At 43.8% G+C, this 57,671-nt stretch carries 56 protein-coding genes (1 of these 56 running past the window's edge); 37 read left to right on the forward strand and 19 right to left on the reverse strand.

The genetic code is table 11. The features are described 5' to 3' along the window. Positions 1-159 precede the first annotated feature (159 nt). The 3 genes from QZZ55_RS11640 to QZZ55_RS11650 form a co-directional block, all read right to left on the reverse strand. Positions 160-1,416 carry a multifunctional CCA addition/repair protein gene (locus QZZ55_RS11640; RefSeq protein ID WP_293267500.1) on the reverse strand — a complete coding sequence of 419 codons (1,257 nt, stop codon included), beginning with the start codon at positions 1,414-1,416 and terminating at the stop codon, positions 160-162. 69 nt (positions 1,417-1,485) lie between these two features. Further along, positions 1,486-1,917: a hypothetical protein gene (locus QZZ55_RS11645; protein WP_293267501.1), complete on the reverse strand. Its 432-nt coding sequence runs from the start codon at positions 1,915-1,917 to the stop codon at positions 1,486-1,488. A 69-nt stretch (positions 1,918-1,986) separates the two neighbouring features. Then, positions 1,987-2,523, reverse strand: coding sequence for a polymorphic toxin type 44 domain-containing protein (locus tag QZZ55_RS11650; RefSeq protein WP_293267502.1), 537 nt, complete (start codon positions 2,521-2,523; stop codon positions 1,987-1,989). 325 nt (positions 2,524-2,848) lie between these two features. Here QZZ55_RS11650 and QZZ55_RS11655 point away from each other — a divergent pair, with 325 nt between their 5' ends. From QZZ55_RS11655 to QZZ55_RS11690, 8 genes are all read left to right on the forward strand, one after another. Beyond that, entirely contained in the window at positions 2,849-3,460 is a 612-nt protein-coding gene (locus QZZ55_RS11655; RefSeq protein WP_293267503.1) for a hypothetical protein, read from the forward strand. A gap of 210 nt (positions 3,461-3,670) precedes the next feature. Then, the gene (gene hemB, locus QZZ55_RS11660) at positions 3,671-4,681 is read left to right on the forward strand and encodes a porphobilinogen synthase (protein ID WP_293267504.1); all 1,011 of its coding nucleotides are present in this window, start codon (positions 3,671-3,673) and stop codon (positions 4,679-4,681) included. Between the two features lie 28 nt (positions 4,682-4,709). Beyond that, a complete protein-coding gene (gene ppk1, locus QZZ55_RS11665; protein WP_293267505.1) occupies positions 4,710-6,911 on the forward strand; it encodes a polyphosphate kinase 1 in 2,202 nt (733 codons plus the stop codon). A 225-nt stretch (positions 6,912-7,136) separates the two neighbouring features. Then, a complete protein-coding gene (locus QZZ55_RS11670; protein WP_293267506.1) occupies positions 7,137-7,910 on the forward strand; it encodes an ATP-binding cassette domain-containing protein in 774 nt (257 codons plus the stop codon). A gap of 61 nt (positions 7,911-7,971) precedes the next feature. Beyond that, positions 7,972-8,736, forward strand: a complete 765-nt coding sequence (locus tag QZZ55_RS11675; RefSeq protein WP_293267507.1) for an ABC transporter substrate-binding protein — start codon at positions 7,972-7,974, stop codon at positions 8,734-8,736. Between the two features lie 83 nt (positions 8,737-8,819). Then, entirely contained in the window at positions 8,820-9,512 is a 693-nt protein-coding gene (locus QZZ55_RS11680) for an ABC transporter permease (RefSeq protein WP_293267508.1), read from the forward strand. Further along, positions 9,509-10,228 (forward strand): ABC transporter permease, encoded by a 720-nt coding sequence (locus QZZ55_RS11685; RefSeq protein WP_293267509.1) that lies wholly within the window; start codon positions 9,509-9,511, stop codon positions 10,226-10,228. Before QZZ55_RS11680 ends, QZZ55_RS11685 begins: the two co-directional genes overlap by 4 nt. A gap of 304 nt (positions 10,229-10,532) precedes the next feature. Next, a complete protein-coding gene (locus tag QZZ55_RS11690) occupies positions 10,533-11,102 on the forward strand; it encodes a CARDB domain-containing protein (RefSeq protein ID WP_293267510.1) in 570 nt (189 codons plus the stop codon). Between the two features lie 203 nt (positions 11,103-11,305). Here QZZ55_RS11690 and QZZ55_RS11695 read toward each other — a convergent pair whose 3' ends face one another. After that, entirely contained in the window at positions 11,306-12,535 is a 1,230-nt protein-coding gene (locus QZZ55_RS11695; RefSeq protein WP_293267511.1) for a spore maturation protein, read from the reverse strand. Positions 12,536-12,770: 235 nt separating this feature from the next. Here QZZ55_RS11695 and QZZ55_RS11700 point away from each other — a divergent pair, with 235 nt between their 5' ends. From QZZ55_RS11700 to QZZ55_RS11710, 3 genes are all read left to right on the forward strand, one after another. After that, the gene (locus tag QZZ55_RS11700; protein ID WP_293267512.1) at positions 12,771-13,058 is read left to right on the forward strand and encodes a cupin domain-containing protein; all 288 of its coding nucleotides are present in this window, start codon (positions 12,771-12,773) and stop codon (positions 13,056-13,058) included. A 29-nt stretch (positions 13,059-13,087) separates the two neighbouring features. Further along, complete coding sequence (locus tag QZZ55_RS11705; RefSeq protein WP_293267513.1) at positions 13,088-13,396, forward strand: DUF2007 domain-containing protein; 309 nt, start codon at positions 13,088-13,090, stop codon at positions 13,394-13,396. Positions 13,397-13,531: 135 nt separating this feature from the next. Further along, positions 13,532-13,786, forward strand: coding sequence for a ribosomal protein L7/L12 (locus QZZ55_RS11710; protein ID WP_293267514.1), 255 nt, complete (start codon positions 13,532-13,534; stop codon positions 13,784-13,786). A gap of 105 nt (positions 13,787-13,891) precedes the next feature. Here the strand turns inward: QZZ55_RS11710 and QZZ55_RS11715 are convergent, their stop codons facing one another. Further along, positions 13,892-14,335 (reverse strand): YtoQ family protein, encoded by a 444-nt coding sequence (locus tag QZZ55_RS11715; protein WP_293267515.1) that lies wholly within the window; start codon positions 14,333-14,335, stop codon positions 13,892-13,894. Between the two features lie 185 nt (positions 14,336-14,520). Here QZZ55_RS11715 and QZZ55_RS11720 point away from each other — a divergent pair, with 185 nt between their 5' ends. The 6 genes from QZZ55_RS11720 to QZZ55_RS11745 all read left to right on the forward strand — a co-directional run bounded on the left by QZZ55_RS11720 (position 14,521) and on the right by QZZ55_RS11745 (position 23,644). Continuing rightward, a complete protein-coding gene (locus QZZ55_RS11720; protein WP_293267516.1) occupies positions 14,521-14,826 on the forward strand; it encodes a hypothetical protein in 306 nt (101 codons plus the stop codon). 151 nt (positions 14,827-14,977) lie between these two features. Further along, positions 14,978-15,364 carry a zf-TFIIB domain-containing protein gene (locus QZZ55_RS11725; protein WP_293267517.1) on the forward strand — a complete coding sequence of 129 codons (387 nt, stop codon included), beginning with the start codon at positions 14,978-14,980 and terminating at the stop codon, positions 15,362-15,364. A gap of 82 nt (positions 15,365-15,446) precedes the next feature. Beyond that, complete coding sequence (locus QZZ55_RS11730) at positions 15,447-16,331, forward strand: DMT family transporter (protein ID WP_293267518.1); 885 nt, start codon at positions 15,447-15,449, stop codon at positions 16,329-16,331. A 185-nt stretch (positions 16,332-16,516) separates the two neighbouring features. Continuing rightward, positions 16,517-18,169, forward strand: a complete 1,653-nt coding sequence (gene ipdC / locus QZZ55_RS11735; RefSeq protein ID WP_293267519.1) for an indolepyruvate/phenylpyruvate decarboxylase — start codon at positions 16,517-16,519, stop codon at positions 18,167-18,169. Between the two features lie 378 nt (positions 18,170-18,547). Beyond that, a complete protein-coding gene (locus QZZ55_RS11740; RefSeq protein ID WP_293267520.1) occupies positions 18,548-21,052 on the forward strand; it encodes an EAL domain-containing protein in 2,505 nt (834 codons plus the stop codon). Positions 21,053-21,496: 444 nt separating this feature from the next. Continuing rightward, the gene (locus tag QZZ55_RS11745) at positions 21,497-23,644 is read left to right on the forward strand and encodes a TonB-dependent receptor (protein ID WP_293267521.1); all 2,148 of its coding nucleotides are present in this window, start codon (positions 21,497-21,499) and stop codon (positions 23,642-23,644) included. A gap of 205 nt (positions 23,645-23,849) precedes the next feature. Here QZZ55_RS11745 and QZZ55_RS11750 read toward each other — a convergent pair whose 3' ends face one another. Further along, a complete protein-coding gene (locus QZZ55_RS11750) occupies positions 23,850-25,427 on the reverse strand; it encodes an ATP-binding protein (protein ID WP_293267522.1) in 1,578 nt (525 codons plus the stop codon). A gap of 15 nt (positions 25,428-25,442) precedes the next feature. Further along, on the reverse strand, positions 25,443-26,369 hold the full coding sequence (locus QZZ55_RS11755; protein WP_293267523.1) for an ABC transporter substrate binding protein: 927 nt from the start codon (positions 26,367-26,369) through the stop codon (positions 25,443-25,445). Positions 26,370-26,920: 551 nt separating this feature from the next. Here QZZ55_RS11755 and QZZ55_RS11760 point away from each other — a divergent pair. Next, positions 26,921-27,262, forward strand: a complete 342-nt coding sequence (locus QZZ55_RS11760; protein ID WP_293267559.1) for a hypothetical protein — start codon at positions 26,921-26,923, stop codon at positions 27,260-27,262. Positions 27,263-27,322: 60 nt separating this feature from the next. Here QZZ55_RS11760 and QZZ55_RS11765 read toward each other — a convergent pair whose 3' ends face one another. After that, complete coding sequence (locus QZZ55_RS11765) at positions 27,323-28,219, reverse strand: LysR family transcriptional regulator (protein WP_293267524.1); 897 nt, start codon at positions 28,217-28,219, stop codon at positions 27,323-27,325. A 162-nt stretch (positions 28,220-28,381) separates the two neighbouring features. On the opposite strand from QZZ55_RS11765, the gene QZZ55_RS11770 reads away from it, so the two are divergent. Both QZZ55_RS11770 and QZZ55_RS11775 read left to right on the forward strand, forming a co-directional pair. Next, entirely contained in the window at positions 28,382-28,927 is a 546-nt protein-coding gene (locus QZZ55_RS11770) for a peroxidase-related enzyme (RefSeq protein WP_293267525.1), read from the forward strand. Between the two features lie 44 nt (positions 28,928-28,971). After that, positions 28,972-30,549 carry a 2Fe-2S iron-sulfur cluster-binding protein gene (locus QZZ55_RS11775; protein ID WP_293267526.1) on the forward strand — a complete coding sequence of 526 codons (1,578 nt, stop codon included), beginning with the start codon at positions 28,972-28,974 and terminating at the stop codon, positions 30,547-30,549. 74 nt (positions 30,550-30,623) lie between these two features. On the opposite strand, the gene QZZ55_RS11780 is transcribed toward QZZ55_RS11775, so the two are convergent. Beyond that, entirely contained in the window at positions 30,624-31,457 is an 834-nt protein-coding gene (locus tag QZZ55_RS11780) for an SDR family oxidoreductase (protein ID WP_293267527.1), read from the reverse strand. Between the two features lie 48 nt (positions 31,458-31,505). Here QZZ55_RS11780 and QZZ55_RS11785 point away from each other — a divergent pair, with 48 nt between their 5' ends. From QZZ55_RS11785 to QZZ55_RS11795, 3 genes are read left to right on the forward strand one after another with little or no spacing between them, the layout of a single operon-like run. After that, positions 31,506-32,423, forward strand: coding sequence for a hydrogen peroxide-inducible genes activator (locus tag QZZ55_RS11785; protein WP_293267528.1), 918 nt, complete (start codon positions 31,506-31,508; stop codon positions 32,421-32,423). A gap of 1 nt (position 32,424) precedes the next feature. Continuing rightward, positions 32,425-34,515 carry an ATP-dependent DNA helicase RecG gene (gene recG, locus QZZ55_RS11790; RefSeq protein ID WP_293267529.1) on the forward strand — a complete coding sequence of 697 codons (2,091 nt, stop codon included), beginning with the start codon at positions 32,425-32,427 and terminating at the stop codon, positions 34,513-34,515. A 53-nt stretch (positions 34,516-34,568) separates the two neighbouring features. Beyond that, positions 34,569-35,078, forward strand: coding sequence for a DUF501 domain-containing protein (locus QZZ55_RS11795; protein ID WP_293267530.1), 510 nt, complete (start codon positions 34,569-34,571; stop codon positions 35,076-35,078). 62 nt (positions 35,079-35,140) lie between these two features. On the opposite strand, the gene QZZ55_RS11800 is transcribed toward QZZ55_RS11795, so the two are convergent. Then, positions 35,141-35,998, reverse strand: a complete 858-nt coding sequence (locus tag QZZ55_RS11800; protein WP_293267531.1) for a PA4780 family RIO1-like protein kinase — start codon at positions 35,996-35,998, stop codon at positions 35,141-35,143. 152 nt (positions 35,999-36,150) lie between these two features. Between QZZ55_RS11800 and rluF the strand changes: the two genes are divergently transcribed. Beyond that, positions 36,151-36,978, forward strand: a complete 828-nt coding sequence (gene rluF, locus QZZ55_RS11805) for a 23S rRNA pseudouridine(2604) synthase RluF (protein WP_293267532.1) — start codon at positions 36,151-36,153, stop codon at positions 36,976-36,978. Positions 36,979-37,050: 72 nt separating this feature from the next. Here the strand turns inward: rluF and QZZ55_RS11810 are convergent, their stop codons facing one another. Together QZZ55_RS11810 and coaD are read right to left on the reverse strand one after the other, a co-directional pair. Continuing rightward, positions 37,051-37,296: a YfhL family 4Fe-4S dicluster ferredoxin gene (locus QZZ55_RS11810; RefSeq protein WP_293267533.1), complete on the reverse strand. Its 246-nt coding sequence runs from the start codon at positions 37,294-37,296 to the stop codon at positions 37,051-37,053. Positions 37,297-37,313: 17 nt separating this feature from the next. After that, the gene (gene coaD, locus QZZ55_RS11815; RefSeq protein ID WP_293267534.1) at positions 37,314-37,817 is read right to left on the reverse strand and encodes a pantetheine-phosphate adenylyltransferase; all 504 of its coding nucleotides are present in this window, start codon (positions 37,815-37,817) and stop codon (positions 37,314-37,316) included. A 180-nt stretch (positions 37,818-37,997) separates the two neighbouring features. Between coaD and QZZ55_RS11820 the strand changes: the two genes are divergently transcribed. After that, positions 37,998-39,266 carry a M48 family metallopeptidase gene (locus tag QZZ55_RS11820; protein WP_293267535.1) on the forward strand — a complete coding sequence of 423 codons (1,269 nt, stop codon included), beginning with the start codon at positions 37,998-38,000 and terminating at the stop codon, positions 39,264-39,266. A gap of 82 nt (positions 39,267-39,348) precedes the next feature. Beyond that, entirely contained in the window at positions 39,349-39,975 is a 627-nt protein-coding gene (locus QZZ55_RS11825; RefSeq protein ID WP_293267536.1) for a TetR family transcriptional regulator, read from the forward strand. Positions 39,976-39,988: 13 nt separating this feature from the next. On the opposite strand, the gene rsmD is transcribed toward QZZ55_RS11825, so the two are convergent. Beyond that, on the reverse strand, positions 39,989-40,549 hold the full coding sequence (rsmD, locus tag QZZ55_RS11830) for a 16S rRNA (guanine(966)-N(2))-methyltransferase RsmD (protein ID WP_293267537.1): 561 nt from the start codon (positions 40,547-40,549) through the stop codon (positions 39,989-39,991). A 62-nt stretch (positions 40,550-40,611) separates the two neighbouring features. Then, on the reverse strand, positions 40,612-41,811 hold the full coding sequence (locus QZZ55_RS11835) for a hypothetical protein (protein ID WP_293267538.1): 1,200 nt from the start codon (positions 41,809-41,811) through the stop codon (positions 40,612-40,614). 84 nt (positions 41,812-41,895) lie between these two features. On the opposite strand from QZZ55_RS11835, the gene ftsE reads away from it, so the two are divergent. From ftsE to trmB, 7 genes are all read left to right on the forward strand, one after another. Continuing rightward, positions 41,896-42,555, forward strand: a complete 660-nt coding sequence (ftsE, locus tag QZZ55_RS11840; RefSeq protein WP_293267539.1) for a cell division ATP-binding protein FtsE — start codon at positions 41,896-41,898, stop codon at positions 42,553-42,555. Continuing rightward, the gene (ftsX, locus tag QZZ55_RS11845) at positions 42,548-43,567 is read left to right on the forward strand and encodes a permease-like cell division protein FtsX (RefSeq protein ID WP_293267540.1); all 1,020 of its coding nucleotides are present in this window, start codon (positions 42,548-42,550) and stop codon (positions 43,565-43,567) included. The genes ftsE and ftsX overlap by 8 nt, the downstream gene beginning before the upstream one ends. Before the next feature lie 167 nt (positions 43,568-43,734). After that, positions 43,735-44,607, forward strand: coding sequence for an RNA polymerase sigma factor RpoH (gene rpoH, locus QZZ55_RS11850; RefSeq protein ID WP_293267541.1), 873 nt, complete (start codon positions 43,735-43,737; stop codon positions 44,605-44,607). Positions 44,608-44,717: 110 nt separating this feature from the next. Continuing rightward, complete coding sequence (locus QZZ55_RS11855) at positions 44,718-45,098, forward strand: DUF423 domain-containing protein (protein WP_293267542.1); 381 nt, start codon at positions 44,718-44,720, stop codon at positions 45,096-45,098. A gap of 6 nt (positions 45,099-45,104) precedes the next feature. Beyond that, entirely contained in the window at positions 45,105-45,305 is a 201-nt protein-coding gene (thiS, locus tag QZZ55_RS11860) for a sulfur carrier protein ThiS (RefSeq protein ID WP_293267543.1), read from the forward strand. 56 nt (positions 45,306-45,361) lie between these two features. Then, positions 45,362-46,150: a thiazole synthase gene (locus tag QZZ55_RS11865; protein WP_293267544.1), complete on the forward strand. Its 789-nt coding sequence runs from the start codon at positions 45,362-45,364 to the stop codon at positions 46,148-46,150. 67 nt (positions 46,151-46,217) lie between these two features. Continuing rightward, the gene (trmB, locus tag QZZ55_RS11870) at positions 46,218-46,910 is read left to right on the forward strand and encodes a tRNA (guanosine(46)-N7)-methyltransferase TrmB (RefSeq protein ID WP_293267545.1); all 693 of its coding nucleotides are present in this window, start codon (positions 46,218-46,220) and stop codon (positions 46,908-46,910) included. A gap of 169 nt (positions 46,911-47,079) precedes the next feature. Here trmB and QZZ55_RS11875 read toward each other — a convergent pair whose 3' ends face one another. Beyond that, positions 47,080-48,276, reverse strand: a complete 1,197-nt coding sequence (locus tag QZZ55_RS11875) for a TerD family protein (RefSeq protein WP_293267546.1) — start codon at positions 48,274-48,276, stop codon at positions 47,080-47,082. Positions 48,277-48,620: 344 nt separating this feature from the next. Between QZZ55_RS11875 and QZZ55_RS11880 the strand changes: the two genes are divergently transcribed. After that, on the forward strand, positions 48,621-48,986 hold the full coding sequence (locus QZZ55_RS11880; protein WP_293267547.1) for a glyoxalase superfamily protein: 366 nt from the start codon (positions 48,621-48,623) through the stop codon (positions 48,984-48,986). A gap of 213 nt (positions 48,987-49,199) precedes the next feature. Then, positions 49,200-51,080, forward strand: a complete 1,881-nt coding sequence (locus QZZ55_RS11885) for a methyl-accepting chemotaxis protein (RefSeq protein WP_293267548.1) — start codon at positions 49,200-49,202, stop codon at positions 51,078-51,080. Positions 51,081-51,193: 113 nt separating this feature from the next. On the opposite strand, the gene QZZ55_RS11890 is transcribed toward QZZ55_RS11885, so the two are convergent. Next, positions 51,194-51,676 (reverse strand): Spy/CpxP family protein refolding chaperone, encoded by a 483-nt coding sequence (locus QZZ55_RS11890; protein ID WP_293267549.1) that lies wholly within the window; start codon positions 51,674-51,676, stop codon positions 51,194-51,196. A 150-nt stretch (positions 51,677-51,826) separates the two neighbouring features. On the opposite strand from QZZ55_RS11890, the gene QZZ55_RS11895 reads away from it, so the two are divergent. Further along, positions 51,827-52,525 (forward strand): response regulator transcription factor, encoded by a 699-nt coding sequence (locus QZZ55_RS11895; RefSeq protein WP_293267550.1) that lies wholly within the window; start codon positions 51,827-51,829, stop codon positions 52,523-52,525. Further along, the gene (locus tag QZZ55_RS11900) at positions 52,522-53,847 is read left to right on the forward strand and encodes a HAMP domain-containing sensor histidine kinase (protein ID WP_293267551.1); all 1,326 of its coding nucleotides are present in this window, start codon (positions 52,522-52,524) and stop codon (positions 53,845-53,847) included. Before QZZ55_RS11895 ends, QZZ55_RS11900 begins: the two co-directional genes overlap by 4 nt. A 6-nt stretch (positions 53,848-53,853) precedes the next feature. Here QZZ55_RS11900 and QZZ55_RS11905 read toward each other — a convergent pair whose 3' ends face one another. The 3 genes from QZZ55_RS11905 to QZZ55_RS11915 form a co-directional block, all read right to left on the reverse strand. Further along, on the reverse strand, positions 53,854-55,971 hold the full coding sequence (locus QZZ55_RS11905; protein ID WP_293267552.1) for an EAL domain-containing protein: 2,118 nt from the start codon (positions 55,969-55,971) through the stop codon (positions 53,854-53,856). 170 nt (positions 55,972-56,141) lie between these two features. Then, a complete protein-coding gene (gene glnK / locus QZZ55_RS11910; RefSeq protein WP_293267553.1) occupies positions 56,142-56,480 on the reverse strand; it encodes a P-II family nitrogen regulator in 339 nt (112 codons plus the stop codon). Between the two features lie 161 nt (positions 56,481-56,641). Continuing rightward, positions 56,642-57,671, reverse strand: partial view of an ammonium transporter gene (locus QZZ55_RS11915; protein WP_293267554.1) — the 3' portion only. Its footprint extends 245 nt past the window's final position; the window shows 1,030 of its 1,275 coding nt (coding positions 246-1,275); its start codon lies beyond the right edge, outside the window — the gene reads right to left on this strand; its stop codon occupies positions 56,642-56,644.

Here is a 57,671-nt window from a genome sequence, read left to right on the forward strand (position 1 = left end):
GCGCGATAATTTATTAATGATTGCCAGCGGTGATCAAGCCGCTATCTACGATGGCCACGAGTGGAAAATCATCATCAGCCCTAACTTTAATGAGGAAGGAGTATTTCTTATCGGCTAACCTTTCCTGACTGGGCATTGGGTTTGCTATTGGAGTGCCGGCTATGTGCTTTGTTCTGCTTTCTCCTTAGCTAAATAGGCGCGGATAGTTTTTATTTGTGCTTCGCGCACTGCGCCCCCTATATCCGGGCCTTTTTTTCCTTGTGATAGGGCTTGCCGCACAACGGCTTTTGTATCCAGTTGTGTTAAGGCATCTAATAATGATTCAGCTAATAACAGTTGTGGATAAGCCCTATTAACAAAGGTGTCTCCTCTGCCTTGTGCATCACATAAGCATGCTTGAAGAAACTGCTTAAAACGCGTTGGATGCTTTAGTGCATTCATGTTTTCAACAATCAATTTGTGCACGGTTTTTGGCGTGAGCTCAAATAGTGTGTGACATCGTGTATGGTTATCACTGGTTAGGGTGGCGAGTGCTTTAAAATGGTTGGGTACTTTTAAACGCTCACAAAATGCTTCAATGATGGCAACACCTTCTTGTTCATGACCGCGTAAGTTCTTTCGTTTTTGGTAGCAATGAGCTTTACCAAAATCATGGGTCAGGGCTGCAAACCGGGTTTCTACATCAAAATTTAAATCGGCTGCCCGTTTAACAACAAGCATTGTATGCGTGTAAACGTCACCTTCTGGGTGATGGGTTTCAGGCTGAGGTACACCGGCCATTATTTCTACTTCTGGAAATATTCCCAGCCCATTAAGTGCTTCAAAAAATAAGTGTGGGTACTTTTCCGCCAGCGCTTTTTCTGTTTCTTTCCATACTCGTTCAGGTACAAGATGAGTTAATTCACCGTTATCTCTTAGCTTTTTCATGAGTGCGCAAGTATCAGGGTGTATCGTCCACTCATCGCCGAAACGGGCAAGAAAACGAGCTACACGTAATACTCGCACTGGGTCTTCAGCAAAGGCCGCTGTGGTGTGTTTTAGTGTTTTGTTTTTTAAATCAGTCTGGCCATTGTAAGGATCGATGATCTGGCCGTTAGCATCCATTGCCATTGAGTTGATGGTTAAATCACGCCGAGCTAAATCTTCTTCTAGTGTGACAGATGTGCTGGCATCAACGGTAAAGCCGGTATAACCCTTGCCACTTTTGCGTTCGGTACGGGCCAAAGCGTATTCGTGTTTGGTGTGTGGATGCAAGAACACAGGGAAATCACTCCCGACAGATTGAAAGCCTAATGCAGCCATTGTGTCGGTTGTTTCACCCACCACGACATAATCCAGATCATGCGATGTATGGCCAAGTAATGAGTCCCTTACCGCGCCGCCTACTAAGTAGACATTTTCCAATTGCTTGTTCATTAGATTATCCGTTATATGTTGTCAGACATCAGCTGCTCCATACTGAATCTCGATCTGTCCGCATCTTCCCTAAAAAGTTTCTATGTATAACCACCAATTCTTTATTGCGGGTTGTACTAGTTTTATATCTGAGCTTCCATCAACCAGTGACAGGTTTTCTTTTTGGTTCTTAAAAGCGGAGTAGAGATCGTCCGACTCTTCTATATTTAGAGTGGTGTGGCTGTATATATAGCCGGTAGATGATCCAGAAATACCAATGCCTACACCACTTTTTTCAAATAAAACACCACCAAAACTTGGGTCATTTGCGACAAAGTTAACCTCAGCGCCTTTGAGTAAATTGAGATGTGATTCAGATATTTTTTCTGCAAGCGTCTCGGGTTCAATTCTTGGGGGCTTATCCCGTAAGTCGATAATCGCACGGTGATCTTCGTTTGATATGATGTGTGCTATAGGCTCTAACAGTGTTGCGTTTTTATGTAAACTTTCTAGAAGTTTCATGTTGTTACCTTCGTCACTGCAGCCCATTAATAATCCGATCGTAAATATATAAAAGTATTTCATTATTGATCACTTAGTTTGTAGGTCTGAGTGGTGTTCTCTCAGAAGGGCAGCAATGATACGTGCATCAATGTTTGATTTGTAGCTATCCCAGAGTTGAATGCCAAGCGTGATTGCTGTTTGATCATTAGGGTCATCAAAAGCGGCTATTACGTCTGCATCCCCTAATTTTTCGGCTCTTCTCTGCCAGTACCCATCAGGGTTTGTGCCAGCGGCCCATTGCGCGTATCCGGCCCCTGCTTTTAATGTCCAAGCTGAAAACCCTACCCCTCTGCCCACATAGCCGTAATGAAGGTTAGACCAGATGTCGTAATTAAACTGTGCACCTGATAAGGAATCAAGTGACCATTCCCCATATGTGTTTTTGATATGATTTTTATGATCCCAGGGACGCCTGTTTCCTACCATCGATTTCCATTTCGTTAAGGCTTGGTAAGTATCAAATACACTCGTATTATGTTGTTTAATATTTTGGGCGATGACTGAACGGGCATTTCGCTTCATTTCTGAAGCCATATAGAATGCTAAGTCTTCCATGGAGTGCATTTTATTTCCTTATATTTGTTAACCTTTTATATAGTTAACGAGGTTGTAGCATTATTAAGTGAGGGTTAAAAAACATGCTATTTAGTTGTCAACCAGCGCTTGGGATATTATGGAGGTTACTTACCTAAGTCAATTTATCCTATTCCCTTAAAAAGGAAAAAGATGCAAATTAATTGTTACCACAGGGCTTAGAACATTTAACGTATTTCTGAGATATAAAATATGTGTTTTAGGGCGATGGGATGTAAATCTCTGTTTAAAGCTGAGTAGATTGTTTTGGTCAAAATCAAAAAAGATAATAGTTAATCAATAAGGGCTGCTCGATATGGTTAAACTCACTCCTAAGCTTGTTGCCGTTAGTGGTGTCGTTGTTTTAGCACTGTTTATCTGGCTAGAAAGCGGGACGGGTACAGACGCTGAAAAGTCTAAGAAAGTACCTAAGCATTTGGTGGGTATACAGCAGTTTACAGCTGAGATAGAAGAGAGAGATCAGTGGATGATGGCGTCACTTGATGCTATTCAGATAGAAGATAAGAATTTCTACCAGTGTATTAAAACTGAGCTTAGCCGGTATTTGGGTATACACCCAAGTAGTAGTGGCGCTGACTTTTCCGTTCATTCTATACGTAGTCTGTATTGTCCTAATATGGATATAAAAAGGTTGGATGGGGCGCAGTCTTTAACTTCTCTGCAGTTTCTTGATGTGAGTAGAAACCCCATTAGGCGAATTCACCCTTTATACACTTTAGAAAACCTCACAAATCTCGATTTATCGAATGTTGTGTTACGGAATCCAACAGAGGTTTTTCTTTTACCCCATTTGAAGTCCGTACGGCTTCCAGACTTTACGCGTGTTGATTGTGAACATCTTGACAAGTGGAAGCGAAAAAACAAAGTACAAGCGTCTCTCTCCCGAGGCCGATGCCGGCGAGATTAGCCTCAGCACATTGTAATGGTTTACTCGCTGTCGTTGCTGTTGGTGGGCGTGTCCTACTGATGTCCGTCATATTCATAATGATCTAGAATACGTTAAGATGAATGTATGACCTGCTGCCTCAAAGCAGCGTAGAATCAGTTGGATATGGCGTTTGTCATTAGTTTGTCATATAGATGTTGTTAAATTTACTTAGATTAAAAGGATACCACCGTGGCCTTTAATGATAGCCAGCGCTTTTTTCCAGAAACACGCTTACGACGCATGCGTGCCGATACTTTTTCACGCCGTTTAATGCGAGAAAATCAGCTTACACCCAGCGATCTTATCTATCCTGTATTTGTGATTGAGGGCAACAATAGTACAGAGAGTGTTGCTTCTATGCCGGGTGTGCAGCGTATGAGTATTGATTTACTCGTGAAGGAAGCAAAAGAGATATCAGCCTTGGGTGTTCCAGCAATGGCGCTGTTCCCTGTAACGCCGCTTTCTGCGAAGTCAGAGTTTGCAGAAGAAGCCTATAACCCAGATGGGTTAGCACAAAGAGCAGTTAAAGCGATTAAAGATGCGTGTCCTGATTTAGGCATTATTACGGATGTGGCACTGGACCCATTCACTACGCATGGGCAGGACGGCATCATAGATGACGCGGGCTATGTGTTAAATGATCGCACGGTAGAAGCGCTCATCCAGCAGGCGTTGTCACATGCAGAGGCGGGGGCTGATGTCGTGGCTCCAAGTGACATGATGGATGGCCGTATAGGCGGCATACGTGAAATATTGGAAGAAAGTGGGTATGTGAATACTCGTATCATGGCGTACTCTGCCAAGTATGCAAGTGCTTACTATGGACCTTTTCGTGATGCTGTTGGCTCTGCTGGGAACCTAGGTAAGAGCAACAAGAATAGTTATCAAATGGACCCTGCCAACAGCGATGAAGCACTACACGAAGTGGGCTTGGATCTGGCAGAAGGGGCCGACATGGTTATGGTTAAACCCGGCATGCCTTATCTGGATATTGTGCGCCGGGTAAAAGATGAATTTAAAGTACCGACCTTCGTTTATCAGGTCAGTGGTGAATATGCGATGCATATGGCTGCTTTCCAGAACGGCTGGTTGGATGAGCGTAGTGTTATGATGGAATCGTTATTGGCCTTTAAGCGTGCTGGTGCCGATGGTGTCCTGACATACTTCGCGAAGCGAGCAGCGCAACAAATGAACGAGTAGTCGGTCTCTCACTATACTGGAGATAGAGATGACTGAGCAGGTCACTGCGATTGATAAACAGGTAGAGATGATGAGTGAAGAAGTAATGCAGAACCAGGCCGCAAAGGCGCTGGTGGAGAGCCGCGAAATTTTACCAACGGTAGACCATCCTGTTGAGGTTGAGCCGGTTGATCTCAAAGCGCCAGAACTCTATATCAATCGCGAGCTTAGTCAGTTGCAGTTTAATGTTAGGGTGCTGGAGCAAGCGTTGGATGATCGTTATCCGCTACTTGAGCGCCTGATGTTCTTGCTGATCTTCTCCAGTAACTTGGATGAGTTTTTCGAGATACGTGTAGCAGAGCAACTACGCCAGCTCAAATACGGGCGTGAAACGGTTGGCCCAGATGCGATGTACCCGAAAAAGGTCATAGAGAAAATCCGTGAAATTTGCCAAGTCAATGTTGAGCGCCAATACCGTATTCTTAATGAGATCATGTTTCCTGAGATGGAAAAATGCGGTATTCACTTTTTACGCCGTCGTGATTGGTCGCCTGAGCAATTGGTTTGGATTAAAAATTTCTTTGAAGAGAAAGTTGTACCGGTTATTAGCCCGATAGGTTTAGACCCTGCACACCCTTTCCCTAAACTCGTCAATAAAAGCCTTAATTTTATCGTACAGCTCGATGGTAAAGATGCCTTTGGCCGTGAAACCGGGTTGGCGATTATTCCTGCACCGCGTTCTCTTCCTCGTTTGATTCGTTTGCCAGACGAACTTTGTGATGGGGGGGATAATTTAATATTTTTATCATCGGTCATACATGAATGCGCAGCCGAGCTGTTTCCTGGCATGACGGTTCTCGGGTGTTACCAATTCCGTATTACCCGAAATGCCGATTTAACGTTTGATTTTGAAGAAATGGATGACTTGGCGCGTACGTTACGTGGTGAGCTTCATTCGCGAAAGTATGGCGATGCGGTACGTTTAGAAGTCGATAATCGCACACCAGAAGAGCTGGTGGACTTCCTGAAAATAGAATTCCATTTGGATGAAGAGCAAGTTTATAAAGTCGATGGCCCTGTAAACCTGACGCGCTTAATGACAGTAAGAGATTTAGCCGGGCGCCAAGAATTAAAATGGCCGCCTTTCTCTCCGGGTGTGCCCGGTAAGCTGAAAAAAGAGAAAGAGCCGAATGTCTTTCAAGCATTAAAAACGGGTGATCAGCTATTAATGCATCCGTTTCAGTCGTTTACGCCTGTTGTTGATCTGTTGATGAAAGCGGCTAAAGACCCCGACGTGATAGCGATTAAACAGACGCTTTATCGTACAGGGGATAAGTCCGATATTGTTAATGCGCTAGTGGAAGCCGCTCGTGGCGGTAAAGAAGTCACGGTTATTATTGAGTTACGTGCACGCTTTGATGAAGAGAGTAATTTACATCTAGCAAGCCGACTGCAAGAAGCAGGCTGCTTGGTTGTATACGGTGTGGTGGGCTATAAGACACATGCCAAAGCGATGCTAATTGTGCGCCGTGAAGGCACCAAACTTGTACGCTATTGCCATATGGGAACAGGTAACTATCACTCGGGCACGGCGCGTTTGTATACTGATTACAGTTACCTGACGTCGAATGATGAAATTGGCGAAGATGTTCATAAAGTGTTTCAGCAGCTAACCGGTATGGGCAAAATACAGCGCCTCAAAAAGTTGTATAACGCGCCATTTACCCTGCATGCCAAAATGTTGGAGCTGATACAGCATGAGGCAAAGCTGGCATCCAGCGGCAAGCCCGGGCATATCATCGTTAAAGTGAATGGCCTAACGGAGCCGAAGATGATTCGCGCTTTGTACGAAGCTTCCCAAGCGGGAGTAAAAATAGAACTGATTATTCGTGGTATGTGTCGTTTGCGTCCAGGTTTGCCCAGAATATCGGAAAATATCACAGTGCGTTCTATTATAGGGCGCTTCTTAGAGCATACTCGTGTCTATTATTTTGGTAATAACGGAAAGCCAGAAGTGCTTTGTTCCAGTGCCGACTGGATGGAGCGTAACATGCTTAATCGTGTCGAGACGTGTTTCCCCGTTACGGGCAAGCAAGGAGAGCGCGTAAAGAAAGAGTTGGATTACTATTTGGCAGACAATACGCAAAGCTGGGAGTTAAAAGCTGACGGTAGTTATACGCTGTTGAAACCCAAGGAGGGCGAAGAGCCCTTTAGTGCACAGCAACAATTATTGAGAGATTTTGCTAGCTAGCATTAATTGATCTGTTTTAAGGGCGCTTTTTAGCGCTCTTTTTCGTTGTGGCGACCTTTTTTTAGTATTTTCAGACATCTCAACATGAGAATTGAGCGCAATCGTTGCGTTTTTAATTCAGATCAGGAAAATAGACCCATAAGTCAAATGTTTCATATAAGAAATAAGATGGCGTATTATGGTCTTTTTTACTGACTAATTATGCGCACAATAATGGAAAACACTATGTCTGAAACCTCGATCGCGCTCGAATTGACCGATATACATAAATCCTATGGAAGTCTTGAAGTACTTAAGGGCGTTTCACTTAAGGCGAATGACGGGGATGTCATTTCGATTCTCGGTTCAAGTGGCTCAGGCAAAAGTACACTGCTTCGCTGCATTAATTTGCTAGAGCAACCCGCCAAAGGGCAGGTAATCATTGGCGGCGAAGAGCTAAAGCTTAAGGCCGGAAAGTCCGGTGACCTCGAAGCAGCAGACCGTAAACAACTCGAAGATATGCGCTCGCGTATCGGATTCGTTTTTCAAAGTTTTAACCTCTGGCCTCACAAAACCATCCTTGGCAACATCATCGAAGCCCCTATGAATGTTTTAAAGCAATCCCGAGAGCAAGCTATTGAGCGTGCCGAAGGATTACTGAAAAAAGTAGGCCTGCTCGAAAAGAAAGATGCTTATCCCGGTAATTTGTCAGGCGGCCAGCAGCAACGTGTTGCGATAGCACGTGCTTTAGCGATGGACCCACAGGTGTTGTTGTTTGATGAACCAACGTCTGCATTGGACCCTGAGCTAGTGAACGAAGTATTAAGCGTGATGCGCGAATTGGCTGACGAAGGCAGAACGATGTTGATCGTTACGCACGAAATGCGTTTTGCGCGTGACGTATCAAGTCAGGTCGTATTTTTACATCAAGGACAGATAGAAGAAATAGGGCCACCAGAGCAAGTGTTTGAAAACCCGAAATCGCAACGTGTACGTGACTTTATGTCTAGCCACAATTGATTTCAGCTCCACACAAAAGAGATTCACTATAATAATTATTTATAATATAGAGAGAAACCTGATGAGTGTTCGTAAAATTATTGCAGCTGTTACATTAGTCGCTGGCGCTTTTGCCGCTACCCAAGCTTCTGCGGGTGATAAAATCCGTATCGCTACTGAAGGGGCTTATGCACCTTTCAATATGAAAAATGAACAAGGCGAGCTGATTGGCTTTGATGTCGAAATTGCTAAAGCATTGTGTGCAGAGATGAAAGCAGATTGCACGATTGTTGAACAGGATTGGGATGGTATGATCCCTGCTCTGAAAGGCCGTAAATTTGATGCGATTGTGGCTTCTATGTCGATCACTGAAGAACGCCTGCAGGCTGTAGACTTTACTAACCCTTACTACACCAACGCATTGGCATTTGTTGGTCCAAGAGACAAGGTTCTAAAAACTGATAAAGCATCGCTTAAAGGCAAAACGCTAGGAGCACAGCGTGCGACCATCGCAGGTCAGTACTTGGAAGATGAGCTGGGTGATGTTGTTTCTGTAAAACTCTATGATACGCAGGATAATGCTTATCTGGATATGGCAACAGGCCGTCTTGATGGTTTGGTATCAGATAAATTCCCTGCTTATGACTGGTTGCGTACAGATGCAGGTAATGGATTTGAATTCAAAGGTGAGCCGATTAAAACAAAATCTGTTGATAAAATTGGAATCGCTATTCGTCATAACCAAGGCGAGTTGAAAGCGAAGTTCAACAAAGCACTGAAGACTATCGTTGAAAACGGTACTTACGCTGTCATCAATGCTAAATACTTCCCGTTCTCTATCTATTGATCGGCTCAATGCGCGGGCTATAACAGCTCGCGCACTGTTTAAAATGGATAATCCACTAACGTTCGCTGTAAGAGAATAATAACGTGATAGATCTGCATGGGTTTGGTCACCTGTTATTGGCTGGAACATGGGTCACCGTCAAGCTGGCAGTTGTCAGTCTATCGTTAGGCCTGGTTTTTGGTTTGTTAGGTGCTGCCGCTAAATTATCAGAATATAAAGTGCTTCGGGCAATGGCGACTGCGTACACTACGCTGATTCGTGGTATTCCTGAGCTGTTGATTGTGTTTGCTATCTACTTTGGTGGTTCTGCCTTGGTAATGGCAATCGCCAGTATGTTTGGATATGACGAATACATTGAAGTAAATCCATTTATGGCGGGTGTGGCCGCACTGTCTATCGCCTTTGGTGCTTATGCAACCGAAGTCTTTCGTATGGCTATCCTTTCTATTCCTCAGGGACAATGGGAGTCTGCGCAAGCATTAGGCATGACGCGTAGCAAAACCTTTTATCGTATTATTCTTCCGCAAGTTTGGCGCGTAGCTTTACCTGGTTTAGGAAACTTGTTCCAAGTGCTGCTCAAAGATACAGCTTTGGTATCGGTGGTTGGCCTGCAAGATATTATTCGCCAAGCCACGACAGCAATTAGTTCTACAAAAGAACCGTTCACATTTTATCTTGCGGCTGCGTGTATTTATTTGATACTGACAGCAATCGCAACGGCTGGAACACTTTGGATGGAGCGAGCCTGTACTCCGCAAGCGAGGTACAAAGGATGAATTGGGATGTCATAATTAAGTACTATCCAAAACTGTTGGATGGTGCTCTGCTAACGCTAGAACTCGTGGTTATCTCCGGTCTAATAGGCGTTATGCTGGCGGTGCCAATTGCACTGATGCGCGCTTCAAAAACACCGTGGGTACGGGTTTTTCCGTTCTGTTTCATCTACTTCTTCCGTGGTACGCCACTGCTGATACAGATCTTTTTGATCTACTATGGAGCCTCTCAGTTTGAAGCGGTACGTGAATCCGCATTGTGGGTCATACTGAAAGAGCCTTATTGGTGTGCGATTATCGCTTTCACGCTGAATACAGCGGCTTATAGCGCTGAACTGTTCCGTGGTGCGATTCAGGCAATACCCAATGGTGAACTTGAGGCCGCAGATGCCTTTGGCATGAACTGGTTGCTTAAAACGCGGCGTATCGTTATACCGCGCGCATTCGGTATTGCGTTACCTGCTTATGGTAACGAAGTTGTTCTGATGCTCAAAAGTAGCGCACTAGCTTCTACCATTACGTTGCTGGATCTCACGGGTATGGCACGTACGATACAAGCACGTACCTATACGCCCGTAGAGCTATTTACTGCCGCTGGAGTTATTTACCTAGTAATGGCTGCCGTTGTCATAGGCCTGTTCCGCTATATGGAAAGCCGCTTCAACCGTTACCAGTACTACAAACCTAACGTTGATCAAATGGGCGTTGATAAGCAATAGTGAGTACTGCTTGCTTAGTAAGTGAAGATAAAAAACGGCCTTTATGGCCGTTTTTTATTGCCTGTCATATGGCAAAACTCGTTTTATGAGTGATGGCTCAGAGGCTTGCTCCAGAACACCGATATAGCTATGGTGTTTGTATGCATTAGTTTTGTGGGTGTTGTCACATCAAAAAGGAAAGGTTATCCATATAGTTATTCAAGCATGGTGTCATTCTGTGCATATCTGTTCATAAAATGAATGTATACGCGTTGTATTTTGGGTTCCTAATTGGGAAGCATAATAAACACAGAGGGAATTGAATATGAATAATAAAAAAAGATTGTTGCTATGCGCTGTGCTGAGTATTTTTTCTACACATTCGTTTGCTGGTGCTGATTTAATAATTGAAGATATTTCATTTTTATCTCTGCCCGCAAAAGGAGGCTGTACAAATTTTAGCGTTACTATTGCAAACATAGGCGATGAGCGAGCAGAAGGAAGTGGTTTGTTTTCGTTACGCGCCAATAGCTTAACCACATCGCAACTGGGCGCAGAGAGGCAGTTTGGTATTGGTAGGGGAGTAGATCCAGGTGAGTCCATAATGGTCTCAGTAATAAGTCTAGAGTTTCCTGCCGTTGGTGAGCATCGGATTGTTGCTGTTGTAGATTCAAGAAACGAGGTTGAAGAATACGTTGAAGGCAGTTACGCCGAGCAGAATAATGGGTTTAAAAAGGATGTCAATGTAAGGCATACATGCACTGAAGACGGCAGGCCGCAAGGGCCTACAGTCGATCCAAAGTTTATTAAAAACTTACATATAGACCCGAAGGAAGGGCGCCCTAACCTTAATCCTAAGGTTAGATTACCTATCCCTCGCTCTGTTACTCAATAAGTAGATTGCTTAAATAGCCTGTTCTTTTTTGTTAGTAATGGCGGTAAAGAAGAATAGGTTATTTTTTGGTAAATGCAACAAACTGCTTTCTACGGTTGTTGACGAGTTGCAGTGATAACCATCAAATTAAAATACCAAATGCTCTAAAAAAACATTTGTCTGCGATAGCGTAATAGGCCAAGTGGCACTGGCTGAGTAATGTTTTAATGAAAAAACCAGTACCCCGCTAGAATAGCCACGATAATGCCTGCAAGATCGGCGAGTAAGGCACAGGTAATTGCATGGCGTACGTGCTTTATGCCAACACTGCCAAAATAAACGGCCAACACATAAAATGTTGTCTCTGTGCTGCCTTGCATGATGGCGGAAATAGTTGCAGCGAATGAGTCCACTCCAAATGTGCTCATGGTTTCTAGCATCATTGCGCGAGCGCCACTACCGCTCAATGGTTTCATTAACGCTGTAGGTAGTGCCTGAATAAAGTCAGTATTAAAGCCCAGTGAAGAGAACAGATATTCTAAGCCATATATAACACCCTCTAATACACCGCTGGTACGTAGCAAACCAATGGCGACCAGCATGGCGATTAAATAGGGTATGAGTTTGATTGCGACATCAAATCCTTGTTTTGCACCTTCGATAAAATCTTCGTAGATATTATTTTTCTTATACCAGCCTGAAAATAGAAACAACATAATGATTGCGAATAAAATAAGGTTGCCCAGCAAGGATGAACTGCTCGACATCTGTTCTGCTGGCAAGCTCACTAACCAGCTACCGAGCGCAGCTAATAAGATGGCAAACCCAGAAAAATAACCAATAACAACGCGATTAAATAAATTGATTTTTTGTACCCAGGCCACTGCCATCAGACCGGTTATTGTCGATGCAGAGGTTGCGAGTAAGATAGGAATGAATACGGATGTGGGGTCAGCTGCACCCTGTTGAGCGCGGTATAAAAAGATAGTTACCGGCAATAATGTAACGGAAGAAGTGTTTAAAACGAGAAACAAGATTTGTGCATTACTTGCGATATCTGAACCGTGATTTAAATTCTGTAAGTCCCGCATAGCTCGCAGCCCCATTGGCGCTGCAGCGTTATCCAGCCCAAGCATATTAGCGGCGATATTCATCGTCATACTGCCGTGTGCAGGATGCCCTTTAGGTATGCCAGGCATTAGTTTTAAAAATAATGGTTCCAGGCCACGAGAGAGAATCTGTATTAATCCCGCATTTTCAGCCACTTTAAACAAACCTAGCCAAAGGCACAGCACACCAACCAGACCAATAGAAATATCCACACTGAGCGAGGCCATATCGAAGGTAGATTGAATGAGCAGGCCGAAGATATCAGCTTGGTTTAATACCAGCCATTGATAAAGAGCAGCGATGAATGCGGTGGCGAAAAAACCGAACCAGATATGTACTAGCATAAATACTCTTAGCTGTTATTTCAGGCGAGAATGCAACGATCCATTTTTTGATGCAAACTATATCAGATTTTTAAGTGTGAAATAGAACGGGTGATCGCTAGCTTTTTTATCTAGTTGGTTTCGTTAAAGAAGCATTTTCCCAGTGTGTTAAGCCAACAGAATATTTGAGTCGTTAAAACGAACGAGCAAAAGATTTGTCAGAGAGTAATATTAAACAAATAAGAGAACACAAAAAATGACTGAACGTCCAACGTTTGTAATGACAGAACAAATCGATAATTCACGTACCTGTGTTAATCACCTTCATTTTCCTGCAGGAAGTGAAACGCGTTGGCACCGCCATGAGAGGGATTATGTGATTGTACCCATGAATAGTTGTGAGTTGCTTATTGATTCAGGGGGCGGTGCGAAGCCGGTGAAGCTAACGGCGGGCGAGTGTTATTACCGAGATGCAGGTGTTGAGCATAACGTGATTAACCCTTCAGAAATTGACATTACCTTGATTGAAGTGGAAATTAAGTAGTTCTTAATCGTAGCGCAATTAGGGGGTTAATGATGAAGATGGTTTATACCAGCGAGAATCAGTTCTTAGTGTGTAATGCTAAAAATCTCATTGAGGCACAAGGTATTGGAACATTCCTGAAGAATGAGTTTGCGCAGGGAGCGGTAGGTGAAACATCCGCTTTTGATGCGTGGCCTGAAGTCTGGATTTTTAGTGATTCAGATTATGAGCAAGCTCTAAACATTATTGAAACATCTCTCAGCCGCAAAAATGCTGCTGAATGGGTTTGTGAGAACTGTTCTGAGCATAATGATTCCTCTTTTGACATCTGCTGGAATTGCCAAAAAGATAACGCATGACAGGGGCTCAGGGTAAGCGTGTAATAATAATTGCTCTGAAACGTAGTCTCTGGCCAAGGATCAACTACACTTACTGATAATTGCTTGCCTTCATGCTTTACTATGTGGAAGGTAGCTTTAATAAAGGACTATCAATTGAATACACATATTGAGTTTGAGCCTGAAGTATTATCAGCGTTAAATGCAGGAAGAAAAATTGATGCTATCAAAACGCTAAGGTCATTAAGAGGCATCGGCCTGAAAGAAGCGAAGGAGCTGATTGATAATTATGTCGATGAGCATGCATCTGAGGGAGCGTCTGTGCAAAAAGTCGAAAGCAATGTGAGTGTTGCTAAGCTGCTGTTTATTGGGTTGATAATTTATTTGGTTTATAAATTTTTTAATAGCTAATTTCAAAAATAAACTTCCAATATTAGCCAATACAGAACTAACTCCCAAGAAAAGGTATTTCTCTTGAGAGTTCACATGCATTACAAACCGTGTTCAATCAGCGGCTTATTTTTCTAGAATCACGTATCTAAGTATTTCAACCACTTGTGCCGGCGTTGTTGCCCATGCCATGGCTGCTGCATCCACTTCTTTTAAAGGGTGGATGATGTCATCAGCGTGTAGCGTGATATATGGCGTATCTAGAGCTGCACAATATCCTGCATCAAAAGCAGCATTCCACTGTTTGTATTTATCACCAAAACGAATAATGGCGATGTCACATTTTGCTATAAGGTTTTTAGTACGGATACCGTTCACTTTAGATGACTTGTGGTCGCGCCAAAAACTATTATCTTCTGCGCCTAACAAATCTCCAGCAGCATCACTTGCTTCGTGATTAGTGACAGCAGAGCTAAAGGTTACCGGTAGGTTGTGTGCTCTTGCGCCATCGATAAGCTGCTGACGCCAGTCGGTATGTATTTCGCCAGAGAGGTAGATATTCCAATGCATAGTGTTTCCTGTTTTTTATTAAGTGCTTTTAGTGGGAGCTTTGTAAGGTGAATTCTACAGCATCATCTGTATTATTTTCTGTACAAATTATATACAGTTGAAGGTGCTTTCCTGTAACGACTTGTTTGGAGTAAGGTGGCACGATAAGCGCTGTGGGGGAGTTTATATTCATATTACGGAGCAATATGATGGATTTCCAAAAAGCAATTGATAGCTGTGTTAGTAACCGCGTGGTTGTTATTTTTCTGCTTATTGTCTTTTTCCCTCTGGGTTTATATTGTCTATGGAAAGGTCAGCACTTTTCTAAAACGGTACGCTGGGTTATTACCGCGCTACTTGGATTATGGACATTGAGTTTATTATTTGGAGGTGGAGGGAGCAGTTATGATGATAACGGCAGCTGTGCTGCGGTTATTGAGTCTAATGGCTGTACTTATTATCGAGATAGCGATTGCAATGTTATTTCTCGCTCATGCGAGTCAGTGTATTGATATAGCAGGCCTTTCTGATGAAAGGCTATCACGCTAATTTGGGTAATACTGTTTCTCATTTAGGTCTATAAAGTTGAGCTGATTATAGAGTAAGGTATCCCTTCTAGTGTAGTAAGTTTATCCCCGATTCTTGTTTTTAAAAGGAAGTAATATGGAATGTCCTAAATGTAATAGCTCAATGAACGAAATTAAAGACACGGCATTTTCAGCATTAAAATGTTCAGGATGTAATGGAATTTGGTTTCGAGATGGGAGCCATGAGTTGGCGAGATCTATTGAAGGCATTGAGGCCATTGATGATGTCAAAACCAATGCAGGGGCTGCCTATAACCCCGTTAGAGATATCGATTGCCCTGAGTGTCATAAGCGAATGATTAAAATGGTGGATCGTTCACAATTGCATATTGAGTTTGAAGCATGTGCTTATTGTAATGGTGTCTTTTTTGATGCGGGTGAGTTTAAAGACTTTACCGAATTTTCATTGATTGAACGGGTTAAGCAGGCGATCGATACGTTTAAGTCTAATGTCCGTACATAGTCATATGAACGCAGTGAAGCAGTAGCACGCGCTACTGTGTTTTTGTATGTGTGAGCCTACATAGTTTCTTGAGATGTTCTTTGTGATTCAATCAAATGCCGCTAAATCAGACTTGATACTGGTCGTCGTAACGCTGCTTGCTGCGGCTGGATGGATCTTTTCTAAAGAAGCGCTTTTTGGTATCCCTCCTTTGATGTTTATTGGCTTGAGGTTTTTAGTTGCCGGGCTGGTTTTGTCTCTATTTGGTTGGCAGGCCTTGCGAGCGCTTGATAAACGAGGGATCTTGCGGACAGCCTTGGTCGGTATGTCATTCGGTGTGGCTATGATTTTTTGGATCTTAGGGCTGCATCATGCTCATCATATAGGCGTGGGTGCTTTTTTATCCTGCCTAGGGGCTGTATTCGTGCCCATTGTTGCAACTTTGTTTGGTGAACGCGCTAACCGGGCGGTATGGTTTTCGCTTCCGCTGGCGGCTATAGGTCTTGCCAGCCTATCACTTGATAGCCAGTTTGTGATGGGGTGGGGTGAGCTCTCATTTCTGTGTTCAGCTGTATTGTTTGCGTTTACTTTTGTCCTGAATAGCCGTGCAGCTGCGAAAACATCACCTATTGCTCTGGCGGCAGTTCAGTTAATGGTGGTAGGGCTGGTGGCACTTCCTGTGTCATTTCTGACTGAAACATGGACGTTAGCATGGCCCGTTGAAATCTGGATGTGGATGATTGCCAGCATCTTCATTGCGACCAGCTTGCGGTTTTTTATGCAGACTTGGGCGCAAAGCTTATCCAATGCGAGTAATGCTGCTGTGATCATGACATTGGAGCCTGTATGGACTGCTATGTTGGCAGCAGTATGGTTTGGCGAGACAATGACCGCTATGCAGTTAGGTGGCTGTGTACTGATTTTTAGTGCACTAATGGTTAGCCGCTGGCGCAGCGTACGTAGTGCTGTCCGTGCGTTGGTTAGATAACTGCGCATAAGAGTCTTAGGCTGTGAGTAAATTTCACAGGCACTGGTCGTGCGTCAGTAATGCAATGTATGATAAAACAATATCTATTTATTGGATTAACTTGACGCAATTATTATGCTTTTTTTAGATGGTTGTGGCGAGTACTGTGTTATGAATTCATTTATGACACTAACTGAGGCAATCCGATGAACTTGGCTGAAGTACTGCTTAACTCACTAAAAGAGCACGGGGTTTCTGAAATTTTTGGTATTCCTGGTGATTTTGCTTTGCCTTTCTTTAAGGTGGCTGAAGAATCCAAGATTTTACCTCTCTATACTTTCAGCCATGAGCCAACGGTGGGCTATGCGGCGGATGCCGCAGCACGTTGTCACGGCAAGCCATCGGTTGCGGCCATTACCTATGGGGCGGGTGGCTTCAATATGGTCAATCCGATCGCTGCAGCATATGCAGAAAAATCGCCAGTCGTGGTGATCTCCGGAGGGCCCGGTGAAGGTGATAGAAGTACGGGTTTGCTAGTGCATCATCAAGCAAAGAGTCTTAATTCCCAGCTGCAAGTGTATAAGGAAGTTACCTGCGATCAGGTTATCTTAAATGATATTGAACGAGCCCCCGCTGATATAGCGCGAGTTTTAGCAAGCTGTATCAGGCATTCTCGGCCGGTTTACATTGAGGTCCCAAGGGACCTTGTTTTTCATCAGTGCATGCCAGTACTGCCCTATCAGTCGGAAAATCTGCATCAAATACACACTGGTGCACTGGACGCCTGCGTGAGTGCAACGCTTGAAAAACTGCAGCGTGCTGAGTCACCCGTGCTGGTTGTCGGCGTTGAAATTAGGCGCTTCGGTATTGAGCAACAAACAGCAGATCTTGCCAAACAACTGGGTATTCCAGTAGTAACGACCTTGATGGGGCGAGGGCTGCTTAATGATATGGATGTCCCGTTGCAGGGTACCTATCTGGGTGTTGCGGGGGATGCCGAATTAACGCGCTTGGTAGAAGAATCGGATATGCCCGTTCTGTTAGGAGTAACTCTCACGGATGGTAACTTTGGCATATCACAGCAAAAGCTGGATTTTCGTAAGGTGATTCTTGCCTGTGATGGTAATGTTTCAATGGGGTATCACATCTATCCTGAGATCCCTTTGCAGGCATTTATTGCCGAATTAAACACACGTGCGCATAGACTTGAAACTGTTAACAATCAGGTCGTGGCGGCTACACATCATTATCCTTGTGAGCTACCGGCGGATGAGCAGAAAATAACGCCTACCGATATTGCCGCTGCAATTAATGATTTGTTTCAGCAGCATGGAGCGATGCCTATTGCTGCAGACATGGGGGATTGCTTTTTTACTACGTTGGATATCAAAGAAACGGATCTGGTAGCCCCGGGTTTTTATGCCACCATGGGCTATGGTGTGCCCGCTGGGTTCGGTGTGCAAGCGGCAACCGGAAAAAGGCCAATTGTTCTCGTCGGGGATGGTGCGTTTCAAATGACGGGCTGGGAGTTACTGAATGCTAGACGCTATGGCTGGAATCCGATTGTTATTGTGTTCAATAACAGTAGTTGGGAAATGTTGCGTACGTTTCAGCCTGAATCGGCATTTAACGATCTGCCACAGCTGAATTATGCGCGTATAGGAGATGAGCTAGGGGGTGTTGGCCGGCGGGCAACCAACCGTAAAGAGTTAAAGTGCGCACTGCAAGAGGCTGTACAAGATGACGATAATTTTTATCTGATTGAAGCGATTATCGAGAAAGGAGACTTATCAAATACCTTGAGTCGTTTTGTTGGTGGTATTACTAAAATGCGTGAGCAGGCTATGGTTGCCGATTGATTACAATGAATCTTAGGTAGGTGTGGTCGTGAAGACAGCCCTTACAGGCTGTAAGTTTTTTCGTGATAATACAGGGGTGGGTACAATTGTTGCTCCATAACTTATTCAGGAAAGCCGCTCTGCGCGTGGATGTATATATGCCAGGAGTCTCTTTTTATGGCCATTCAGCGTGTAGCCAATATCGTTAAAATAGGCTATAAATAAACGCGATCTAAAATCGTAATGTTATATGTTAAGGCGAGGTTGGTAGTAATAACTTATTGGTTCACATTTTTTGAACGTACAGTAACGTTCGTCTTTTTAAAGTCTCGATCTATATAATCGACTGATCTTTCTACAACTACAGTGGCTCGGGTCTTAATGTAAGGGTGTTAGTGGATGACTGTGCTTCCTCAACTCTTGTTAGTGAACAGCAATAATGAACAACGAAAAACGCTTTGCAACTACATAAAATTGAGTGGACACTTTGATGTTATAGAAGCCGAGAGTGGCAAAGATGCTGCGGCGGTGCTAAAACAGTCGAATATCTCTTGTGTCATTAGTGACATATATATTGGCGCGTTGGATGGCTGGAGACTGGCGCGAATGGTGCGCTCAGGGGTTTTCATTTGCAGTGAAACAACGCCGTTCATCATTGTTACTTCAACATGGTGTAAGCGTATTGCAGAAACTACTGCGAGAGAGTTTGATATTGATCATTTGCTTCCTTTCGCTCAGCATAAAAAATTAGATAATCTTCTTAAAAACAGCCTTACTCCTCGAGAAACAGTGCGAAAAGACCGGGTCTTAGCAATTGAAGATGCCCCCGATACGGCTCATTTAATCCAGCGCATATTACGTAATCGCTTTGATGTTGATGTTGCTCCTGATGGTCCAACTGGACTTGACATGTGGAAGGAAAAAAAGCACTCAATTGTCCTTCTCGATGTTATGTTGCCAGGGATCTCAGGCCCGGATGTTATGGACCTAATTCTTCAGGAAAGCCCTAACCAGACAATCGTCATTATGACAGCCCATGGCAGTATGGACCTGGCTGAAGAGCTAATGTTGAAAGGCGCCTCTGATTTTATTTCTAAGCCGTTTCGGACAGAGCAACTGCGCAAGGTATGTGAGGTGGCTTCTCGCAGAGAGGATTTCTTGATCAGTAATGAGCAGTTTGCTCAAACGGTTGATTCTCTCAAAGAAAATGAGAGGGTGAGGGTTTCGCAGGCAAAAAAACATCAGAATGTTTTAGATACGCTTAGCACGGTAATTCTGGAGCTGGATAGTGAAGGCTGCATTGTTTTTGCCAATAAAGCCTGGTATCAACTGACGGGACTGACAGCAGCGGGTAGCCTGAAGAAACCATTTGGTGACTGTGTTCGAGTAGATGATGAGCGTACCGCTAACAATATTTTAAGTGTAATTAGTAACCTCTATGAGCAAAAGATTGACCACAGTCGGTTGGAGTTTAAGTTATTAGATAGCAACGATCAGGAAATTTGGGTGGAGGCCCGTTTGAATCGTGTTAAACGTGAGAATGACGTTGAAGCTATATCCGTTGCTCTTGACGACATTACTGCCCGAAAAAGTGCTGAGAAAAGGCTCGAATACCTTGCTTCTCACGATACCCTGACAGGGCTCTATAATCGTTACTATTTTGATAACGCACTTCGTCGGTTAGCCTCTCAATCCCGGCATAATGGCAGTAAACATTCGCTACTTTATTTGGATCTAGATCATTTCAAAGCGATTAATGATACCCAAGGACATAATAAAGGGGATTATATTCTTAAAAGTGTTGCGTACAAGCTGCAGCATCGGCTACGAGACAGTGACATTCTTTGCCGAATTGGCGGCGATGAGTTTGCGGTATTACTTAGTAATACTGACATCATCCAAGCTGAGTCTATCGCCAAAGACCTTTGTAAGTTAGTGGCTACAGATCAGTATCGATTTGGTGATCAAATATATAAGATTAGTGCCAGCATTGGTATTAGCGCTATAGATGGGCAGGCTGAAAAAGCACAAAAATATTTGCAAAGAGCTGATATTGCTCTTTACGTTGCTAAACGTCACGGTCGTAATTTGGTTCATGTTTATACATCGGGAGATAGAGACAGCGAAGATATAAAATCCAGTATGGAATGGTTGCACAAGCTTCAGCACGCCATTGCGCAGGATAATCTTCTGTTACATTACCAACCGATTGTCCATATTGAGTCTGGTGAAATTGCTTATTATGAGGCGCTTGTCCGTCTAAATATTGATAATCAAATGATTTTTCCCGATGATTTTATACCGGCCTTGGAGCGCCTTGAAGATGCGAACTTATTAGATCATCAGGTAGTAGGGAAAGCGATTAAGGCACTTGCTGAGTACCCCGAGTTAATGAAGGTTGCTATCAACCTTTCAGCCCAAGCTTTTAGTGATGAGCGGCTGGTTCCTTTGATAGAAGATAAGCTGAGAAAATTTAACGTTGACCCTCAACGAGTAATATTTGAATTGACAGAGTCAGCTAGTCTATCCAATCTGTCGGCGACACAACGGATGGTCTCTGAGTTGTCTGAAATGGGCTGTGGCTTTTCAATTGATGACTTTGGCACCGGTTTCAGTACTTTTACTTATTTAAAGAACCTACCTGCCGATACCGTAAAAATTGATGGCTCATTTGTTAAAGAGTTGACCAATAACAGTATAGATTTGGCTTTAGTGAAAGCGATACGTGAAGTTGCCAGTGCTCTGGGGAAACTAACGGTAGCAGAATTTGTTGAAGATCAGGAAGTATTGAACTTACTCAAAGAGATTAAAGTGGATTATGCTCAGGGGTATTATCTAGGCCGCCCCAAACCGATTGAAGAGTTAGGTATCCGAGACTCTGATTACGAATCTAAGGTTTCTTAATATAGTGAACTTCTCGTTTCTGGCACTACAGATTTGATCATTGATGTTGCGCGTGCATACGTTGAGAATCATAGCAATGACGGTACACTGATTTCTAAAGTAACTCTGAAAAAGCTCCGAGTGTCGATGTAGGCTCTTTATAACGGCAAAGGATTTTAGGCAATCTTTCTGGTAGTTTGCAAGAGGATAGACGTATTTGATTAGATGGAGGTGATGCCTGTTCTGGGCAACACGCTTTATGAAGCACAAGGGTAAGTGGTAACTATACGAATGATTCTACCGATGAGTGAGCGCATCAAAGGGGCTCAGTATTAGTATACAGAAGGGATATAGACTGGAAGGTTTAAGAACTCGGTATCTTAACCGTTTGACTATCAAGCCCTCTGGATGGAGCTGGAAAAACTGACGTTTATTTTTTCTGTTTTTACAATAACGAGGTCAAACATGCGCAGAGTGCATCAATTCGGAGTAGGGGTAATTGCACTATTAGCTATTATGCCAGCATTCGCTCAATTGAATAGCGGACTCAACGAGGAAGAAGGGCTAGAGGATCTCTATGGTGGTGAGGAGTTTGTTAGTATCGCCACCGGTAGCAACAAACCCATCTATAAGGCTCCTGCAGTAGCCTCTGTTATCACAGCTCGAGACATTGAGATGCTTGGTGCTAGGAGCCTCAATGAAGTGTTGGAGACAGTACCGGGTCTGCATGTTTCGATGTCAACGTTAAGTCGAATTAACCCTGTTTATTCAATAAGGGGTGTTCATACTGGTTATAATTCGCAAGTATTATTACTCATTGATGGAGTTCCTCTGCAAACCCCTAGTACTGGAGGGCGGCCAGAGTTGTTTAACCTCTCGGTTGCCAGCATTGCTCGGATTGAAGTTATACGTGGTCCTGGTTCTGCTGTCTATGGAGCAGACGCTTATTCAGGTGTGGTAAGCGTGATTACAAAAGATGCCAAATCTATTGATGGCACTGACGTTGGAGGGCGAATTGGTTCTTTTGATAGCCGTGATCTATGGCTGCAATCTGGAGGTCAATGGAATGGTTTAGATGTGGTGTTTGGTCTTTCCTATCAAAGCAGTAATGGAGATTCTGACCGAATTATCAATTCTGACCTTCAGACTATGTTGGATGGTGCATTAGGCACGAATGCGTCATTGGCACCGGGATCATTATCAACTAATTATGAATATTTGGAGACCCGCCTTGGTTTAAAAAACGATAACTGGCGGGTGGGCTTTTGGGGTTGGAATCAGGATGGCTCAGGCATTGGAGCTGGGGGAGCACAAGCGCTTGACCCAAGCGGCACACAAACCGATGATGCTTTCCTTGTAGATGTATCTTACCAAACATCTGATCTAGTGGCTGACTGGAATTTTAATACTCGCCTTAGTTATTTTTTCTATGATACTCAAACGAGCTTCAGGTTATTGCCTCCTGGAGCAGTGGTGCCTATTGGTTCAGACGGAAATCTTAACTTTGCGAATCCTGCCGGAATTGTTACTTTCCCTGATGGACTTATCGGCAACCCTAGTGGTAAGGCAAAGGATAGCCAGCTGGAAGTAGTTGCTTCTTATACTGGGATGTATAATCATCGCTGGCGATTTGCTAGTGGCATTCGTCACCAAACAAATGATAGCAGTGAAACCAAAAACTTTGGTCCGAGCGTTATTGACGGTAACCAATCAGTGGTGGATGGGACATTAACTGATGTTACCGGCACCCCATTTATCTTTTTACCGCACTCTTCAAGAACAATTCATTATTTATCCTTACAGGATGAGTGGCAATTTTCGCCAGACTGGGAGTTAACAGCGGGAGTCCGGTACGATAACTATTCTGACTTCGGCAGTACGATCAATCCTCGTGTAGCATTAGTGTGGGCAACACAGCATAACTTGACCACTAAACTGCTTTATGGAAGTGCATTTCGCGCACCCTCATTCTCTGAGCAGTTTATCGCGAATAATCCAGTTAGTTTAGGTAATCCGGACCTTGATCCAGAAACTATCGATACTTTGGAGTTGTCATTAAATTACCGACCCATGCCAGAGCTTCAAAGTACGCTTAGCCTGTTTACCTATGAAGCGCAGGATTTAATCGAATTTGTTGCAGATTCTGGTGCCACCACTCAGACCGCTCAAAATGCTAGAAACCAAGATGGTTATGGTTTTGAATGGGAAGCGAGTTGGAAGGCAAGCCGGAGTTTACGTCTTAATGCTAACTTTTCTTGGCAACGCTCAGAAGATAGTGATACTAAACAACGTACCCATGACGCCCCTGGAAAGCAATTTTATCTTAACGCTCACTGGTTAGTCAGTCCTCAGTGGTTAGTGAATACTCAGTTGAATTGGGTGGGGAGTCGAAAGCGGGCGCAAGGAGATTTGAGAGAGAACATCGATGACTATTCCTTGGTCAACATTGCCATTCGGCGCAAAGACATAGCCCCTCAACTTGATTTGACTGTCAGTGTTTTCAATCTATTTGACGAAGACGCTCGTGAACCCAGCAATGGGACTATTCCGGACGACTATCCGATGGAAGGGCGTAGTATCAGGATGGAGCTGCAATACAGATTTGACTCGTAAAGCACTTTCATCGTATTTGGGGAAGCACTAATTTAAACCTGCTTGCACCCAAATACTAAGCCAGTCTTGCTCATGAATTGATAGTGAGCTACTAGTCATTGAGAAAGCTCTGCCATTGAGGTTTAACGGGTAAGGTTGCTTTCTCTTTATTATTTTCACGGACGTATCAATGGTTGCAGAATAGGCAAATAAATTGTGACTAGGCTTAAAGAGTTTGTTTATCTTCAACTATCAAATTCATTGATGGTTTTAAAGGAAGAGATAACGTGAAGCAGGCTCCATTACCTAAACTGCTAACAATGGAAATATTGCCCCCCATCATTTGAGCAAATCGTTTTGATATTGCTAACCCTAGTCCAGTGCCTCCATATTGGCGTTTAATGCTGCCGTCAACTTGCCGGAATTCATCAAAAATCAGTTTGTGTTGATCTCGGGAAATACCGATGCCCGTATCCGAAACAGACAGCTTTAGCGCTTCGTTGGTTTGCTTGAAAGTAAGTTTGATAGTTCCATTGCTAGTAAATTTGCAAGCATTGGATAGCAGATTTAACAAGACATGCATAACCTTCTCTCGATCGACGACAAAAATAATATCAACAAGAGAGGGGGGGATTATTAGTTGATTATTGTTTTCCACTGTTAGAGGCTTAACGATTGTATTTAGGTCACTAATGACTTCTAGGAGTGAGGTTTTCTGAGGATTCATCTCCATTTTACCAGATTCACTTTGTGCTAAATCAAGAATAGAGCCAATAAGTGCTAATAACCGTAGTGAGGACTTCATAGCTTGTTCAAGGTCTTCAACTTGCTGGTCCATTGCTTCACATTCAAGCTCCTCCTTAACCAGCTCTATGTAGCCCATGACCGCTTGTAGAGGGGTTTTAAGCTCGTGGCTGATATTCGCTAAAAACTCGGATTTGGTTCGTGCTGCTACTAAGGCGGCGTCTCTAGCTTGAACAAGTTCTTTGGTACGAATTTCAACTTCGGATTCAAGCGAAGCATTCATGCCTATCAATTCATCTTCCTGCTTTTCTAGGGCCTTCATCATCCCATTGTAGCTTTCGGCCATTTGTTGAATCTCTTTGGCACCTTCGACCCGAACAAAGGTATGTTCGCCACTTGCTCGAGCTTGTTTCATGCTGCGGGAAAGGTTAAATATTGGTTGAGTCAGGCGGCCAATACCTAGGTTCATTAGCACTCCCATAGTAGCGGTAATTATCAGGCTAATTAAAATATTGTAAGTCAGTAGGTTGTCTGACAAAGTAATAAGGGATTCTTTTGATACATTAATTATTACGTACCCCATTATTTTGGGTTCCACTGCCTCCATTTCAAATTGATCCTCTCCCTCATAGATATCAGGAAAATAGACTGGAGCAAAGATTCGCCAAGACACTGAGTCCACATCGGCTAGTTGGGGGCTACTGTTGTCTTTTAGCGATATATATCTGTCCGGCTCGAATTCAAGACTGCCTTTAATTAGTAATGGGATGAGTTTTTCATCTAAGATGGCAACGCCTATTATATCGCTAAAACCTAATACCTGAGATGTGGCCTCTTCTGCATTTGTTTGGCTGCCGGTTATTAGAGAGAGCACGCTGCGTTCTGCTAGATTTTCGGCTATCTGTAAAGAGTTGTTTACGAGCATCGAGTGGGACTGGGTTGAGCCGATCCAAGCGCCAACGAAGGAAGATACAATTGACAGAAAAGCAATGGATAGAAGAAGAAAAGTAAGCAGCTGGCGTCGAAGAGTCTGTGGTGTATTTCGTCCTATAATCGGCATAAATTCAATAAGTCATTAGGGTGTTGGAAATACAACATAAAAAGAATGTATTTGCTCTTGACTGTACTCCAAGCCTAGGTGTGCAGACGTTCGTAGATTGACTCCGACTTTCAATGATTTTAATGGCTCTACTCCGGGTTTGTTTTGCAGTTGATGTATTTCTTGGACCATCTGTGCCAATCGTACTCCTGACTGCTTGTTATCTGGGTAGATGGAAAATAGCGCACCTCTCTGAGCGTGGGATGGCTTATTGGAGAATAGGACTATTTTATGACGCCATGCTTCTTTCAGCAGTAACGGTAATACGACTTTTTCATTAGCAGTGGTCTTGTCTAGTGGTAACCATATTGCGTCGACATAACTTTTGGATTGCTTAAGTATTTCTTGGTATTTTTCAACGGCTTGGGAAAGGTCTGTGACCTCATAGGAAACCAAATCAATTTTTTTCAAGCCAGCAGATTGTTGAGCTAAATCTATTAACCACTTGTTTCTAGGTGTGTAAACTACAAATACACGTCGCACTTTGGGAGCTAGAGTATTAAGTCGAATAAAGAGAGTCTCTGGGTCTGCAATTAAGCTAACACCCGATATTCCGTTAGGTGCAAGAGGCAAGGCTCCGCTGACAAAAGGGTAACGATCCTTTAACTCTGATACAAATGAATAGCTACGACGTCCCAAAGTAATAACCATCTCAACGTTATCTGCTTCCATGTCGGCTAAAATATTAGCTTTATTAAACTTTTTTCCGAGAGAGACTTTAAGCAAGCGCTCATCATGTTGAGAGGCAATGCCATCAAGTATTTGTTCAAAAATCTGTTTATAGGGGGCTTTAACTTCCGGGTAAAGTACCGCTAACGTTGCAGCAGAAGCAATGGAGTAGCCGAACAGCCAAATGATAATAGCAATAAGTGAGGATTCGTACGTCTTAGTGTTCCATTTCACCGTTAGCGCTCAACCCTTTTCGGATTAGATTGTTGTATGCATCTTCATCGGGCTGCATTAAAGTACTGAGTATGACCGATCTGGGCCCTATGCGACAAGAACTATATTCATCATTGGCATCAAATTCAAACTGCATATCGTCAGCATAAAGACGCGGTTCTTTTTGGCTAAACCTCGAACTTTCACCTGTCGAATTATGCTAACGATTTCCCTTCAGCCAGAAGGCTCTTCGGGCCTAATCTCGCTTCTTTGCCGGCGAGCCGTGCATCACCGCCTATATGAAAGCAGACACTTATAGTGTAGTGCAAGAATGGTAAGAAAAATCTGTTGAGCAAGCTATTAATGGTGACCTTTGTAACATACTGGTGTGCGCAGATAAGTCGGTTTGAGGTGTGCATCCATTTGCATGGAATTTATTAGGAGCGTTACCGTTGAGTGGGATAGAAATTGAACTGAAGAACTCATGTCATACTCTACAGTAGGTTAGAATACGATATGTGTTTTGGTGTAGTTATCAGTATTTTTAAGATAAGGAGAAGCGTGTGCTTCCTATGGGAACAATTATGGCGGGATGCATGGTGACGGGGTTGTTATTTGCAACACGATTGCCCGTATTGCGTACAGTGCAGAAGTTACCTGCATGGTTTAGAAAAACGATGGCATTTGTGGTGTTTGCCGCGGGAAGTTGGAATGTGTTTTGGTATGCAATGCGCCATTTTTCTGAGTTTTGGGGCACGGCTGCCTTGATTTCAGGCTGTTTAATGTTGCTAACCTCTGCCTATATATTTAATGCAAAGTGCTTACCGCGCTTTATCCAAAAGATGCGCCCAGGTGTTTTGTTTTTGTTGCTATGTTGTGCTGTTTTATATGGCGTTACTATTTATCGACTCTGACTATATTTGCAGGCGTTTAGTAGGGTTATTGGCTGCGAGTATTCTGTTGTGTTTTGTCTCTCAATTTAATGAAGTATCTGCACGTAAGCGTTCTGCCATTAAGTCGACAAATGTACGAATCTTTGCGGAGGCATAACGGCCTTCGCGATGCACGATATGCACAGGCCAAGCGGTTGGCTCGTATGCTTCTAGTAATCTGATTAATTCTCCCGAAGCTAGCTTCTGGCTGACTTGGTATGAAAGTAATCGTGTAATGCCAAAACCTTCCAGTGCCGCTTCTAGAGCAGCATCATTGGTGTTGACGGTAAGCCTCGGTTTTATGCGTAAAGGTTTGCCATCAGTCGTATTTAAATGCCAATCAAGTGAACCTGCTATGGCGCTTGATGCGATGATTGAGTGTTGTAATAAATCATCAGGTTTATGCGGTAGTTTATGGTGCTGTAAGTACTCAGGGGAGGCGCATATAATACGTCTCACAGACCCCACTCGTAGAGCGCGCATGCTTGAATCAGGAAGTTCACCAATGCGTATGCCGACATCTAATCCCTCTTCAAGCAAGTTGACTACCCGATCAAGAAAGACGGCTGATACTTCGGTGTTTGGATAGCGTTGTAAGTAGTCCACAATGCCAGGCGTGATAAATTGCCGTCCAAACAAAGCTGGGGCTGTGACGGCTAAGTGGCCTTGAGGTTCGGCGTTGATACCTGCCGCTGCCTCATCTGCAGATGCAACTTCAGTCAAGATCCGGCGTGCATCTTCAAGGTAACGTTGTCCTGCATCACTGGTGCGTACATAGCGTGTCGTGCGGTTGAGTAGTTTTACGTTTAAGTGTTCTTCCAAGGCACTTATGGCGCGGGTCACTGCGGGTGGAGACATACGTAACCGCCTTGCTGCAGCTGCAAAGCCTTGCTCTTCGGCAACGGCAACAAAAACACTCATAAGATGGAAGCGGTCCATTGGGGTTCCTTGTGTGGCCTGAGTCTATAATTCCATTTGGCGGAATTATAAATTGTAATTTATGATTATTCTTATATTAAGTGGAATTCTTCATAGTGTCACTACTCGCAACGCAGTGGTGTTGTGAACTAAACACTTAATGAGATTTTCAGGAGAAGTAACATGAACCGTATAAACGTAATCGATAACAACAATGCCAACGCAGAACAACAAGAGCTGCTTGATGCTATCCAATCACAGTTAGGTATGGTGCCTAACTTTCTTAAAATATTTGCTAACTCTCCTTCTGCCCTGCGTGCTTTTTTAGGGTTACATAGTATTGCGGGTGAAGGCAGTTTGGATGAACAGACCCGTGAGCGTATCGCGTTAGCGCTTGCTCAGCAGAATGCTTGCCAGTATTGCGTATCTGCTCATACGGCAATTGGTCGCAAAGCTGGGCTGTCTACTTCAGAGATTGAGGCTAATCGAGCAGGCTCAAGTGAAGATGCAAAGGCAGCGGCCGCTGTTAAATTTGCACGCTCATTATCAGAGCATAGCGGTGATATCACAACAGCCGAGTTGCTTGAAGTACGTGCCGCCGGTTATAGCGAATCTGATATTGTAGAGATCATTACGCATGTGGGGATGAACACATTAACCAATATTCTGGGTAAAGCTAGTCGTGTTGATATCGATTTTCCTAAAATAGATCTTCAGTTGGCTTCGTAAGCTTGGCGACTGATAATTAAAAAAGACCCCGGAGGGTTCATGTTATGGGACACAAATTTGCAGAGATCGCATTCACTGAATCTGTCCGGGATGTACAGCAACAGCTGGGCAGCCGTACAGGGTATGCCAGCATGGATGAAGGAGAGGATTACAACCACTTGCTCAGCCAGCATGAAGCAGATTTCATCAATGATCGTGATAGTTTTTATATGGCGAGCGTGAGCGAAACTGGTTGGCCATATGTACAGCATCGCGGTGGGCCTGCAGGTTTTATTAAAATCATCGATGCACAAACAATAGGCTTCGCTGATTTTAGTGGCAATCGTCAGTACGTAAGTGTGGGTAATTTACGTAAAGATAACCGTGTTTCTCTTTTTCTAATGGATTACAAAAACCGTCGCCGTCTTAAAGTGCTGGGACGAGTTCGTCTGATTGGCATAGATGAAACGGAGCTGCTAGCCGCACTTGAAGTGGATGACTATCGAGCACGTGTAGAGCGAGGTTTTGTTATTGATATAGAGGCATTTGATTGGAATTGTCCGCAGCATATTACGCCGCGATACACCGAAGCGGACGTGGAAGCGATTTTAGAAGCCAAGGATGCAGAATTAGCTGCCAAAACAGTTGAGCAAACAACTCATAATCAGGCAAACACCTTGTCAGTGCTGGGCCACGGCGAGTTGTTATTAATGATATCAGGTGTCCGACAGCTGACCCCGCGTGTCAGAGCGTATGAATTGCGATCACTTGATGGATCAGAGTTGCCTACCGTAAAAGCCGGCTCACATTTACGCGTACCAGTACGGTTGGAAAACGGAGAGTTATCCGAGCGTCATTATTCAATCTGTTCTAACCCCGCACGCCGAGATGTCTATGAAATCGCTGTATTGAAAGAGCCGCAAGGTACGGGTGGCTCCAAGATGGTGCATGAACGCTTTGACATCGGCTTGCAGTTAAATTGTGATCTTCCACAGAATAATTTTTCACTGCATACCGATGCGCGTCCCGCTGTATTAATTGCGGGTGGTATTGGTATTACCCCCCTTAAAGCGATGGCCCAGGCATTAAAAGCAAGAGGCAATGAGTTACAGCTGCATTATGCAGGTCGCAGTGAAGCCGAAATGGCCTTTAGTGACCGCTTAACAAGAGAGTTTTCTCAACGATTAACGCTGTATCGCGCCACACACTCAGAACGCCTGAATGTGGGTGAAGTGCTGAGTGCTGCACCTGATGATGTTGTCATCTATGTATGTGGTCCAAACCGCTTAATTGATGATGTCGTTAAACAAGCTGAAGCATTGAATATAAGCCCAGAGCGTATAAGGTTTGAGCGCTTTTCAGCAACGCCTGCTGCGAATGCTCAACCTATCGAGGTGGAGCTGCGTCGTTCGGGTGTACAGATTCATGTTAGCAGTGATCAGAGTATTCTGGATGCCATGCTAGATGCCGGTGTGGATGCTCCTTTCAGTTGTATGGCAGGTGTTTGTAAATCTTGTGCTGTTACAGTGCTTGAAGGAGAACCTGAGCATCGTGATTCAGTATTGACTCCTGCTGAGCAGCAAACCTCGATCTGCCCTTGCATATCACGTGCTAAAGGTGAGCGTTTGGTGTTGGATATATAAAAAGAACTTTATAGAAAAGCATCAACCTGTTTCTACATTGGTTGATGCTCTTTTGGTGCTTTCTGTTTAAATTTCTAAGGTTGTTCACTTAGTGCGAGCGCGAATCCTGCTTTGTAGTCTGGATACAAAAATTGATACCCTGACTCTTGTAAGCGTTGGCTGTTACAACGCTTGCTACCACCGCGTCTAATTTCTACAGCGTATGTTGTTTCTATGTCTAGCTGTTTTGCTAGCCACAGGGTTATCTCGCGTATCGGTGTTGGATTTAGGTCGCTGGCAAGGTATAGCGTGTCTACTGGCTTATTTTCATTTACACGTTGAATCAGGTGAGCAAGCACGCCGGCACAGTCGTCTCGGTGAATTCGATTGCTGTAGTGCAAATCGTCTCGTGCAATGCTGCCGTTTTTTACACGGTCAATAAGATGGTTTCTGCCCGGCCCATAAATACCGCTAAAACGTACCACAGTGGCATTACCGCTTTTTAAAACGGCAATCTCTGCTTGGCGCATGATCTGCCCGGATGGTTGCTCAGATTGAGTCGGCGATTGCTCATCGATCCATTCATGCTGATGCTGACCATATACACTGGTGCTTGAAGTGAAGAAGGTGTGCTTTGGGGGTTGAGGTAGTGCCGTGTAGATGTTCTTAAAGCCATTTATATAGGCTTGCTGGTATGCATTTTCACTACGGCCGGTTGCTGCAGCGCAATAGATTAAGATATCAATATCTGGCAAGTCTGATAGTGTATCTTTATCAGAAAGATCAGCAGAAATAGGGTGAATGCAGCTAGGAAGCTGGTTTATAGTACGTCTTAGACCAAACACCTGATGGCCTTGTGTTGCTAACGTAACCCCCAGTGTACTTCCTACGTCGCCACAGCCAGCAATGAGAATACGCAGTTTGTTCATGGAATTGATTCCTTCCAAAAAGCTGCATCATAACAGAGGATATGAGCAATGACGCTCACCGAACTGCGCTACATCGTCACTCTTGCTAAAGAGCAGCATTTTGGGCACGCTGCCGAAAAATGCTTTGTTAGTCAGCCTACTTTATCCATTGCCGTTAAAAAGCTGGAAGAAGAGCTGGGCGTTGCGTTATTTGAGAGAAGTAAAAACGCAGTGCGGGTAACGGATGTGGGCAAGAGTGTGGTTGAGCAGGCCGTAAAAGTGCTGCAGCAGGCTGATGTGGTTAAGGATCTCGCTCAGGTAGGTAAAGATCAGCTGCGCTCCCCTTTGCGGGTGGGTGCTATTTATACAATTGGTCCTTATCTGTTTCCTCATCTTGTGCCACAGGTGCAAGAGCTCGCGCCACATATGCCGTTGTACATAGAAGAGAATTTTACAGCGCGCTTACGTGAGAAATTACGCAATGGTGAGTTAGATGCAATCATAATAGCGTTGCCTTTTGAAGAACCTGATGTGGTCACACGCATGCTGTATGAAGAGCCTTTCGTGATGCTGTTGCCTAAGCAGCACCCTTGGTGTGATCAAAAGATGATTGATTCCTCTAACTTATCAAATACTGAACTGCTGTTGCTCGGTGAGGGGCACTGTTTCCGTGATCAGGTGTTGGAGTCTTGCCCTACCTTACAGCAGGCAATTCAGAATCAGCACAGCGTTACGGAGGGTAGCTCCTTGGAGACTATTCGTATGATGGTGGCGAGCGGTTTAGGTTCGAGCGTGTTGCCAATGTCGGCGACTAACGGTTATTACCAATCAGATATGGTGGTCACTAAGCCCTTTAAAACACCTCAACCAACCCGGAGTGTCGCGGTGGCATGGCGAGCGAGTTTTCCGCGCTCAAAGGCGATCGATGTGCTGGTGGATGCGGTGAGTCATTGTCAGGTAAACATTCCTATCGAGACGGCATCATAACGTGAATGTTTCATCGAGTTATAGTGTATCTTCGCCAGCAGTGACGGCATTAAAGGGAGTAGGTGCTGCGCTATCTTTAAAACTTGAGCGGCTAGGTATTAGCACTATCCAGGATCTATTGTTCCATCTGCCAACCCGTTATCAAGATCGAACCCGCATTGTTGCTATTGGTTCACTTCGCCCGGGCGATGAATGCGTGATTCAGGGGACGATTCTAGCCTCAGATATTCAGATGGGGCGTCGACGAAGTCTGCTCTGTCGGATACAAGACGGGACTGGCACCTTAACTTTGCGTTTTTTCCATTTCTCAGCAGCCCAAAAAAATGCTTTAGCGGTGGGTAGCGAGTTACGTTGTTTTAGCGAAGTCCGTCCGGGGCCTGCTGGTTTGGAGATGGTGCACCCTGAATATCGGGCTAGTACTGCTGATGGCTTAACGCCAGTAGAAGAGAGCCTTACACCTATCTATCCAATGACTGAAGGGCTACAGCAAGCAAGAGTACGTACTTTAGTACAACAGTCACTGGTATGGCTTGAAACGGGTAGTGTGTCTGAGTTGTTGCCTGAACCGGTTAGACGGCAATGGCGCTTACCCGAGTTAAAAGATTCGTTGATCTATTTGCATGCGCCACCAGTTGATGCAGACCAGCACTTGTTGTTAGAGGGGCTGCATCCTGCACAACGTCGCTTAGCGTTTGAAGAGTTATTGGCACACCATCTAACGCTCTTGCAGTTGCGTCATAAGGTGCAGGAGCATGGAGCGCCTATGTTGCCGCCTTCACAGCAACTCACTGAGCCTTTTTTAGCGCAGTTGCCTTTTTGTCTAACTAATGCGCAACAGCGCGTTAGCCAAGAAGTCTCTGCTGATCTTAAGAAAAGCATCCCTATGCTGCGCTTAGTGCAGGGTGATGTGGGTTCGGGTAAAACCATGGTGGCAGCGCTGGCGGCCTTGCAAGCGGTAGAAAATGGTTTGCAAGCAGCCATTATGGCGCCCACAGAGATTTTAGCAGAACAGCACTTTATAAATTTTTCGCAGTGGATGGAGCCATTGGGTATTAAGCTCGCTTGGCTTGCCGGTAAAGTGAAAGGTAAGCAGCGGGTTACGCAGCTAGCAGCGATTGCTGATGGTTCCGCTCAAATTGTCATTGGTACTCATGCGTTGTTTCAAGAAGAGGTGCGGTTTTATAACCTTGGTTTAGCGGTTATTGATGAGCAACATCGTTTTGGTGTACATCAGCGCTTGAGCCTGCGGGAAAAAGGTCGAGACGGGAAGCGCAGTCCACATCAATTGATTATGACCGCTACGCCCATTCCCCGCACACTGACAATGAGCGCCTATGCTGATTTGGATTGTTCGATTATTGATGAATTGCCACCGGGAAGAACGCCGGTAAATACTGTTGTTATTGCTGACTCTCGTCGCGATGAAGTGGTAGAGCGTGTGAGAGTGGCGTGCGTAGAAGGTCGTCAAGTGTATTGGGTTTGTACACTCATAGAAGAGTCAGAGGCGTTGCAGTGCCAAGCTGCAGAAGTGGCGGAGACAATGTTACAGGAACTATTGCCTGAACTGCGAATTGCGCTAGTACACGGGCGAATGAAAGCGAAAGAAAAATCGGATGTGATGCAGCGCTTTAAAGCGGCGGAGTTGGATTTGCTGGTGGCTACCACGGTTATTGAGGTGGGTGTAGATGTACCGAATGCCAGCGTCATGATTATCGAGAATCCTGAGCGCTTAGGTTTATCTCAATTGCACCAGTTGCGTGGACGAGTTGGGCGTGGCTCAGTCGAAAGTTTCTGTGTTCTGATGTACCATGCGCCGCTCTCTAAGCAGGGGCGTGAGCGTTTGGCTGTGATGAGAGAAACAACGGATGGGTTTCGTATTGCGGAGAAAGATTTAGAGCTACGTGGCCCGGGTGAAATTCTAGGTACTCGACAGACAGGTATGATGCAGTTTCGTATTGCTGACTTGCAGCGTGACTCTGATTTGCTGGAACGTGTGCAGCAAGTGGCCGCTCAGTTGGCCGGCCAACCTGCGGTAATGGAAGCCGTCGTACGTCGTTGGCTAGGGCATCATGATGAATATGGGCATGTTTAGATTTGTCATTAAGATTAATATAAGTACTAAATAAAGCAGTAAATGAGGTTTATGTGAGCGTATCAGAACAACAACTGGCCATGATAGCTGAGCAAATTGGTCGGGAGCCTAAAGGTTTAGTCGGCATTTCTGTCGCTACTGAAGCGGGTGTTCCGTTGGTGCTCCAAATGCGCTCGCTCGTAGAAAATGTGCCTTTTCCTACATTGTACTGGTTATCTTCTAAGGAGCTATGCAAAGCAATAGGGCAAATAGAAGGTAAGGGCTGGGTTAAAGAGATAGAGACTCGTTTGCAGGAAGATGCCGAGCTTAAAGAAGCCTTTTTGCAGAACCAGAAAGCGTATGTGGCTCGTCGTTGGGAGCTGATGCTGCCGCAGGATAAACAGCGCATTGATGCATTAGGTTTTACTGAAATGTTTGAACGCTATGGAATTGGTGGTATTTCTCAGTGGGATAAAGTGCGTTGTTTGCATATGCAGTATGCACATCATTTGGCAGATGGAAATGTGATAGGTGCTTTGATGGATCAAGAATTCGAGCTAAATAAGCGGAACTACTCGTTATGATTGGCAGCTAAAAGCACTTGTTGTGGGTAAGTGCTTTTAGCTAATCTCCGCTTTAGTTTGCTTTAAGCGGACTCTTCAGCGTCAAGTATACGCTCTTGCCGTTCTTGCTCTTCTAACCATGCTGCTTTGATCTCTTGTAGAACTGTATCAACATCGGCGGCTTGATCGCTTTCTGCAAACAGGCCTGTAAGTTCTACTTCTGGCGTTAGGTCGCCATTCTCAAAGAGTGACCAAATTTCCTTGGCGTAGCGGGTTTCCATTAGTTCAGGCGCGTACTGAGCATAATAAGTTGTCATGTTATTCACATCACGTGCCAGCATTTTCTGGGCATTATTATTGGCTGCAGCATCCACCGCTTGCGGAAGGTCAATAATGACTGGGCCGTATGAATCTACTAACACATTAAATTCTGATAGATCTCCATGTACTAACCCTGCACACAGCATCAACATAACGTAATGCATAACGACAAGATGATCTTCACGGGCTTGTTCAGCTGTGAGTGCAACGTCGTTTAGGCGTGGTGCTACATGGCCATCGTTATCTGTCACTAGTTCCATCAACAGTACGCCATCAAAACAACCATAAGGTTGAGGTACGCGCACGCCAGCTGCAGCGAGTCGATAAAGCGCATCTACCTCAGCATTCTGCCAGGTTTCTTCTTGTTGATGGCGGCCAAATTTGGAGCCTTTTTCCATCGCGCGGGCGCGACGGCTGTTGCGTACTTTGCGACCTTCTTGGTACTGAGCCGCTTGCTTAAAGCCGCGTTTGTTCGCTTCTTTGTATATTTTTGCGCAACGCACTTCGTCACCACAGCGGACGACAAAAACATCAGCTTCTTTGCCGCTCATGAGTGGGCGTAGGACTTCGTCTATTAAGCCGTCTTCTATTAGGGGCTGTAATCGTTTTGGAGCTTTCATGGCACCCTTATAACTTGTACTTTCATGGTATGATTTATGTTAGATAAAATCGCCAGTTAAAACTATAGCTGCTTTTTAATACAAAGCAGCTTTTGCACTGCGCATTATGTTTTAATTTACGTTGTCGCGAAGTAAAACAGTTGGAAAAAATTGTGAGTACCCTTTTAGAAAAACGTCTCAACAAATATATCAGCGAATCGGGCTTTTGCTCCCGACGTGAAGCTGACAAGCTAATTGAGCAAAAGCGAGTCACGATCAACGGTAAACAGCCCGAACTTGGTACAAAAGTGACACCGTCGGATACCGTCTTAGTCGATGGGAAGCGAATCAATGCCAGCGCTGAAAATAAATCCGATCGCATCTATATAGCTTACCATAAGCCGATAGGTATTACGTGCACCACTGAACGCCACGTGAAAGGTAATATTATCGATGCGATCAGACATAAGCAGCGAATATTTCCTATTGGGCGCTTGGATAAGCCCTCTGAAGGTTTGATTTTCCTCACCAGTGATGGTGACATTGTGAATAAAATTCTGCGAGCAGAAAATGCTCATGATAAAGAATATGTAGTCACTGTGGATAAGCCTCTGAACGAACGCTTTGTAGATAAAATGTCCGGTGGTGTGCCTATTCTTGATACGGTCACTAAGCCTTGCCAAGTCACCATTCAAAGTCGTTTTGTATTTACAATTATACTGACACAAGGACTTAATCGTCAGATTCGCCGTATGTGTGAGTATTTGGGATATGATGTTAAAAAGCTAAAGCGCACACGCATTATGAATGTCTCACTGGCAGGTTTAAAACCTGGTCAGTGGAGAGATTTAACGCAAAAAGAAATGGCAGACATTAACGGTGCTGTAGCCACTTCAAACAAGACAGCCGCTAACACCCAGAAACCACAACCGAAAGAAAACATTGCGCTGAATAAGACTCGAACACGTGTATCTAAGGAACGAAAAAAGCATCGCTCGTAAGTGAGGTATTATTTTAGGCAATAAAAAAGCAGACAATGGTCTGCTTTTTAATGTTCCCAATTTGAGAATCGATTAACTGGTCAGCTTGGTGTATTTGTCCATCAACTGATCTTCAGTTTCAACGTGATCCGGATCTTTCGGAATGCAGTCTACAGGGCATACTTCAACACATTGTGGCGTGTCATAGTGGCCTACACACTCGGTGCATTTGTTATGATCGATCTCATAAATTTCTTCACCCGGAGCAATAGCTTCATTTGGGCATTCTGGTTCGCATACATCGCAGTTGATGCACTCGTCGGTAATAATTAATGCCATGGTGGCTACCTCTCTTGCTAAGAAGAATTTTTGCAGTCTTTTCTTACTGCAAGATGGTTCTGTAACGCTTTATTGACGGCTGGGTGAACAAATTTGCTCACGTCGCCGTTTAGTAGTGCAATTTCCCTTATCAGCGTAGAAGAAATAAAGGAAAGGTGCTCTGCAGGTGTTAGAAAGAGACTTTCTGCCTGTGGAGCTAGTTGGCGATTCATATTCGCTAACTGAAACTCATATTCAAAATCTGACACAGCACGCAGGCCACGTAGAATAATATTGGCGTTTTGCTGTGCTACAAAATCTGCTAACAGGCAGTCAAAACCAATCACTTCAACATTATCCAAATGAGCAAAAACCTCTTTGGCGAGCGAGGTGCGCGTTTCTAATGGAAATAAAGGTTGTTTGGTTTGGCTCGTAGCAACTGCCACTACCACTTTATCGAATAAGCGTGAAGCTCGTTCAACAAGGTCAGAATGACCGTTTGTGATAGGATCAAATGTTCCGGGATAAATGGCAATGTTCATTGTCGATTCACTCTAGCCCTGTTTTGCTGTACTTATTGCCACTGTTACAAGTGCGGCATATTATCGGAATTGCCTCAGTGGTACAAATATAATAATGGAATGTATCCATCTTTATTGGTTATAAAAAAATATTTTTATATTTCAAATAAGAATATAAGGGTGTTGAAACAGGTGTCAATTATGCTTTCTATGGTAAATACGGTTTTTATTAAAGCGTCTTCAGTCCTCGTATGTTTAGTGCTACTCAGTGGTTGTGAAGCGTTGCAGCGTGTCGATAGGGGGCTATATAACGCCGCCGAGACGGTCAGTGAAAGGGATAGAGTAACGGGGAGACGTACGTTAAGTATGGCGAGCCGAGGGCAGCAAATTGCTCAAGGGAATGCGGCTGTTGAGCAAATTATTGCTCAACAAAAGAAAGCAGGGAAAAAAATTAATGGTGCATTAGATCGTAAGGCTTATCAGCGTTTAATAAGGGTTTTTGACCGCATTCATCGCGTTAGCCATTTAGCAAATGAGCGTTGGCTTCCTATCTTGATTGATAATTCTTCTTTCAATGCTTTCACTACCGGTGGCACTTACATTGTTGTTCACAGTGGTTTGATGAGAGATCTTAAAAGTGATGCGGAATTGGCGGCTGTTCTAGGGCATGAGGTTGCACATACTGTGGCTAATCATGTTTTTGAGCGAAAAACACATCAAACAGCCGCATTAATTGCCGGCTCAGAGGCTGCGAGACAAGGTGGCTACCAAGCGGCATTTACTCATGAAAGTGAAATCGAAGCAGACCGAATAGGCATTCTTTATGCCGCATTGGCGGGCTTCGATCCATACGCTGCAAGTCGTATTTGGGAAAGGCAGTATAAAAAAGAAGGAAGTGCACGCGGACTTTTTTTTCATGATCATCCGGTCAACCCTGAACGTGCGGTGCTGACACGAAATGCAGCGAGTAAAGTTAAGTCATATTATCGCAATGGACGACAAAACCCTCAGTCTGCAGCTTTGCTAAATAATAACGCATTATGGCGTAAAAGCACGTCATCAGCAGAGGCAGGCAGCGGAGCGGGTTTATCTGCAATTTTAGGAACGGCGCTAGGTGCGTACGTGCAGCACCAAGGCACGAAACAAGAGGCAAACCGCCAAGCACAACAAATACAATTAATGCAGGCGTTAGATAAAAAGGTGGTGGTGTTGGGTGAAAAGGTCATAGATCAAAATTCTTGGCAAGTGGTATGGCAGAACCGAAATACAGTCAATATGAAGAATGTTGTAATGGGCGTATTGGTTAAAGATGCCAAGGGGAAGGTAAAGCGTTATGTGGCGCATGTTAAGGGGCATGTGCGTTCAGGTGCGCGCTTTGCAGCTCAATTTAATCTTCCTGATCTAACGGTAGCACAATTAAAAAGAATGCAATTAAAGTACTATTTAGATGATGCCACGCCATACCGGTAGAGCTTATTATGCTTGAGGGAATGTTAATGCGGACAGGATGCGCTAGACTGAAAATGTAGCTTATTAGCGAAAGGAGATTGTAGTGGCTCGCCGTACTCGAGAGGAATCTGAGAAGACACGTCAAGCACTGTTACAAATGGCTTTGGAGCAGTATGCGTTACATGGCATTCATAACGTCAGTTTGAAATCTATTGCAGCAGAAGCTGGCGTGACGCATGGAGCTTTATATTGGCATTTTGAAAATCGAGATGATTTGATCTTGGCGCTATGTAAATCGATTACGCTACCCTTTGAGCGATATTACCTAGAGCAACTGCAAGCCATTGATCAAGACGCGTTAAAAGCCTTGAACGCTTTTTTGATTGAGACAATATGCCACATAGCTTCTCATCAACAGTCTCGACAAGCTTTTTCCTTATTCTATGCACGACGCAAAGAACTGCCTTTACATGCAGGTATACAAGATACCTTAGCTGATGAGTGGGATGTATGGACGGGATACATTAATCGTTTTCTTAAACAAGCACGTAAGCAAAAACAGATAGCTAAAAAAACAAAACAGCAGTGTATTGCCGAAGCTATGCTAAGCCAAGTATTCGGTGTGTTGGCTGTAGCTGAATATATGCCAGAGCCCGTTGTTTTCAGAGAAATGGCCAGCACGACCATTCATAACGCTATTCGCGGGCTAGATGCTACTCGTTGTAACTAACGGGGTGTTTACTTTATGTTGGATCTCTATAGAACAGACGGTAAGTGACCTGGCCTGCTGTTTTACTGCGATTTTCTTGCCAGTTTGATGGAACTATTAGCTGGTTTAGTTCAGATTCCGCTTCGATATAGATGACGGCATGATCAGAGAGTAGGTTTCGCTTCTCTAGTAGTTCGCAAATGATAGAAACCATCTCTTTCCTGAAAGGTGGGTCTAAAAACACGAGATCATATCGAGGCTCAGCATCAGTTTGTCTGGACTCTAGCCAGTTAAGAGCAGATGAAACAATCACCTCTCCGTTTTGACACTTTAAGGCTTGTAAGTTGTCTTTTAGCTGATGCGTCGCTGCGGGGGAGCTATCTATGAAGGTTGCAGAGCTAGCGCCTCTGGATAATGCTTCCAAGCCTAAGGCACCACTACCGGCAAATAGGTCCAAGCAGCGTGCTCCTGGCGTAATATTTTGTAGCCAATTAAAGAGCGTCTCTCTTACTCTATCAGGGGTTGGTCGCAAGTTTTCAACGTTCGGAAAGGGGACTTTGCGGCTGCGCCATTCTCCACCAATGATACGTAACATCTGTTTGGGTTCTTTGGGGCTAAGATTTTTTCGGGGTGGATTTCTACGAGGCATTGGATAATCTACGGCGGTGTGATTTGAACAATAATGGTGTGCTCAGGATCAAACAAGTTTTTTATATTTGTTTGTACCTGAGTATTAGATATGTTGTTAATCGTATCACGAAATTCATCCTCAGACTGTAATTTCTCTTGGTAGAAAAGCGTGGTTGTAAGCTGTTCAACACGGCCTTGTGCAGTCGATAGCTGCTTGCCGTATTGTTGAATCAGTGAGGTTTTTATGTGCTCAAGCTGTTTGCTATCGAAGTTTTCTAATAGATAGGTTTGCAAATTACGGTTAAGCATTTTATTAAACGGTGTTTTGCGAGTAATAGATAATGCAGAATAGCCGATAGGAAATGCAGGCTTGAGTAGCAGGCGGTAAGTACTACCACTTTGCTCAATTACGGGCCTAACTGCTTGGTTTATGTAATGAAATGTTAGTGTCCGGCCTATGCTGTTGAGGTCTGTATTAATGGCTTTTCCTATCAAGTACAAATGGTAAGGGCTACGGTGTTGAGCGTCGATATGAGTGGTTGTTTTATTGGTTGTGGCTACTGTTGTTTGACGTACTTGAGGTTGTGAATAGCGTGTTTTCAACTGCTTGAGTAGGGTATCAGTGGCATCATCATTGTTTTCTTTCAGCGTTAATAAGACCGTGGGCCTTTGAGCAAGCAGGCTGGAAGGGGTTGTCGGCTGAATGTAGTCGGATGTAGACATTGGAAGATGCGCTTTTAGATTGCTCAAGGCTTGTTCTTCAATATCACTCAACGCTAAATATCGTTCTGCAGTAGCGCGTGTTAATGCAGCAGGAAAATGTTGATTGGCAGAGCGGGTCAAGTTCTTGAGTAAGCTGTCCAAATCAAACGTTTTGAGTTTGCTTATATCCTCAGGTAGAAGAAAAGAAAAAATGACTCGATCATCTTTCCATTGAAGAGAAACCTGAGACTGGCTTGTTGTCGCTTGTGTGTAGGCCGACGCTAAAGCAGTGCGTTGCTGAAGCTGTTTTTCTGTATAAGCTGGAGTGACGGGATAAGTTAAACGTAATTGTTGCTCCATTTCTTCTTCGATCGTCAGATAAACCCAGTTTTCTGCCAGTGCTATGGCGGAAGACGTAGCCGTCTTTTGGCTATTAGCTGTGAGTAATACGATAAGAATGGCGACAACCCATGGCAAAATCTTTAAATAAGTACGGTTAAATAGAGGCTGATGCGGCTGATCCATAATTTTCCAGTAGATTAAGCAGTTATACGTAAAATACCACTATAATAGTGTAATCTGCATTATTCAGGATAGACCTAGAGCATCATGATCCAGTTTGAGCATGTCAGTAAGCATTATGATGAAGGCTATGATGCCCTCAAAGATGTAAGTTTTACATTGAATACCGGGGAGTTGGCATTTCTAACTGGGCATTCGGGAGCAGGGAAAAGCACCTTGCTAAAGTTAGTGATGCTGATGGAGCAGCCTACGGCAGGCCATATTCAGGTCGGAGACCAGTTGTTGAGTCACCTTACTCGTAATGATATTCCCTATCTGAGGCGCTCCATTGGGGTTGTCTTTCAAAATCATCAACTACTTTTTGATCGAAGTGTGTTTGATAATGTTTCTTTGCCATTACAAATTTGCGGTTATTCCCCTGTTGATGCTGCACGAAGAGTACGTGCTGCACTAGATAAAGTCGGCTTGCTTAACCGTGAAAAAATGAACCCTCGGGCTTTGTCGAGCGGCGAGCAGCAGAGGGTAGGCATTGCCAGAGCTATCGTGCATAAACCAAAGGTTTTGCTGGCCGATGAGCCCACCGGTAACCTTGATCCAGAACTATCAGAAGAAATCATGCGATTGTTCGAGCAATTTAATAGAGTAGGAACAACCGTATTGATTGCCAGCCATGATCTATCGTTGATTAGAAGTATGCGCCACCGGATGCTTACATTGAAGTCTGGGAGGCTAATCGCAGATGGATAAAAAGCGAGGAGCAGAACGGGTTCAGCCAACGAGGGAAGCCCCGGTTGCACAACCTAGCGCTAAGCGTGGGGCAGAGCATCATAAAGTGGACCTCAAAGGCCATAGTGAGAGCTGGCTACGTAATCACTCAGAAGTTGGTAAGAGCGCTTTAGCAAAGCTGTTAGGTACGCCTGTTGCTACCGTTATGACGGTTGCCGTATTGGCGATTGCCCTAACACTGCCTGGTTTCTTGTTTACGGTGTTATCTAACGTACAAAACTTGACGCAAGGCTGGGAAGGCGAGACGCGTTTATCTTTGTATTTGGAAACGTCATTAAGTGATGAAGATGCTGACCGTTTTAGCCGTTCACTGTTAATGCGGGATGATATAGCCGCTATTGATTATATTAGCCGCTCACAAGGGATGCTGGAGTTTAAGAAGTATTCGGGTTTTGGCGATGTATTAGATGCGATGAGTGATAATCCCCTTCCTGCTGTTGTCATGCTATTACCCAAATCTAAAAATGTAGCCGATTTGGGGCTAATGAGGGCTGGCTTACAGGCATTACCTGAAGTTAATGAAGCCGTTCTGGATTTAGAATGGCTGCAGCGATTAGATGCAATGCTGGCTGTAGCAAAACGAGCAGTCTTCGTATTAGGTGTGTTGCTTGGTCTGGCCGTTTTGTTAGTTATCGGCAATACCATTAAGATGGAAATAGAATCGCGGCGTGATGAAATAGTTATTAGTAAGCTGGTGGGGGCAACTGATGCATGGGTGCGGCGTCCATTTCTTTATACCGGTGTATGGTATGGCTTATTAGGTGCACTTTCTGCGTGGGTGATTGTACAGGTTGCTTGGTTGATGTTAGAAACACCCGCGCAGGAGTTAGCTCAGCTATATCGCAGCCAATTTCAATTGAGTGGGCTTGGTTTTTTTGGGTCTTTTCTCTTACTATTTACGAGCGTTTTACTAGGCTGGATAGGCGCATGGACAGCGGTGCGGCGCCATTTGCGTGAAATAGAACCAAGGTAATGCTATTTTGTGAACACTCTGATGCATTCTTGGTACTTGTCATTTAAGCACTAGGGCTTTATCTTTTTGGGAACTATTTGTAATATTCAGCATCTTATTTGTGGATTCTAGTGAATAAGTTGGTTTTAGATACAGATTTTTTGATACAACAACGAGGTTACGACTAAATGCGTAAAAGCTTACAACTCATCGAACATATTACGCCAGGGCAAAATCTGGACGCTTATGTACAGACAATTAGCACTATCCCTGTGCTAAGTGTAGAGGAAGAGCGTGCACTGGCCGAACGTCTATTTTATCAAGACGATTTAGAAGCGGCGCGTCAGCTGGTTTTGTCTCATCTTCGTTTTGTTGTACATATTGCTCGAAGCTATTCTGGATATGGTTTGCCACTAGGTGACCTAGTACAGGAAGGAAACGTCGGCTTGATGAAAGCTGTTAAACGTTTTGATCCTGGTATGGGCGTGCGCTTGGTCTCCTTTGCTGTGCATTGGATCAAAGCTGAAATGCATGAATATATCCTGCGTAACTGGCGTATTGTTAAAGTTGCTACCACCAAAGCACAACGTAAACTTTTCTTTAATCTACGCTCCAAGAAAAAAGCCTTGGGTTGGATGAACAATGATGAAGTAACGGCGATTGCTGGTGACTTAGGTGTGGATGAGAAAGTTGTCCGTCAGATGGAAGGCCGTATGGCATCGGTTGATACCTCTTTTGACCTAACCGGCAGTGATGACGATGATGCTGTAGGTTATTTGGCTCCTGTTCAATATTTGGAAGATCATTCAGCCGATCCCGCAGAACAGCTTGAAGCCGCGAATTGGGAGCAAGACTCTCAGGCGCGCTTAAGTGGCGCAATGGAATCGTTAGATGACCGTAGCCGAGACATTCTGGCACAGCGTTGGTTGATGGAAGAAAAAGCAACATTGCATCAATTGGCTGCAAAATACAGCGTATCGGCAGAGCGAATTCGTCAACTTGAAAAAAATGCAATGAAGAAATTAAAGTTAGCGATAGGTCAGGATTTACAAGCCGCTTAACTGACGGTTTCTTCATATTGTTACAAAGCCGCCTCTGGGCGGCTTTGTCGTTTTTAAAGCACAGCAATTAATCGGTGTTATAATCTTGCCCTTATTTTTGAGATAGCATTATGAATGCACGTTTATGTTTGATTGTTGCGAGTATGAGTGGCGCTATCGCTGTGATGATCGGTGCTTTTACTGCACATGCACTTAAAGACATACTTACCAGTAAGTTAATGGCTGTGATGCAGACAGGTGTGCAATATCAGTTTTATCACTCGTTAGCGTTATTGCTAGTTGGTTTGTTGCTTCAGCAGCGCTCAACAGCACTGTTAAAACTAAGTGCGATGTCATTTTTCGCTGGCATAGTATTGTTCTGTGGGAGTTTATACCTACTGGCATTTTCAGGTGTTCATTGGTTAGGTATAGTCACGCCTGTGGGCGGTTTAGCGTTTATTGTGGGTTGGTTAATGCTGGTTTGGAATTTTATTACTATGGATAAAAGGTAGCGTTTAATGGAATTTGAAGTCAATGGTGCAGTCACTCGCCTAGACGAAGGTGCAAGCCTGAATGATCTAGTCGTCACGCTGGGTTTGCAAGAGCAGCGTATTGCGATTGAAGTAAATCAAGAAATTATTCCACGTAGCCAGCACATGCAGCACCAGTTACATGCTGGCGATAAAGTAGAAGTGGTTCATGCGATTGGTGGTGGTTAATAACCTGCTGTCGTTATCGAATACATTTTCTTACAAAAGAATTAAGGACTGAATAGATGTCAGATTTAAAAGATGCATTGGTTATCGCAGGGAAGCAGTATAACTCGCGTTTATTGGTTGGTACGGGTAAATACAAAGACCTTGATGAGACACGTGAAGCAATTGAAGCCAGTGGTGCCGAGATTGTGACAGTTGCGGTACGCCGTACAAATATTGGTCAAAACCCTGGTGAACCTAATCTGTTAGATGTTATCACTCCTGATAAATATACTATCTTGCCCAATACAGCGGGCTGTTACACCGCAGAAGACGCTGTTCGTACATGTCGTTTGGCGCGTGAACTAATGGATGGGCATGACCTAGTAAAGCTAGAAGTATTGGGCGACCAAAAAACCCTTTATCCAAATATTGTAGAAACCATCAAAGCTACAGAAACCCTCGTTAAAGATGGCTTCAAAGTGATGGTGTATACCAATGATGATCCCATCGTTGCCAAGCAGTTGGAAGAGATGGGTTGTATTGCTGTTATGCCATTAGGATCATTGATTGGTTCTGGTTTGGGTATTCTTAATCCGCATAACATTAAGCTTATTATGGAAGCGGCTAATGTGCCTATTTTGGTGGATGCCGGTGTAGGTACAGCATCGGATGCAGCGATAGCGATGGAAATGGGTTGTGCGGGTGTTTTAATGAATACCGCCATTGCTGGGGCAAATCATCCAGTACTCATGGCATCCGCTATGAGAAAAGCGATTGAGGCAGGACGCGAAGCATTTTTAGCAGGGCGTATGCCACGTAAAAGGTATGCGAGTGCTTCATCACCACTTGAGGGCGTGATTGGATAAATGCTTCTTAAACAAGACCTTATAAGTTAGATCTTTTTGCTTAGTTTTGAAAATATAGTTGGCGGTAATGACAGAAGAAAAGAAACACATGCGTACGGTACGCAGCTTTGTGAAGCGTGCAGGTAGGACAACAGAAGGGCAGGAGAAAGCACTGGAAGAAGTGTGGCCTGTTATGGGGCTAGAAATAAAAAACGGCTCTGTCAATTTTACTGAAGTTTTCGGTAGAGAGGCTCCCGTTGTTTTGGAAATTGGTTTTGGAATGGGCGACTCCCTGCTGGAAATGGCCAGTCGTGAGCCTAGTAAAAACTTCGTTGGAATAGAAGTACATAGTCCTGGTGTTGGGCGTCTACTCAGTAATGCTAATGAAGAAGGGCTGACTAATATTCGCGTATATGCTGAAGACGCTGTTGAGGTGTTTAAACAGTGTGTGCCGGATAATAGTTTAGACACACTACAGTTGTTTTTTCCTGATCCTTGGCATAAAAAACGTCATCACAAACGCCGTATAGTACAGCCAGACTTTGCGCAGAGTATCCGTAAAAAGTTAAAAGTTGGCGGTTACTTCCACATGGCAACAGACTGGGAAAACTACGCTGAGCACATGATGGAAGTCATGAGTGCAGCAGAAGGCTACAAGAACAAAATGGGCGACGGCCAATACTCGCCACAACCTGAGTGGCGCCCGGTGACTAAGTTTCAAAGACGTGGCGAAAGGCTAGGTCATGGTATTTGGGATCTGATGTTTGAAAAAACAGAATAAGGTCTAGGCATTGATAGTTGAGTATAAAAAGGAGCTTAGGCTTCTTTTTTATTTTAAATGTAGCGTTTATTTTGTACGTACAGTCTACCCTCAACCATTGCTGGCTCAAAGATAGACAGTTTACGTAATGTAAATATTTGTCCAGCGAAGTGGGCTACTTCTCTGTTACTTACTTAAACTCACGTGGCCCCACAGACATCATGAAAGAACCATCTTTAAATAGATGTGGAGCGCGCTCGGGGTCATAGGCATTAACACCATTAATACTGCTCTTACTGCTTCTTAACAAACCAGCAGGTGCATGTCCTGTTTTAGTTTTAAACTCTTCTTTGAAGCGCTCTTTGTTTGAGTACGACTCCACATTCTTAATCTCAACTTGCTCAGGGTTGCTGAAATCAATCAAAGCAAATGTAACCCAATAAGAGTGCGGATCATCGTGTTCAAGATGAGAGGTTACTTCTTGTTTATCGTTGTCTGTTACAACAATACGTGCGCGATATGAATAGAAGCTACCGGCACCATTACTCACCGCGCTATAGGCGGCTATCAAAGCATACTTAATATGCTCTGGCTTGGAGATTTCAATCACTTCTTGGCCAGCTTTAATGCTATCCCCTAAGAGCTTTATAAATGGTGGGCTATTAAGGTCCCCCATGCGTTTGTAGTACACCTTGTCTTCGTTGCCAGAGCTATCTACGTAGAAACAATATAAGTCTAAGTCTGCGTCGGTGTCCCACTGTAAGCGAGCGGTGAGTTTTTGGCCTTTTGCTAGTGATATAGTCGTTTTTTGCCCGATTTTTTGCAGACTAATGGAGGTTTTTTGAATACTTACCACCGGGCTAGGTGGGGGTTGTTGCTCAGGTTCGTCAAAAATATCAACGCCGTAGCCTGTTGCAAGTGGAGCTAAACCCGCTTTGTAGCCTTGGCCTACGGCACGGAACTTCCAGTTGTTATTGTGGCGGTAGATCTCTGCAAGTATCAGGGATTTTTCTTCCAAACGCTCTTTTACAGGCTGATAAAAGAGTTCGCCGCGAACATCTATTTGAAGTGATTGTGATTTTGAGAGTGCCTGTGAATTTGTAATAACAATTGTGATTTTTTGCACATCAGCATTAACTTTTGAGAGATCGATACTGAAAATCTGGTTTTCTGGTTGTTGGTAATTTAATGTAATAGCGCCATCGAGTGAGGTTGGCTGGTTGTAAAAGATGAAATCCTCGTCTCGGAGCACTTTACCAGATGCATTGAGCATAAATGCAGAAACATCTAGCTCATTAGATGAGTCTAGTGCCGGTGTGCATTGTACAGAAACGTCGATAGTACTGTTTTGAATAACGTCGTTAGCTCCCTGGCTAAGCTCTTTCATAGACACTTCCTGATTAGGTAATTAAATAACAAGTTGAGTACGATGTTCCCAGAATCAATATTTAAAATGGAAGGGCGGTATGTAATAAATTAGTAACGTGGAGGTATTGTTAGGGCCGTTGGTTAACAATAGAGGCCTCCATGCATTGGTGTTTATTCATCCCCTTAATTGTAAGAATAAACTTCTTTCTATAAAGATCAATGAGCACTCACGTCTTTCTTCGTAAGAAAAAAGAGGGCTTGAACAAGTAGTTTGACAGTCGCAGGATTCGAAAATATCGTGTTTATATAGAGGATATGTGAACTCAACGTTCCATATAATTAAACTTAATAAGGAGTAAGTGCATGAAGATTGGAAGCCCAATACCGATATTGAGGTCATTCGATGAAAAAAAGGCTAAAGAATTCTATGTGGGTTTTTTGGATTTTCGCGTTGATTGGGAACATCGGTTTGATGAGACAGCTCCGCTGTATATGCAAATTTCAAAAGGAGAGTGTGTTATTCATGTATCAGAGCACCATGGTGATTGTAGTCCTGGCGCTGCCCTTCGTATCGAGGTGGATGAAATAGAGGCTTTTAAAGCGGTGTTAAATAAGAAGGCATATCAAAATGCTAGGCCGGGCATTACGGAGCAACCATGGGGCAAAGACATGTCAATATCAGATCCTTTTGGTAATAAGGTTATCTTTTGTGAGCTTAGTGGTGATTAAAGTAGGCGCGAATACTAGTGATTCTTAACAGCTTTTTCAATGTGGTATGAACTGATTTGCTAATCGCTGATACGCTGTGAAAGCGTGTAAATGTCTTAAGTCTATTTATGTGAAAAAATTTATATAACCCCATAATTCTTGTCTATACTTTAGTTAATTAGAGAGTGTTTAAATACATATTCTATATATAAAAAAATTATAGAGATATCAAATATGAAGGTGTCACATAAAGTTGCGCTATTAGCGTCGGGCATAGTTATTTTTGCTTTTACAGTTTTTTCTTGGGTCCAATACAGCACCGTAAAAGATGCTTTGTATGAAAAGACCGCTCAAAGTACCACCGAAGCAACGGGTGCTTTAGGGCTTCAGGTTACAAACTGGCTGAATAGTAAGCTGGTTCTGATCGACATGATGTCACAGGTTATGAATGAAAACTTTGACGGACCAACAATACAGCGAACATTTGATACACCCTTACTGAAAAAAGAGTTTATTTTGATTTTCGGTGGTTTGGATACAGACGGTCAACGTATTACCAACGATCCTTCTTGGACACCTGAAAACTGGGATGCACGAAAGCGCCCATGGTATCCCTTTGCGAAGAATCATAAAAGGGCAGTGTTAACGGACCCATACCCCGATGCTGCCACCAATGATATTTTGATTTCTGCCGTTGCAAATTTTTACGACAAAGGTGAATTTAAAGGCGCCTTTGGTGGCGATTTAAGTCTTAAAACTGTATCAGATGCGGTTAACACCCTTAACTTTAATAATACCGGCTATGCGTTTTTGCTTAATAGTAAAGGTAATATCATTAGTCATCCAAATGAGGAGGTTAATGGAGAGTCAATATCTACAGTATTTGGTGGAAATACGCCTACGTTATCCAAGGAGTTACAAGAAGTTGATGTAGATGGAAAAGCCGTGTTTACCGCTTTCCATAAGCTAGAAGGCTTGTACGGTAGTGAGTGGTTTATTGGGGTGGTATTGGATAAAAGCTTAGTGATGGCCAGTGCTAACCGTTTCGGCTGGACTGCCATTGTTGGTACCGTCTTAAGTGCTTTACTTTGTTCGTTAGCGCTTTATCTAACCGTTTCTCGTCAGTTATTACCTCTACAAAAATTGCGCGAATCCTTATTAGAAATTAATAGAGGAGAGGGGGATCTAACCAAACGTTTATCAGTAGACAGTAAAGACGAGTTTGGTCAAGTGTCAGGTGATTTCAACCAATTTGTGGAATACCTGCAAAATCTTATCGGACGAGTGAAGAAAATTTCTCATGAAATTCAGTCGAATACTGATGTAACAGCAAGTTCGGCATCTGAAGCATCCGAGAACCTTGAAACTCAATTATTTGAGTTAGATCAGTTAGCGACGGCGATGCATGAAATGTCGGCAACAGCGCAAGATGTGGCATCCAATGCTCAGCATGCTGCTGATTCAGCTAACCTTGCTGATGTTGCTGCTACCAAGGGTGTCGAAGTTGTTTCTAAAACGACTCGATCAATCGCTTCACTGACAAATGAAATGGATGATGTTGTTCAGACAATTAATGACCTTATCGGTTATAGCGATAACATTGAGTCTGTTTTAACCGTGATAACCGGTATTGCAGATCAAACTAACTTATTAGCACTTAATGCGGCTATCGAAGCTGCTCGTGCAGGAGATATGGGTCGAGGCTTTGCTGTTGTTGCTGATGAAGTGAGGGCACTTGCTTCGCGAACTCAGAAGTCAACTGAAGAAATCAAAAGCATGATCCACCAGCTGCAGACGGGTGTGCGAAATGCGGAAAGCACTATTCTTAACGGTCGGCAAAAAGCAAGTGATACGCAGATTGCGTCTAGTGAGGCTGATGAAGTGCTAGGGACAATTCGAGATAGCATTCATGAGATTAATCAGATGATTGTTCAGATCGCTACCGCAGCTGAAGAGCAGAGCGCTACAGCTGAAGAGATTAATCGTAATACCACAAATATTCGTGATATTAGTCAGTCTGTTTCTAACGGTGCTAAAACTCAGGAACAGCGATGCGCCACTATGGTAGAGCTCACTGTAAGGCAGGATGCTGAATTGGGTAAATTTAAGGTGTGAAAAGCAATAGTTAGGATGATTTAGCTAAATAGAAAAAGCCCGGATACGTTCGGGCTTTTTTGATGCTTTCCTGAACCGCTCTATTTTAGTTTCTGACACTGGTCCCTGTTTACTTAGAAGTTTTTACCTCGGCCTTTTCCAAATTTATCACGCATTTCTTCAAATTTAGCCATTTGCTCAGCGGTAAGTATTTTAGCCATATCTGCTCTCATGCCCACTTGTTGCTCTACACGACTAACCGCCATATCTGCAGCAGCTTTTTTAGTATCGGCAAGACGTGTGCTGTAATCAGCTGCGTTTGGGTCTAAATCACGTGTTGCTTGGTGTAGCTCCTGCATTTCTTTATACATGCCTTGGCGCTGTTCTTGTTTGCTGCTGAAGAGCTGCTCTACTTGTACTTGCTGTGTATCGCTTAGTCCAAGCTTTTTGGACATTTTCTTTGCTATGTAGCCTGCTCGTTTCTCACTTTTATCTGAACCGAACATCTTTCCACCCCGATCACATTTGCTATAGCCATCGTGATTCATCCCAGCGAATACCGCTGTGCCAGCGAGTAGTGCGGGAATAGCAAGTAATGTAACGGTAAGCTTTTTCATAGTGTTTCTCCGGTGTTTGATATTGATGGATCTATTGTGCACCGGGTAAATGCAAAGTTGGGTTGAGGGGGTGTAAAGTTAGGTAAAGGCCTCGATAGAGTGCTTTCAACAACGCTACAATATGACCATAGATATCGTGGGGGAGAAGGTATGAGTGCAAGCCACATTTTGCTAGTAGATGATGATAAAGAATTAACAGAACTACTATCTGATTACCTTGAAGCAGAAGGTGTGAAAGTGAGTGTGTCGAATAGTGCTCTTGAGGCTTTAGAGCGTTTACAGGCAGGAGAAATTTTCGATCTAGGTGTTTTCGATATTATGATGCCTCAAATGTCAGGGTTGGAGCTACTGCAACAGTTACGGCCTGGCTTCCAGTTACCTGTCATTATGCTAACAGGTCGTGGGGGAGATATTGATCGAATTCTTGGGTTGGAGATGGGGGCTGATGATTATCTATCTAAGCCTTGTAATCCTCGCGAACTATTGGCACGTATCCGAGCGGTCTTACGTCGTGCGAAACCGGCAGTGCCTGATACAGTCCATGTGCTGAAGCATGGAAGAATTGAGCTCGACCCTTCTAAGCGGGAAATCTTAATTGATGCCTGCTCAGTGGAACTTACCAGCGCAGAATTTAATGTTTTATACCAGTTTATGCAGCATCCAGGAGAAATACTCAGCAAATCTGTATTAACAGAGAAAGTGCTGCATCGGTCGCTCACAGCTTATGATCGGGCTATTGATGTGCATGTTAGCCGAGTTCGGCAAAAAATAGCCTCCTTTATTGGATCGCAAGAGTTGATTAAAACAGTGCGAGGTGAAGGTTACCTTTTTGTGAGAGATAGCATATGAAATTTTTCAAACGCTTATTCTGGAAGATATTTCTTTCTGTTTGGCTGACTAGCTTAAGTGTAATTATAGTAACAGTCTTGGTGGTCGGGGAGATAACAGAGCGAGATAAACTGACAGATATATTTGAATACAAAGCGCGGCTTCAAGCGGAAAAAATCATAACGCGTTTTGAGGGAGGGGGTTTACGTCCTTTCAGAGAGTTACGAGGAGGCTCCGATAAAGAGAAATCTGATCACTATAGATATAAGCCCCGCTATATTCCATTGCAAATAAGAACGGTAGAAGGGCGCTTAATTTATGGAAAAAAACAGTTTTATAGTGAAGATTCTCCTCTATCTTTTGAGTTTGTTTCATCATCAGGAAAAACATACTCAATAAAGGTGTTGCTGGATCCTATTAGTAGCCATTTTTCACGCTTGCAGGCGTTTGTTCTTTCTATTCAGGCCGTCTTAGTACTGATTGCTTCAACATTGGCCAGCTTGTTTTTAACGGTCATTGTTGTCAGGCCTGTTAATAAGCTGAGGGAATATGTGGAGCAGTTTCATGGAGGAGAGCTCAGTGTGCGTGTGGAGCCTACATTGCTAAAGCGAGGTGATGAAATTGGTGCACTAGCGCGTGAATTCAATCAAATGGGGTCGTATGTAGAGCATACGTTACAAGGGCAGCAACGTTTATTGCAGGATGTCTCACATGAATTACGAGCCCCTTTAGCTCGTCTACAAGCTGCAGTAGGGCTCTCAGAGCAACAATTGGGACGTGATAGTAAAATCACACAAAGAATGAACTTAGAGTGTGAGCGTTTAAGTAAACTTATCGATGAAGTTTTATCCCTTGCTCGGCTGGATAGCCTTAGCACTCAAGAAAGTGTGTTTGATGTGTCAGTCGTGCTGCAGCAAGAGCTAGATGATCTTAAATTCTCACAACCGGAAAGAAACCTGACTGTGCATAATGACTTGTCTTTTCCTATTTTGTGCAAGGGGAACTCGGAGCTATTTAAGCGGGCACTCAGTAATATTCTTGGCAATAGTCTAAAGCATACCGATGTGCAGTGTGCTGTAGAGGTGTCTCTTGAGTTACAGGATGGTAAAAGCGTTCAAGTGTGTGTAGTTGATGATGGAGAAGGCGTCAGTGAAGAAGCATTGGTTTCATTATTTGAACCCTTTTATCGTCATAATGATAATACTAAAGGGTTTGGTCTTGGATTGAGTATAGCGAGGCGTTCTATCGAGTTACTGCATGGACGTATTTGGGCAAAAAACAGTGTAGGGCATGGGCTGAGTGTTACTATTGAATTACCGTTGGCGGCTAAACAGCCGCAATGACATGGTTTATTGTAGATGTTGGGTTGCAGTAATTTGACTCTGTTTTTCGGTAAAGATGCCCATATTCTCATTAAGTACGCTTAATAGTTCATCAATAGCTAATGGAGAGCTATAAAGGTTCCCTTGGCCTGAAAAGCAATGGTGGTTTAAGAGGAATAGCTGTTGCTCTTGCGTTGATATTCCTTTTGCATGAGGGGTTATATTCAGCTTTTTAGCGATCATAATGGCTGTTTCTGTGATGACGGCACTGTTGAAATCATCAGGAAGTTCTTTAATAAATTTGATATCTACTTTCAAATAATCAACGGGCATTTTTTGCAGTGAATTTAGGGAAATGGAGTCCGTACCAAAGTCATCAAGCGCTAGCCCTATCCCCATTGCTTTAATCTGAGCCATTACTTTAATTGCTTGTGAGGTGTCATCAACCGGTAAGCTTCCACTAATATCTAATGTGAGTTTCTCAGCGAGAAATGGTGTCTCTTGTAGCACTTCTTCTAACGTCGCAATTAAGGAGTGCTGCTCAAGCTGGCGGGTGGAGACATTGACGGCCAATGATAGATATGGGAACCCTGCTAGGTGCAATTGTGACATCAGCATGGCTGATTTCCTAAGAACCCACTTCCCTAACGGTACGATGAGTCCTGTTTCTTCAGCACGTTTTATAAACTCAACAACGGGGATATCACCTTCAATTGGATGGTGCCACCGCGTTAGCGCTTCAAGACCTGTGATTGTTCCTGTACGCAAGTCAATTAATGGCTGGAAGACTAATGACAGTTGCTCATGTTCAATGGCATGGCGCAGATCTAGTTCAAGAGAAAGTGCTCTTTTAGATGCAAAATCCATATGTGGCTTATAAAACGCATAGGTATTTCGGCCAATGCGTTTGGCTTCATACATGGCTAAATCTGCATTCTTTAATAAGTCGCTGGCTTCATCACCATCTGTATGTATCAGCGTAATACCCAGACTGACAGTAATCGTTATTTTGTGAGGGCCTATCTGCAGAGGTTGAGCAAGCAGCTCTATAATTTCGGTTGCTAGATCTTCAAGAGATTTCTGGTTTTTGACCTCAGTGACTAACAGTGTGAATTCATCGCCACCGAGTCGAAAAGCAGTATAGTTATCATTGCTGCAAAAACGTAACCGGTTGGCAACAGCCGTTAGTAATTGATCACCAGCATCGTGCCCTAGCGTATCGTTGACTTGTTTGAAATGATCTAAGTCGAGCAAAAATAAGGCGCTATTAAAGGTATTAGAATGAGAGATAAGATGATTAAGTTCATCTTTAAATTTGCGTCTGTTACCGAGTGTTGTCAGAGGATCAAAAAAAGCGAGCTGCTCCATTTGTCCTTCGTGTTCTTTAATTGGAGATATATCGTCACTCACGGATACTATGCTAATGAGTGTGCCGCTTTGGTCAAAAATGGGGGCAACCGATTGATAGGCCCAATAGCATGAGCCGTCTTTCTTTTTGTTAATTAAAGCGCCACGCCAAGGTTTGTTCGAGAGTACGCAGCTCCACAGATTGCTATAAATCTCATTGGGTGTTTGGCCTGAGCGTAATATTGCCGGAGTATTGCCTAGCAGTTCTTCTAATGGGTAGCCGGTAATGTCAGTTAAGCGTGCGTTAGCATATTCTATCGATCCGTTAGCGTCAGTTATCATCACGGCACTGCCGCTATTTTCTACCGCGTAAGAAAACTTTTTGATCTCAAGCAATTGATCAACAGCATCACTAATTCCTGTAATGACAATAATGGCAGCAACAGGTGCACTTGTATTAGTTCTTATTAAAGATACAGAGACAGAAGCGGTAAAAAATGTTTTATCTTTCTTTAGTAAGTTTCTTTTTAATTTGTAACTATTAATCTGATTTTCAAATAGAGCAGCGAGTCGTGATTCTGTGCATTTGTGCAGTTTTCTCTCGCATAAGAGAAAAAATGACTCTTCTTGTAGTTCATGATGATCATAGCCAAGGGCATCAGAAAAGGTGTGATTAGCGAGTAAAAATGATCCATCTTTTTTTATACAGGCAACCGCAATTTTGGCATCACTAAAAGGTTTGAAAGTATCATTGATCAAACGCGTGTGATCAGAGGACAGATCATTAGCGGGGGTCATAGTAAGTACATGCGAGCAAAGTATCCAAGCGTATAAAAAGGTAAATTATAGGGTTTACTCTTATAGATACGTTGATTTAAATCAAAGCAAGGCGTCTCCTTTTTGCTACTTTCTGCTAACGCACATAAAAAAAGCACCGAATAGGTGCTTTTTTTATGCTAAAACTTGTATTACAACGCGTCTGGTCCACTTTCGCCGGTGCGGATACGGATGACTTGCTCTAATGGCATAACAAAAATTTTGCCGTCTCCAATTTTTCCTGTATTTGCTGTCTTAGTGATGGCTTCAATGACTTGGTCGAGCATTTCATCATCAATAGCCACTTCAATTTTTACCTTAGGTAGGAAATCGACAACGTATTCAGCACCGCGATAGAGTTCGGTATGGCCTTTCTGACGGCCAAAACCTTTTACTTCAGTAACCGTTACGCCTTGAATGCCAATATCAGACAATGCTTCACGTACGTCGTCTAATTTAAAGGGCTTGATTACTGCGCTAACAAGTTTCATAGATGTCTCCTTTTAGTGTCGACTAAAGTCATCGACTATCGAGCATGCTCAAATAAGATTGCGTCAGTATACCCATATTTATTCAGTTTCGCACATTGTCTAAATGTAAGCAGAAAGGGCGCCAAGGCGCCCTTTTAAGGAAAGTTCTGAGGATATTTGTATTATTTTCCTGCAGATTTAAACTCTGGATACGCTTCCATACCACACTCTGCGATGTCCGCACCTTCGTATTCTTCTTCAGCACTTATGCGAATACCCATGACGGCTTTAAGAGCAAACCAAACGATAAGGCTGGCACAGAATACCCAACCAAAGATTGAAACAATACCTAATAACTGTGAACCGATATTGGCATCTGCATTGTTTAAAGGTACTGCTAGCAATCCCCAGATACCTACAACACCGTGTACCGATATAGCTCCAACAGGGTCATCAATACGAAGCTTATCGAACATTAGGATTGAGAATACAACGAGTGTGCCACCAATGGCGCCAATGACTGTAGAGCCTTCTGCGGTGGGTGATAAAGGATCAGCAGTAATGGCAACTAAGCCCGCTAGTGCACCGTTAAGTGCCATGGTTAAATCGGCTTTCTTGAAGAGTAAACGAGCAACAATAAGAGCCGCAATACAGCCACCGGCAGCGGCGGCATTGGTATTAACAAATACTTGAGCAACAGCGTTCGCTTCACCAACATCTGATAGCTTCAGTTCGGAACCACCGTTAAAGCCAAACCAACCTAACCACAGGATAAATGTACCAAGCGTTGCAAGTGGCAGGTTGGCACCAGGGATCGCATTGATAGAGCCATTTTTACCATACTTTCCTTTACGAGCACCGAGAACAAGTACGCCCGCTAATGCTGCAGAGGCTCCTGCCATGTGGACAATACCTGAACCTGCAAAGTCAGAGAAGCCTGCTTCGCTAAGGAAACCTCCACCCCATGTCCAGTAGCCTTCAACCGGATAGATAAAACCTGTCATGACGACCGCAAAAGCTAAAAATGCCCACAGTTTCATTCGCTCAGCAACAGCGCCTGAGACGATAGACATCGCCGTTGCTACAAAAACTACCTGGAAAAAGAAATCAGAGCGTGAAGAATAGTAGGGTGCATCATCGCCACCAGATAAGACGGCATCAACACCGTTCTCGTCACCAATTAGCGCACCAATGTTTGGTAAGATTCCGCCA

It is taken from the genome of Neptunomonas sp. (assembly GCF_016744175.1).
Taxonomy (GTDB): Bacteria; Pseudomonadota; Gammaproteobacteria; order Pseudomonadales; family Balneatricaceae; genus Neptunomonas.

Excerpts from the sequence above, each read along its gene's own strand:
- QZZ55_RS11640 (WP_293267500.1), bottom strand. The coding sequence starts at position 1,416 with ATGAACAAGCAATTGGAAAATGTCTACTTAGTAGGCGGCGCGGTAAGG.
- QZZ55_RS11645 (WP_293267501.1), bottom strand. The coding sequence starts at position 1,917 with ATGAAACTTCTAGAAAGTTTACATAAAAACGCAACACTGTTAGAGCCT.
- QZZ55_RS11650 (WP_293267502.1), bottom strand. The coding sequence starts at position 2,523 with ATGCACTCCATGGAAGACTTAGCATTCTATATGGCTTCAGAAATGAAG.
- QZZ55_RS11655 (WP_293267503.1), top strand. The coding sequence starts at position 2,849 with ATGGTTAAACTCACTCCTAAGCTTGTTGCCGTTAGTGGTGTCGTTGTT.
- ppk1 (WP_293267505.1), top strand. The coding sequence starts at position 4,710 with ATGACTGAGCAGGTCACTGCGATTGATAAACAGGTAGAGATGATGAGT.
- QZZ55_RS11670 (WP_293267506.1), top strand. The coding sequence starts at position 7,137 with ATGTCTGAAACCTCGATCGCGCTCGAATTGACCGATATACATAAATCC.
- QZZ55_RS11675 (WP_293267507.1), top strand. The coding sequence starts at position 7,972 with ATGAGTGTTCGTAAAATTATTGCAGCTGTTACATTAGTCGCTGGCGCT.
- QZZ55_RS11685 (WP_293267509.1), top strand. The coding sequence starts at position 9,509 with ATGAATTGGGATGTCATAATTAAGTACTATCCAAAACTGTTGGATGGT.
- QZZ55_RS11690 (WP_293267510.1), top strand. The coding sequence starts at position 10,533 with ATGAATAATAAAAAAAGATTGTTGCTATGCGCTGTGCTGAGTATTTTT.
- QZZ55_RS11695 (WP_293267511.1), bottom strand. The coding sequence starts at position 12,535 with ATGCTAGTACATATCTGGTTCGGTTTTTTCGCCACCGCATTCATCGCT.
- QZZ55_RS11700 (WP_293267512.1), top strand. The coding sequence starts at position 12,771 with ATGACTGAACGTCCAACGTTTGTAATGACAGAACAAATCGATAATTCA.
- QZZ55_RS11705 (WP_293267513.1), top strand. The coding sequence starts at position 13,088 with ATGATGAAGATGGTTTATACCAGCGAGAATCAGTTCTTAGTGTGTAAT.
- QZZ55_RS11715 (WP_293267515.1), bottom strand. The coding sequence starts at position 14,335 with ATGCATTGGAATATCTACCTCTCTGGCGAAATACATACCGACTGGCGT.
- QZZ55_RS11720 (WP_293267516.1), top strand. The coding sequence starts at position 14,521 with ATGATGGATTTCCAAAAAGCAATTGATAGCTGTGTTAGTAACCGCGTG.
- QZZ55_RS11725 (WP_293267517.1), top strand. The coding sequence starts at position 14,978 with ATGGAATGTCCTAAATGTAATAGCTCAATGAACGAAATTAAAGACACG.
- ipdC (WP_293267519.1), top strand. The coding sequence starts at position 16,517 with ATGAACTTGGCTGAAGTACTGCTTAACTCACTAAAAGAGCACGGGGTT.
- QZZ55_RS11740 (WP_293267520.1), top strand. The coding sequence starts at position 18,548 with ATGACTGTGCTTCCTCAACTCTTGTTAGTGAACAGCAATAATGAACAA.
- QZZ55_RS11745 (WP_293267521.1), top strand. The coding sequence starts at position 21,497 with ATGCGCAGAGTGCATCAATTCGGAGTAGGGGTAATTGCACTATTAGCT.
- QZZ55_RS11750 (WP_293267522.1), bottom strand. The coding sequence starts at position 25,427 with ATGCCGATTATAGGACGAAATACACCACAGACTCTTCGACGCCAGCTG.
- QZZ55_RS11760 (WP_293267559.1), top strand. The coding sequence starts at position 26,921 with ATGGGAACAATTATGGCGGGATGCATGGTGACGGGGTTGTTATTTGCA.
- QZZ55_RS11765 (WP_293267524.1), bottom strand. The coding sequence starts at position 28,219 with ATGGACCGCTTCCATCTTATGAGTGTTTTTGTTGCCGTTGCCGAAGAG.
- QZZ55_RS11770 (WP_293267525.1), top strand. The coding sequence starts at position 28,382 with ATGAACCGTATAAACGTAATCGATAACAACAATGCCAACGCAGAACAA.
- QZZ55_RS11775 (WP_293267526.1), top strand. The coding sequence starts at position 28,972 with ATGGGACACAAATTTGCAGAGATCGCATTCACTGAATCTGTCCGGGAT.
- QZZ55_RS11780 (WP_293267527.1), bottom strand. The coding sequence starts at position 31,457 with ATGAACAAACTGCGTATTCTCATTGCTGGCTGTGGCGACGTAGGAAGT.
- QZZ55_RS11785 (WP_293267528.1), top strand. The coding sequence starts at position 31,506 with ATGACGCTCACCGAACTGCGCTACATCGTCACTCTTGCTAAAGAGCAG.
- QZZ55_RS11800 (WP_293267531.1), bottom strand. The coding sequence starts at position 35,998 with ATGAAAGCTCCAAAACGATTACAGCCCCTAATAGAAGACGGCTTAATA.
- QZZ55_RS11810 (WP_293267533.1), bottom strand. The coding sequence starts at position 37,296 with ATGGCATTAATTATTACCGACGAGTGCATCAACTGCGATGTATGCGAA.
- coaD (WP_293267534.1), bottom strand. The coding sequence starts at position 37,817 with ATGAACATTGCCATTTATCCCGGAACATTTGATCCTATCACAAACGGT.
- QZZ55_RS11820 (WP_293267535.1), top strand. The coding sequence starts at position 37,998 with ATGCTTTCTATGGTAAATACGGTTTTTATTAAAGCGTCTTCAGTCCTC.
- rsmD (WP_293267537.1), bottom strand. The coding sequence starts at position 40,549 with ATGTTACGTATCATTGGTGGAGAATGGCGCAGCCGCAAAGTCCCCTTT.
- QZZ55_RS11835 (WP_293267538.1), bottom strand. The coding sequence starts at position 41,811 with ATGGATCAGCCGCATCAGCCTCTATTTAACCGTACTTATTTAAAGATT.
- ftsE (WP_293267539.1), top strand. The coding sequence starts at position 41,896 with ATGATCCAGTTTGAGCATGTCAGTAAGCATTATGATGAAGGCTATGAT.
- ftsX (WP_293267540.1), top strand. The coding sequence starts at position 42,548 with ATGGATAAAAAGCGAGGAGCAGAACGGGTTCAGCCAACGAGGGAAGCC.
- rpoH (WP_293267541.1), top strand. The coding sequence starts at position 43,735 with ATGCGTAAAAGCTTACAACTCATCGAACATATTACGCCAGGGCAAAAT.
- QZZ55_RS11855 (WP_293267542.1), top strand. The coding sequence starts at position 44,718 with ATGAATGCACGTTTATGTTTGATTGTTGCGAGTATGAGTGGCGCTATC.
- thiS (WP_293267543.1), top strand. The coding sequence starts at position 45,105 with ATGGAATTTGAAGTCAATGGTGCAGTCACTCGCCTAGACGAAGGTGCA.
- QZZ55_RS11865 (WP_293267544.1), top strand. The coding sequence starts at position 45,362 with ATGTCAGATTTAAAAGATGCATTGGTTATCGCAGGGAAGCAGTATAAC.
- trmB (WP_293267545.1), top strand. The coding sequence starts at position 46,218 with ATGACAGAAGAAAAGAAACACATGCGTACGGTACGCAGCTTTGTGAAG.
- QZZ55_RS11875 (WP_293267546.1), bottom strand. The coding sequence starts at position 48,276 with ATGAAAGAGCTTAGCCAGGGAGCTAACGACGTTATTCAAAACAGTACT.
- QZZ55_RS11880 (WP_293267547.1), top strand. The coding sequence starts at position 48,621 with ATGAAGATTGGAAGCCCAATACCGATATTGAGGTCATTCGATGAAAAA.
- QZZ55_RS11885 (WP_293267548.1), top strand. The coding sequence starts at position 49,200 with ATGAAGGTGTCACATAAAGTTGCGCTATTAGCGTCGGGCATAGTTATT.
- QZZ55_RS11890 (WP_293267549.1), bottom strand. The coding sequence starts at position 51,676 with ATGAAAAAGCTTACCGTTACATTACTTGCTATTCCCGCACTACTCGCT.
- QZZ55_RS11895 (WP_293267550.1), top strand. The coding sequence starts at position 51,827 with ATGAGTGCAAGCCACATTTTGCTAGTAGATGATGATAAAGAATTAACA.
- QZZ55_RS11900 (WP_293267551.1), top strand. The coding sequence starts at position 52,522 with ATGAAATTTTTCAAACGCTTATTCTGGAAGATATTTCTTTCTGTTTGG.
- QZZ55_RS11905 (WP_293267552.1), bottom strand. The coding sequence starts at position 55,971 with ATGACCCCCGCTAATGATCTGTCCTCTGATCACACGCGTTTGATCAAT.
- glnK (WP_293267553.1), bottom strand. The coding sequence starts at position 56,480 with ATGAAACTTGTTAGCGCAGTAATCAAGCCCTTTAAATTAGACGACGTA.